The organism is Rouxiella sp. WC2420 (assembly GCF_041200025.1).
GTDB lineage: Bacteria > Pseudomonadota > Gammaproteobacteria > Enterobacterales > Enterobacteriaceae > Rouxiella.
In genome coordinates this window covers 4,015,278-4,072,948 of record NZ_CP165628.1, presented here as the reverse complement: position 1 = coordinate 4,072,948, position 57,671 = coordinate 4,015,278, and the positions used below count along the sequence as shown (strand labels likewise).

49 protein-coding genes and 6 tRNA genes (2 of these 55 cut by a window edge) are annotated in these 57,671 nt (G+C 51.5%); 21 read left to right on the top strand and 34 right to left on the bottom strand.

The window, feature by feature from the left end; genetic code table 11:
• On the top strand, positions 1–464 hold the 3' portion of the coding sequence (locus AB3G37_RS18875) for a zinc ribbon-containing protein (protein ID WP_369788770.1). The gene continues 58 nt to the left of window position 1, outside the view; 464 of the gene's 522 nt are visible here — the last part of the coding sequence; the start codon falls outside the window, past its left edge; its stop codon occupies positions 462–464.
• Between the two features lie 182 nt (positions 465–646).
• On the opposite strand, the gene AB3G37_RS18870 is transcribed toward AB3G37_RS18875, so the two are convergent.
• The 9 genes from AB3G37_RS18870 to miaB form a co-directional block, all read right to left on the bottom strand.
• The gene (locus tag AB3G37_RS18870) at positions 647–1,372 is read right to left on the bottom strand and encodes an amino acid ABC transporter ATP-binding protein (RefSeq protein ID WP_009636883.1); all 726 of its coding nucleotides are present in this window, start codon (positions 1,370–1,372) and stop codon (positions 647–649) included.
• Entirely contained in the window at positions 1,369–2,046 is a 678-nt protein-coding gene (gene gltK, locus AB3G37_RS18865; protein WP_009636882.1) for a glutamate/aspartate ABC transporter permease GltK, read from the bottom strand. The genes AB3G37_RS18870 and gltK overlap by 4 nt, the downstream gene beginning before the upstream one ends.
• Before the next feature lie 3 nt (positions 2,047–2,049).
• A complete protein-coding gene (locus AB3G37_RS18860) occupies positions 2,050–2,790 on the bottom strand; it encodes an amino acid ABC transporter permease (protein WP_009636881.1) in 741 nt (246 codons plus the stop codon).
• Between the two features lie 157 nt (positions 2,791–2,947).
• Positions 2,948–3,844, bottom strand: a complete 897-nt coding sequence (locus AB3G37_RS18855) for a glutamate/aspartate ABC transporter substrate-binding protein (protein ID WP_009636880.1) — start codon at positions 3,842–3,844, stop codon at positions 2,948–2,950.
• Positions 3,845–4,341: 497 nt separating this feature from the next.
• Positions 4,342–5,865 carry an apolipoprotein N-acyltransferase gene (lnt, locus tag AB3G37_RS18850; RefSeq protein WP_369788769.1) on the bottom strand — a complete coding sequence of 508 codons (1,524 nt, stop codon included), beginning with the start codon at positions 5,863–5,865 and terminating at the stop codon, positions 4,342–4,344.
• Between the two features lie 60 nt (positions 5,866–5,925).
• Positions 5,926–6,804 carry a CNNM family magnesium/cobalt transport protein CorC gene (gene corC / locus AB3G37_RS18845; protein WP_009636878.1) on the bottom strand — a complete coding sequence of 293 codons (879 nt, stop codon included), beginning with the start codon at positions 6,802–6,804 and terminating at the stop codon, positions 5,926–5,928.
• Positions 6,805–6,984: 180 nt separating this feature from the next.
• Positions 6,985–7,455, bottom strand: coding sequence for an rRNA maturation RNase YbeY (gene ybeY, locus AB3G37_RS18840; RefSeq protein WP_369788768.1), 471 nt, complete (start codon positions 7,453–7,455; stop codon positions 6,985–6,987).
• A complete protein-coding gene (locus AB3G37_RS18835) occupies positions 7,452–8,540 on the bottom strand; it encodes a PhoH family protein (RefSeq protein WP_192807947.1) in 1,089 nt (362 codons plus the stop codon). The genes ybeY and AB3G37_RS18835 overlap by 4 nt, the downstream gene beginning before the upstream one ends.
• Positions 8,541–8,862: 322 nt before the next feature.
• Positions 8,863–10,287: a tRNA (N6-isopentenyl adenosine(37)-C2)-methylthiotransferase MiaB gene (gene miaB, locus AB3G37_RS18830; RefSeq protein WP_369788767.1), complete on the bottom strand. Its 1,425-nt coding sequence runs from the start codon at positions 10,285–10,287 to the stop codon at positions 8,863–8,865.
• Between the two features lie 402 nt (positions 10,288–10,689).
• On the opposite strand from miaB, the gene ubiF reads away from it, so the two are divergent.
• Positions 10,690–11,826, top strand: a complete 1,137-nt coding sequence (gene ubiF, locus AB3G37_RS18825; RefSeq protein WP_369790995.1) for a 3-demethoxyubiquinol 3-hydroxylase — start codon at positions 10,690–10,692, stop codon at positions 11,824–11,826.
• Positions 11,827–11,979: 153 nt separating this feature from the next.
• Here ubiF and AB3G37_RS18820 read toward each other — a convergent pair.
• The 12 genes from AB3G37_RS18820 to AB3G37_RS18765 form a co-directional block, all read right to left on the bottom strand.
• Positions 11,980–12,054, bottom strand: a tRNA-Gln gene (locus tag AB3G37_RS18820).
• A 62-nt stretch (positions 12,055–12,116) separates the two neighbouring features.
• Positions 12,117–12,193: transfer RNA gene (locus AB3G37_RS18815), tRNA-Met, on the bottom strand.
• Positions 12,194–12,285: 92 nt separating this feature from the next.
• Positions 12,286–12,360: transfer RNA gene (locus AB3G37_RS18810), tRNA-Gln, on the bottom strand.
• A 65-nt stretch (positions 12,361–12,425) separates the two neighbouring features.
• Positions 12,426–12,500 (bottom strand) — tRNA-Gln (locus tag AB3G37_RS18805).
• A 20-nt stretch (positions 12,501–12,520) separates the two neighbouring features.
• A tRNA-Leu gene (locus AB3G37_RS18800) sits at positions 12,521–12,605 on the bottom strand.
• Between the two features lie 16 nt (positions 12,606–12,621).
• Positions 12,622–12,698, bottom strand: a tRNA-Met gene (locus AB3G37_RS18795).
• Between the two features lie 218 nt (positions 12,699–12,916).
• Complete coding sequence (gene asnB, locus AB3G37_RS18790) at positions 12,917–14,581, bottom strand: asparagine synthase B (protein ID WP_009636873.1); 1,665 nt, start codon at positions 14,579–14,581, stop codon at positions 12,917–12,919.
• Between the two features lie 351 nt (positions 14,582–14,932).
• Positions 14,933–15,685 carry an HAD-IIA family hydrolase gene (locus AB3G37_RS18785; protein ID WP_009636872.1) on the bottom strand — a complete coding sequence of 251 codons (753 nt, stop codon included), beginning with the start codon at positions 15,683–15,685 and terminating at the stop codon, positions 14,933–14,935.
• Positions 15,686–15,767: 82 nt separating this feature from the next.
• Positions 15,768–16,997, bottom strand: a complete 1,230-nt coding sequence (locus AB3G37_RS18780; protein WP_009636871.1) for an N-acetylglucosamine repressor — start codon at positions 16,995–16,997, stop codon at positions 15,768–15,770.
• A gap of 16 nt (positions 16,998–17,013) precedes the next feature.
• Complete coding sequence (gene nagA, locus AB3G37_RS18775; RefSeq protein WP_369788766.1) at positions 17,014–18,153, bottom strand: N-acetylglucosamine-6-phosphate deacetylase; 1,140 nt, start codon at positions 18,151–18,153, stop codon at positions 17,014–17,016.
• Between the two features lie 66 nt (positions 18,154–18,219).
• Positions 18,220–19,020 (bottom strand): glucosamine-6-phosphate deaminase, encoded by an 801-nt coding sequence (gene nagB / locus AB3G37_RS18770; RefSeq protein WP_369788765.1) that lies wholly within the window; start codon positions 19,018–19,020, stop codon positions 18,220–18,222.
• Complete coding sequence (locus AB3G37_RS18765) at positions 18,998–19,207, bottom strand: hypothetical protein (protein WP_369788764.1); 210 nt, start codon at positions 19,205–19,207, stop codon at positions 18,998–19,000. Before AB3G37_RS18765 ends, nagB begins: the two co-directional genes overlap by 23 nt.
• Before the next feature lie 210 nt (positions 19,208–19,417).
• Here AB3G37_RS18765 and nagE point away from each other — a divergent pair, with 210 nt between their 5' ends.
• Both nagE and glnS read left to right on the top strand, forming a co-directional pair.
• Positions 19,418–21,373, top strand: coding sequence for a PTS N-acetyl glucosamine transporter subunit IIABC (gene nagE / locus AB3G37_RS18760; protein ID WP_369788763.1), 1,956 nt, complete (start codon positions 19,418–19,420; stop codon positions 21,371–21,373).
• Between the two features lie 204 nt (positions 21,374–21,577).
• Positions 21,578–23,248 carry a glutamine--tRNA ligase gene (gene glnS / locus AB3G37_RS18755; protein ID WP_369788762.1) on the top strand — a complete coding sequence of 557 codons (1,671 nt, stop codon included), beginning with the start codon at positions 21,578–21,580 and terminating at the stop codon, positions 23,246–23,248.
• 156 nt (positions 23,249–23,404) lie between these two features.
• Here the strand turns inward: glnS and fur are convergent, their stop codons facing one another.
• From fur to ybfF, 4 genes are all read right to left on the bottom strand, one after another.
• Positions 23,405–23,851, bottom strand: coding sequence for a ferric iron uptake transcriptional regulator (gene fur, locus AB3G37_RS18750; protein ID WP_009636866.1), 447 nt, complete (start codon positions 23,849–23,851; stop codon positions 23,405–23,407).
• A gap of 258 nt (positions 23,852–24,109) precedes the next feature.
• A complete protein-coding gene (fldA, locus tag AB3G37_RS18745) occupies positions 24,110–24,637 on the bottom strand; it encodes a flavodoxin FldA (RefSeq protein WP_009636865.1) in 528 nt (175 codons plus the stop codon).
• A gap of 241 nt (positions 24,638–24,878) precedes the next feature.
• Positions 24,879–25,160, bottom strand: a complete 282-nt coding sequence (gene ybfE, locus AB3G37_RS18740; protein ID WP_009636864.1) for a LexA regulated protein — start codon at positions 25,158–25,160, stop codon at positions 24,879–24,881.
• Between the two features lie 294 nt (positions 25,161–25,454).
• The gene (gene ybfF / locus AB3G37_RS18735) at positions 25,455–26,225 is read right to left on the bottom strand and encodes an esterase (protein WP_369788761.1); all 771 of its coding nucleotides are present in this window, start codon (positions 26,223–26,225) and stop codon (positions 25,455–25,457) included.
• 236 nt (positions 26,226–26,461) lie between these two features.
• Between ybfF and seqA the strand changes: the two genes are divergently transcribed.
• Entirely contained in the window at positions 26,462–27,007 is a 546-nt protein-coding gene (gene seqA, locus AB3G37_RS18730; RefSeq protein WP_009636862.1) for a replication initiation negative regulator SeqA, read from the top strand.
• Positions 27,008–27,030: 23 nt separating this feature from the next.
• The gene (gene pgm / locus AB3G37_RS18725) at positions 27,031–28,674 is read left to right on the top strand and encodes a phosphoglucomutase (alpha-D-glucose-1,6-bisphosphate-dependent) (RefSeq protein ID WP_369788760.1); all 1,644 of its coding nucleotides are present in this window, start codon (positions 27,031–27,033) and stop codon (positions 28,672–28,674) included.
• A gap of 149 nt (positions 28,675–28,823) precedes the next feature.
• Here the strand turns inward: pgm and kdpE are convergent, their stop codons facing one another.
• From kdpE to AB3G37_RS18695, 6 genes are read right to left on the bottom strand one after another with little or no spacing between them, the layout of a single operon-like run.
• Positions 28,824–29,513, bottom strand: a complete 690-nt coding sequence (gene kdpE / locus AB3G37_RS18720) for a two-component system response regulator KdpE (RefSeq protein ID WP_369788759.1) — start codon at positions 29,511–29,513, stop codon at positions 28,824–28,826.
• A complete protein-coding gene (kdpD, locus tag AB3G37_RS18715; RefSeq protein ID WP_369788758.1) occupies positions 29,514–32,252 on the bottom strand; it encodes a two-component system sensor histidine kinase KdpD in 2,739 nt (912 codons plus the stop codon).
• Positions 32,253–32,263: 11 nt separating this feature from the next.
• Positions 32,264–32,857 carry a potassium-transporting ATPase subunit KdpC gene (gene kdpC, locus AB3G37_RS18710; RefSeq protein WP_369788757.1) on the bottom strand — a complete coding sequence of 198 codons (594 nt, stop codon included), beginning with the start codon at positions 32,855–32,857 and terminating at the stop codon, positions 32,264–32,266.
• A gap of 43 nt (positions 32,858–32,900) precedes the next feature.
• Complete coding sequence (kdpB, locus tag AB3G37_RS18705) at positions 32,901–34,967, bottom strand: potassium-transporting ATPase subunit KdpB (RefSeq protein ID WP_009636857.1); 2,067 nt, start codon at positions 34,965–34,967, stop codon at positions 32,901–32,903.
• Positions 34,968–35,007: 40 nt separating this feature from the next.
• Positions 35,008–36,696, bottom strand: coding sequence for a potassium-transporting ATPase subunit KdpA (gene kdpA / locus AB3G37_RS18700; RefSeq protein ID WP_369788756.1), 1,689 nt, complete (start codon positions 36,694–36,696; stop codon positions 35,008–35,010).
• Positions 36,697–36,786 carry a K(+)-transporting ATPase subunit F gene (locus AB3G37_RS18695; protein ID WP_071988425.1) on the bottom strand — a complete coding sequence of 30 codons (90 nt, stop codon included), beginning with the start codon at positions 36,784–36,786 and terminating at the stop codon, positions 36,697–36,699.
• Positions 36,787–37,173: 387 nt separating this feature from the next.
• Here AB3G37_RS18695 and AB3G37_RS18690 point away from each other — a divergent pair, with 387 nt between their 5' ends.
• The 5 genes from AB3G37_RS18690 to AB3G37_RS18670 all read left to right on the top strand — a co-directional run bounded on the left by AB3G37_RS18690 (position 37,174) and on the right by AB3G37_RS18670 (position 41,870).
• Positions 37,174–37,380 carry a YbfA family protein gene (locus AB3G37_RS18690; RefSeq protein WP_009636855.1) on the top strand — a complete coding sequence of 69 codons (207 nt, stop codon included), beginning with the start codon at positions 37,174–37,176 and terminating at the stop codon, positions 37,378–37,380.
• Between the two features lie 191 nt (positions 37,381–37,571).
• A complete protein-coding gene (locus AB3G37_RS18685) occupies positions 37,572–38,525 on the top strand; it encodes a DUF523 and DUF1722 domain-containing protein (protein ID WP_009636854.1) in 954 nt (317 codons plus the stop codon).
• 33 nt (positions 38,526–38,558) lie between these two features.
• Complete coding sequence (phrB, locus tag AB3G37_RS18680; protein ID WP_369788755.1) at positions 38,559–39,998, top strand: deoxyribodipyrimidine photo-lyase; 1,440 nt, start codon at positions 38,559–38,561, stop codon at positions 39,996–39,998.
• 44 nt (positions 39,999–40,042) lie between these two features.
• Positions 40,043–41,083: an MBL fold metallo-hydrolase gene (locus AB3G37_RS18675; RefSeq protein ID WP_369788754.1), complete on the top strand. Its 1,041-nt coding sequence runs from the start codon at positions 40,043–40,045 to the stop codon at positions 41,081–41,083.
• Positions 41,084–41,126: 43 nt separating this feature from the next.
• Entirely contained in the window at positions 41,127–41,870 is a 744-nt protein-coding gene (locus tag AB3G37_RS18670; protein WP_369788753.1) for a type 2 GTP cyclohydrolase I, read from the top strand.
• Positions 41,871–41,872: 2 nt separating this feature from the next.
• Here AB3G37_RS18670 and AB3G37_RS18665 read toward each other — a convergent pair whose 3' ends face one another.
• Entirely contained in the window at positions 41,873–43,348 is a 1,476-nt protein-coding gene (locus AB3G37_RS18665; protein WP_369788752.1) for an MFS transporter, read from the bottom strand.
• A gap of 242 nt (positions 43,349–43,590) precedes the next feature.
• On the opposite strand from AB3G37_RS18665, the gene pxpB reads away from it, so the two are divergent.
• The 5 genes from pxpB (at position 43,591) to nei (ending at position 47,457) form a co-directional block, all read left to right on the top strand.
• Positions 43,591–44,247, top strand: a complete 657-nt coding sequence (gene pxpB, locus AB3G37_RS18660) for a 5-oxoprolinase subunit PxpB (protein WP_009636849.1) — start codon at positions 43,591–43,593, stop codon at positions 44,245–44,247.
• Positions 44,241–45,170, top strand: coding sequence for a 5-oxoprolinase subunit PxpC (gene pxpC, locus AB3G37_RS18655; RefSeq protein WP_009636848.1), 930 nt, complete (start codon positions 44,241–44,243; stop codon positions 45,168–45,170). Before pxpB ends, pxpC begins: the two co-directional genes overlap by 7 nt.
• Positions 45,160–45,897 (top strand): 5-oxoprolinase subunit PxpA, encoded by a 738-nt coding sequence (gene pxpA / locus AB3G37_RS18650; protein ID WP_369788751.1) that lies wholly within the window; start codon positions 45,160–45,162, stop codon positions 45,895–45,897. Before pxpC ends, pxpA begins: the two co-directional genes overlap by 11 nt.
• A 115-nt stretch (positions 45,898–46,012) precedes the next feature.
• Complete coding sequence (gene pcp / locus AB3G37_RS18645; RefSeq protein ID WP_369788750.1) at positions 46,013–46,663, top strand: pyroglutamyl-peptidase I; 651 nt, start codon at positions 46,013–46,015, stop codon at positions 46,661–46,663.
• Positions 46,663–47,457 carry an endonuclease VIII gene (gene nei / locus AB3G37_RS18640; protein WP_369788749.1) on the top strand — a complete coding sequence of 265 codons (795 nt, stop codon included), beginning with the start codon at positions 46,663–46,665 and terminating at the stop codon, positions 47,455–47,457. Before pcp ends, nei begins: the two co-directional genes overlap by 1 nt.
• Before the next feature lie 55 nt (positions 47,458–47,512).
• On the opposite strand, the gene AB3G37_RS18635 is transcribed toward nei, so the two are convergent.
• Together AB3G37_RS18635 and AB3G37_RS18630 are read right to left on the bottom strand one after the other, a co-directional pair.
• Positions 47,513–49,588, bottom strand: coding sequence for a hypothetical protein (locus AB3G37_RS18635; protein ID WP_369788748.1), 2,076 nt, complete (start codon positions 49,586–49,588; stop codon positions 47,513–47,515).
• A gap of 178 nt (positions 49,589–49,766) precedes the next feature.
• The gene (locus AB3G37_RS18630) at positions 49,767–51,050 is read right to left on the bottom strand and encodes a citrate synthase (protein WP_009636843.1); all 1,284 of its coding nucleotides are present in this window, start codon (positions 51,048–51,050) and stop codon (positions 49,767–49,769) included.
• An 806-nt stretch (positions 51,051–51,856) separates the two neighbouring features.
• Here AB3G37_RS18630 and sdhC point away from each other — a divergent pair.
• From sdhC to sucA, 5 genes are all read left to right on the top strand, one after another.
• Positions 51,857–52,246, top strand: a complete 390-nt coding sequence (gene sdhC, locus AB3G37_RS18625) for a succinate dehydrogenase cytochrome b556 subunit (RefSeq protein WP_009636842.1) — start codon at positions 51,857–51,859, stop codon at positions 52,244–52,246.
• A gap of 7 nt (positions 52,247–52,253) precedes the next feature.
• On the top strand, positions 52,254–52,601 hold the full coding sequence (gene sdhD, locus AB3G37_RS18620) for a succinate dehydrogenase membrane anchor subunit (protein ID WP_009636841.1): 348 nt from the start codon (positions 52,254–52,256) through the stop codon (positions 52,599–52,601).
• Between the two features lie 3 nt (positions 52,602–52,604).
• Positions 52,605–54,371, top strand: a complete 1,767-nt coding sequence (gene sdhA, locus AB3G37_RS18615; protein WP_009636840.1) for a succinate dehydrogenase flavoprotein subunit — start codon at positions 52,605–52,607, stop codon at positions 54,369–54,371.
• 22 nt (positions 54,372–54,393) lie between these two features.
• Entirely contained in the window at positions 54,394–55,110 is a 717-nt protein-coding gene (locus AB3G37_RS18610; RefSeq protein ID WP_009636839.1) for a succinate dehydrogenase iron-sulfur subunit, read from the top strand.
• 376 nt (positions 55,111–55,486) lie between these two features.
• Positions 55,487–57,671, top strand: partial view of a 2-oxoglutarate dehydrogenase E1 component gene (gene sucA / locus AB3G37_RS18605; RefSeq protein ID WP_009636838.1) — the 5' portion only. The gene runs 623 nt beyond the window's last position; 2,185 of the gene's 2,808 nt are visible here — the first part of the coding sequence; the start codon lies at positions 55,487–55,489; its stop codon lies beyond the right edge, outside the window.

Here is a 57,671-nt window from a genome sequence, read left to right as displayed (position 1 = left end):
GGGGCGGGGAGCGCGATATTGACCTGTTAGTGCGTGATGCGCGAGAAAGTCTGATTAACGAGGACAAACTGTCATCGGTAGAAATTGACCGCCTGACTCTGTCAGCACGGCGCGATCTGCAAGAGTTTGCCCGCATCTATGGCGAATATGCACCCAGTCGTCGTGCTGCGCCGTTAGCCTCAGTGCAACAAAGTGAAGAGAACGACAGCGTTTTTCTGCGGGTCATCAAGGAAAGTCTATGGCGCGAACTGGCCGATATTACCGACAGAACCCAGCTTGAATGGAAAGAGGTGTTCAAGGACGTCAACCATCATGGCGTATATCACAGCGGAGAAGTGGTCGGGCTGGGGGAATTAATCTGCGAGAAATGTCACTTCCATCTGGCCGTTTACACTCCAGAAATACTTAGCAAATGCCCGGAATGCGGGAATGACGAGTTTTCCCGCAGACCATTCGAACCTTAAAATATCCTTCGTAATTGACGCTACAGCCGCGTTGGATACTCCCGCTCACCCCAGTGACTTACTTATGTAAGCTCCTGGGGATTATCAAGCTTTCCGCCTTGCTGTAGCGCCAATAACTTTGGAGATTTTTGGAGCAAGCGCTGTGTTATATGCTTCTGCTGTAACTTTAATGCATTTAGATATTAGTGCAGGATCTTTGCCAGGAAGTCCCGCGCGCGCTCAGATTCAGGATTGTTGAAGAAGTCGTCTTTATTGCGATCCTCAACAATTTTGCCTTCGTCCATAAAGATCACTCGGTTGGCCACTTTACGAGCAAAGCCCATCTCGTGGGTTACCACCATCATCGTCATGCCTTCATTGGCCAACTCAACCATAACGTCGAGCACTTCGTTGATCATTTCTGGATCCAGTGCCGAAGTCGGTTCATCAAACAGCATGGCAATAGGGTCCATACACAGCGCGCGGGCGATAGCCACACGCTGCTGTTGGCCACCGGAAAGCTGACCAGGAAACTTATGGGCGTGAGCCGACAGGCCAACGCGTTCAAGCAGTTTCAAACCTTTCTCTTTGGCAGCCGCCTTGTCGCGCTTGAGCACTTTGACCTGCGCCAGCGTCAGGTTTTCGACAATCGACAAATGAGGAAACAGCTCGAAATGCTGGAATACCATTCCGACTTTGGCACGCAGCTGCGCCAGATTGGTTTTTTTGTCATTTACCGGTGTACCGTTGACCAAAATCTGGCCTTTTTGCACCGGCTCCAATCCGTTGACGGTTTTGATAAGCGTCGATTTACCCGAACCGGAAGGACCGCAAACGACGACAACTTCACCTTTCTTAACTTCGGTGCTGCATTCGGTCAGTACCTGGAAATGACCGTACCATTTAGAGACATTTTTCAGCGAAATCATGAAAGGGTCCTTTTCTTCAAATAGCTCACCAGCAACGAAGCAGAGAGGCTGATAACAAAATAGACAAAACCGGCAAACAGGATCATTTCGACCTGTGTTCCGTCACGCTCGCCAATGTTGGTTGCCGTGCGGAAGAAGTCCGCAAGACTGAGAACATACACCAGAGAGGTATCCTGGAATAAAACGATCGCCTGAGTCAGCAGCAGCGGCACCATGGCGCGGAAAGCCTGTGGCAGAATAATCAGCTGCATCGATTGCCAATGGGTCATGCCCAGCGCCAGCGCGGCGGAAGATTGCCCGCGAGCGATACTTTGAATACCGGCGCGAATAATTTCCGAATAATAGGCTGCTTCAAACAGTGCGAAAGCGATCATTGCCGAAATCAGGCGAATATCCGTTTTTGGCGACAACCCAAGCACCTGTTGCAGGAAGTTTGGCACCACCAGATAAAACCACAACAGCACCATCACCAGCGGAACGGCGCGGAAAAGGTTAACGTAAATTCTTGCAAACCAGCTTATTGGCTTGAAAGACGACAGACGCATTACCGCTAAAACGGTACCCCACAGAATGCCGAAGACGATAGCAATCGCCGTAATCTTGACGGTAATCACCATACCCTGCATCAGGTAGGGCAGGCTTGGGACCACCGAACTCCAGTCGAATTGATACATAAATTATTTACTCCCCACATTGCCCGGCAGGCGGATCTTGCGCTCAACCTGTTGCATGATCAGCATAATAACCGCATTGATGAGGACGTAAGCCAGCGTGATAGCGGCGAAAGATTCATAGGCATGGGCCGAGTAATCCAGCAGTTTGCCAGCCTGTGCCGCCATATCAACCAGTCCGATAGTGGAGGCAATGGCCGAGTTTTTTACCAGGTTCAGCATTTCGGAGGTCAATGGCGGAACAATGACTCGATAGGCGTTGGGCAACAGCACGTAGCGATAAGTTTGCGGCAGCGTCAGCCCCATCGCCAGGCCAGCAGCCTGCTGGCCTCTTGGTAAAGACTGGATCGCGGCACGCACTTGCTCGCAAACGCGGGCCGCGGTAAACAGGCCGAGGCAAACCATTGATGAGACGAAGAACTGCACGTTGGGGTCCAAATCCTGCTTGAACCACATTCCAATATTTTCGGGCAGCAGCTCGGGCACCACCAGATACCAGATGAAGAATTGCACGATCAGCGGGACGTTACGGAATAACTCTACGTAACAGGTGCCGAGGGTGGAAAGAAAGCGGTTAGGCACGGTACGCAGGATGCCAAATACCGAGCCGACGATAAAAGCGATAACCCAGGCGCAGACTGACAGCGCTACGGTGACCTGAAAACCAGACCAGATCCAGCCGAGATATGTGGTGTTTCCAAAGGGGGCTTGTTCAAGAAAGATGCCCCAATTCCAGCCTGAAGACATAAAAAACTCCAATTATGTATTGCCTTGGCAAGTGATGACGTTAGCAGATGAGTATTGCTTGTTATAAAGAATGGCGGGGTGGGGAACGACCACCCCGCATTCCTCCTGCTTTCGCAGGTTCCTGTGCCTGTCTGCACGTCGAACACTGTTGTATCTATTAAAGCGCTTTATCGTTTGGCGCTTTGAACAAGGCTTTCATGTCATCGGACAGTTCGAAGTTCATGTTCAGATTTTTTGGTGGAATAGGCTTTTTGAACCAGGTTTCAAACCATTTTGAGGCCTGACCTGAGTTTTCGGCCTGCACCACGGTGTCATCAACCAGTTTCTTGAACTCTGGATCGTCTTTGCGCAGCATACAGCCGTAGGCTTCTTTCGACTGTGGCGTACCCAGAATTACCCAGTCATCAGGCTGCTTGGCTTTGGCACGTTCGCCGGCCAGCAGGGCATCGTCAAGCATAAAGGCCGCAGCACGACCCGTTTCCAGCGTGCGGAATGAGTCACCGTGGTCTTTGGTGCTGATGATTTTCATGCCCATTTTCTTCTCGTCGTTCAGCTTGTTAATCAGAACTTCAGAAGTGGTGCCGGAAGTAACAACAACGGTCTTGCCTTTCAGATCGTCGAAGTCTTTGATAGGAGAACCTTTCTTGACCAGCAAACGGGTGCCGATCACGAAAATGGTGTCAGAGAACGCCGCCTGCTTCTGACGCTCGAGGTTATTGGTGGTTGAACCACACTCAAAGTCATAGGTGCCGTTTTGCAACAGCGGAATACGGTTCTGTGAGGTGATTGGCAACATCTTCACCTGTAGATTTGGCGCATCGAGTTTCTTCTTGATGGCATCAACAATGGCATTTGAGAAGTCCTGCGAATATCCCACCACTTTCTGTTCGTTGTTGTAATAAGAGAAGGGAATCGATGATTCGCGGTGACCGACAACGATCAAACCGCTGTCTTTAATTTTTTTTAGCGTACCAGTCAGGTCTTCGGCATGGGCTAGGCTACTTGCGGCGACACTTGCCAGCAGTACCGACAACACCAGTTTGCGCATTTGCATGGTCCAACTCCTTTGCTTAGTGATGGATCCTTTTAACAGGATCAAAGATGAATCCGACGGTAATTAAGAATCTTTTTATCAGAGTGCTGCGTCATTGCTTACGATCTCTGCACTGAGAAGATAGCGTAATGTGAACATTGTGAAATCGTTATGTTTCTTTTTTGAGACGAAGCGCGCACCAAATTCAAGCAATGAAAGCCTGTTGCACCGTGGTGGTGACTATTAAATGCACAAAATGTGTCAAAACGATGCGATCAGCGAAAAAAAGTTTATAAATAAGATATCTTTCAACAAGATGTAGCAAGATGCATGCCAGTTGAAAGTATTAGACGAATTTATAGTCAGCTTTGCCCGGTAAGCACGGTGAATGTAAGTGAGAATTTAAAGGTAAAACGGTAGCTTAAAGCGAGGGAGCAAAAATAGGCTGCACTGAAAACAGGCAGAGACACCGTTAAGTGTCCCTGCCTGGTTAAATTGCAATGAATAGCAAAGTTGAATTAGCTTTTACGTCGACCCAGCACCGCGGTGGCAGCCGCAAACAGCAGGGTTAAAATCCACACCGGCCAAGACCCGACGCGAGCATAAGGAGTTATTCCCTGCGTTGGCGTGACTTTGACTTCAAGCACCTGGCGAGTGAACTGTGGAATTTCGGCAATTACGTTACCTTCGGCATCAACTGCGGCTGTAACACCATTGTTGGTGCTACGCAGCAGCGGGCGACCCAGCTCCACTGCACGCATGCGTGCCATTTGGAAATGCTGCCACGGACCGATTGAATGACCAAACCAGGCATCATTGGAAACGGTCAGCAACAGGTTGGTTTCCGGATGGAAGTTCTCCCGCACCTGTTCACCCTCAACAATTTCATAGCAAATTGCGGTGGTGATATTTAGCCCGGCTACGTGCAGCGGTGGCTGGATATAATTACCGCGACTAAATGACGACATCGGCAGATCAAAGACGCCTGACAGCGGGCGTAACAGGCTTTCCATCGGGACATACTCGCCAAACGGCACCAGGTGATACTTGTTGTAACGGTTAGGATCAGGATAGCGATACTGTTCCGGCTCGCCCAATGCAATCACGCTGTTGTAAGTCTTCTCGCCGCTCTCGGTACGCTGATAGTCCACAATACCGGTAATCAGATTGCTGTGATGCGAACGGGCCAAGTCATCCATCATGGTTAAGAACTGCTGCTGATCCGATTCGATATCCGGGATAGCAGATTCAGGCCAGATAATAAGCTTTGCCTTGCCTAAGTAAGGGCGAGTCTCATCAAGATACGTCTGCAACGTTGATATCAGAGCTTTTGGATCCCATTTCATCGATTGCGGAATATTACCCTGCACCATTGCGACATCCAGGGTTTTATCGGGCTGTGGCGTGAACCAGTGAACTTTGGTCAGCGGCCACGGCAACAGCAGCATTGCTAGCGCTATTACCGCAGGAATGGCCTTGCGCTGATGCACTGCATAAACCAGCAAACCGCTAAGAGACATCAGTACAAAGGTGATGCTTTCTACGCCGCCCAGCGGAGCGAGGCCTTTCAGAGGGCCGTTAATCTGACTATAGCCAAACTGCAACCACGGGAAGCCGGTTAAAACCCAGCCGCGCAGGAACTCGGTGACCTGCCACAAAGCCGGGGCCGCCAGCGCAAGTTTCCACCAGGTAGTTTTTGGCCATAGCCTGGCGAGCAGGCCGCCAAATAGCATGGTGTAAAGCGAAAGGTAAACCGCTAACAGCACAACCAGGAAGAGGTTGATAGCTTCCGGCATCCCGCCGAAGGTGGCAATGCTGACATATACCCAGTTTACGCCGCTGCCAAATAGCCCCATTCCCCAGAAGAAACCCAGCATGGCGGATTGGCCAGGGCGTCGGTTAAGAGTAAGCAGCAGCAGACCAAACAGCGACACAATGGCCGCAGGCCAGAAGTCATAGGGGGAAAATGCCAGGGTGCCGCAGGCACCAAAGAGTATCGCCAGCAGGATTCTCACCCGCTGACGTTCATATAAACCCTTCATATCTCAGACCAAAATTGTGCGAGTAGTAAAGGCGACAAGAATCGTATTGCCATGAATAAATTAATCTTCCAGTTTCGGTTGCGGCGCTTCGTCCGGTATTTTTACATGAACCTGAATGATACGGCGGCTATCGGCCATGGCAACTTTGAATGAGTAACCGTCGATTTCGATAGTTTCACCGCGGGCAGGGAGGTGCCCAAAAGATTGCATGACCAGGCCGCCAATGGTGTCGACTTCGTCATCGCTGAAGTTGGTATTAAACACTTCATTAAAGTCTTCGATTGGAGCCAGGGCACGAACGGTATAGGTATGGCGGCTGAGCTGGCGGATGTCGAGATCTTCCTCGTCATCGTATTCGTCTTCGATTTCGCCGACGATAAGCTCAAGAATATCTTCAATGGTCACCAGACCGGAAACGCCACCAAATTCGTCAACCACGATGGCCATATGGTAGCGCTGCGAGCGGAACTCCTTGAGCATGCGGTCTACGCGCTTGCTCTCAGGCACAACGACTGCAGTTCTCAGCACTTTGTCAATGCTGAATGGCTCAGACTCTGTGCGCATGAACGGCAGCAGATCTTTGGCCAGCAGAAGGCCTTCAATATGGTCCTTATCCTCGCTTATCACCGGAAAACGAGAGTGGGCTGACTCGATTATGACGTCGAGACACTCTTCGATAGGCTGGTTACGTTTGAGCGTAATCATTTGTGAACGAGGGATCATGATGTCACGCACGCGCTGCTCGGCAATATCCATCACGCCTTCCAGCATGTCACGGGTATCGGGATCGATCAGATCGTTTTGTTCGGAATCACGGATCAGCTCTACCAGATCGCTACGGTTTTTGGGTTCACCGTGGAAAAGCTGGCTGAGCATAAGAGAAAAGAAGCCCTTCTTGGGACTGGGACTGTCGCTGTTTTGTGGATGGTCATCGCTCATGGCGTTGGGGTGGTGATCTCATATTTAAGGGATAAAAATGTCCATCTTGATTGACGCCGCTGCTGTGTTGGCGGCGGTGCGAAAAAATCAGGACATACGATACTGGCTAACTTAATGCTTTTATTGCTGTTCGTCGAGCAGCCTGTTTATCTAAAAAAGCTATTCGGCGGGCAATAAAAGTTATTCATCTAATAATAAATACGGGTCCGGATGCCCCAGAGATTGCATTATTTCAATCTCGATGGCTTCCATCTCTTCGGCTTCTTCATCAACGATGTGGTCATACCCTAGCAGATGCAGACTGCCGTGAACAACCATATGCGCCCAATGCGCATTAAGCGCCTTGTTTTGCTCGCGGGCTTCCAGCTCGACGACCTGGCGACAAATCACCAAATCGCCCAGCAGTGGCAGCTCCATGCCCGGAGGGGCTTCAAACGGAAAAGACAGCACATTGGTTGACTTGTCTTTACTGCGATAGGTCATGTTCAGCTCATGGCTCTCCGCTTCATCAACGATGCGGATAGTCACCTCTGACTCTTCCTGAAACTGTGGAAGCACGGCTTCCAGCCACTGCTGGAAGTCGCTTTCTGCCGGCAAACCTTCACTGCTCTCGCTGGCTATCTGTAAATCTAGAATTACCTGATGACTCATGTATTGCTCTGTTCAGGGGTGGGTTGGGATGTATAGCTTTGTGATTCATGTTTACGCTGTTTTGCTACTTCATCGCGGCGTTTTTGATCTTCTTCTTCCCAGGCTTCATAAGCGATAACGATACGAGCAACCACCGGATGGCGCACCACGTCTTCGCTGTGGAAGAAGTTAAAGCTCAGTTCTTCAACCCCGGAAAGCACCTCGATAGCGTGGCGCAGGCCTGACTTCTGATGACGAGGCAAGTCAATTTGCGTCACGTCACCGGTAATCACCGCTTTAGAGTTAAAGCCGATACGGGTCAGGAACATTTTCATCTGTTCAATCGAAGTATTCTGGCTTTCATCCAGGATGATAAAGGCATCGTTAAGTGTACGCCCGCGCATATAGGCCAGCGGTGCAACTTCAATGACATTGCGTTCGATCAGCTTTTCGACTTTTTCAAAGCCGAGCATTTCAAACAACGCGTCATACAGCGGACGCAAATATGGATCAACTTTCTGGCTCAGATCGCCAGGCAGGAAACCGAGTTTTTCACCCGCTTCAACCGCCGGTCGAGTTAGCATAATACGGCGCACTTCCTGACGTTCCAGCGCGTCAACCGCTGCTGCAACTGCCAGGTAGGTTTTACCGGTACCCGCCGGGCCAATACCGAAAGTGATATCGTGGTCGAGAATATTGGCAATATATTGCGCCTGATTGGGCGTGCGTGGCTTGATCATACCGCGTTTGGTTTTGATGATCACTGCCTTGCCGTAATCAGGTACGCTTTCTGCGGTTTGCTCCAGCACGCGGCTCTCTTTGATAGCCAAATGTATCTTCTCGGGATCGATGTCCTGAGTTTCGCCGCGCAAAGGAGCCGTGTCGACATACAAGTCGCGTAAAATAGTCACGGCTGCGTCAACAACCAGATTCTTGCCAACCAGTTTAAAGGCGTTATCACGACGATTGATCTCGATGCCCAACCGGCGTTCCAGTTGTTTGATGTTGTCATCAAACGGCCCGCAAAGACTCAGCAAACGCTGATTGTCCTCGGGCTCCAGCAAAATCTCTTGTGTTACAACGTTCAAACTATTCCTCTGGGCCACTTTGGACCTGTTGAATGTGTATCTTGGCAACGGGGCTGCAACCACCGCCTGATTAACTAATCATACATGCCCTTGGGAAAATATTCCCGGTACCGCATGTGCTGTATTAAACAATATGCGGCCTGTCTCGAAAAAATAAACCCTGGCTGTCATCTTTCATCCCACAGTATTGCCAGTTTCCTGGGTTGACCCCGTTCATTTCATTAGTCAGCTTGCGAAGATTTGCTCAGTTGTCTCCTATCTGTGTAATGAAATCAAAAGATCGCCAGTCTTTAAAATAAATAAAGGGCGCCGGAGCGCCCTTTGCAGAAGTAAGGCCGAATTAAGGCTGATAGATGCCAACGCCGATGTCGTTTTCTTTGCGGGTGCGAGCAATGATGACCTGTGGAGAAGCATGCTGGCGCAGGTCCATCTGCTCTTCGGTGCGCACCACAATCCCGCGCAGCGAGTTGGTCAGCACGTCAACGATTTCGAGGTCTACGAATTTACCGACCATCTCTGGAGTGCCTTCGAAGTTAACCACCCGGTTGTTTTCGGTACGCCCGGTCAGCTCCATGATGCTCTTGCGTGAGGTGCCTTCAACCAGAACGCGCTGTACGGTGCCGATCATTGCTCGGCTGATGCGCAGAGACTGTTGGGTTATACGCTCCTGCAGCTGATAAAGGCGCTGTTTTTTCTCTTCTTCGCTGACGTCATCGACCATGTCGGCCGCCGGCGTGCCGGGACGAGCAGAGTAAATAAAGCTGTAGCTGACATCCATGTTGACGTCGGCAATCAGTTTCATGGTCTGCTGGTGGTCTTCGTCTGTTTCACCCGGGAAGCCGACGATGAAGTCAGAGCTGAAGGTAATGCCCGGACGCGCCTTGAGAATTTTGCGCAGAGTGGATTTGTACTCAAGCACTGTGTGCGCGCGTTTCATCATGGTCAGTACGCGGTCTGAGCCGCACTGGACCGGCAGGTGCAAGAAGCTCACTATTTCTGGCGTATCTTTATAGACCTCAATGAGATCGTCAGTAAACTCGATAGGGTGGCTGGTTGTGAAGCGAATACGATCGATGCCGTCAATGCTGGCCACCAGGCGCAGAAGCTCGGCGAAGGAGCAAATACCGCCGTCGAAGCCCGGGCCGCGATAGGCGTTTACGTTCTGACCCAACAGATTGACCTCGCGCACGCCTTGTGCCGCCAGCTGGGCGACTTCGAACAGCACGTCATCGCTTGGACGACTGACTTCTTCACCTCGGGTATAAGGCACCACGCAGAAGCTGCAATATTTGTTGCAGCCTTCCATGATGGAGACGTAGGCGGTCGGGCCGTCGGCGCGCGGTTCGGGCAGGCGATCAAATTTTTCGATTTCCGGGAAGCTGACGTCAACGATCGGGCTTTTGCTACCGCGCACGTGGTTGATCATTTCTGGCAGACGATGCAAGGTTTGCGGGCCAAAAACAATGTCAACATAATGGGCACGCTGGCGGATCAGTTTGCCTTCCTGCGATGCCACACAGCCGCCTACGCCGATAATGATATTCGGGTTAGCCTTTTTAAGCAGCTTCCAGCGACCAAGCTGGTGGAACACTTTTTCCTGTGCTTTTTCACGAATTGAACAAGTGTTGAGCAGCAGCACATCAGCCTCTTCGGCATTTTCAGTCAGTTCGAACCCGTGAGTACTGTTAAGCAGGTCGGCCATTTTGGATGAATCATACTCATTCATCTGACAGCCCCAGGTTTTAATATGCAGTTTTTTCTTCATTGACATGCCATTACTCAAAAAGCGTTAAACAAAACACCCCTATACTCTACTTCAGGAGTGGGGCCTTAGAGCCTATTAGAAAATACGTTGGGTATGTGGTTGCGAATAGACTCTACGAAATGCCGGAGTTTACCGGACTGCGTAGTTCTGGAGAGGTATTGTAATCCCACATTAACCGAGTGGCTAGTGCGGGGGAGCAGGTTACGGCCTGATACTCACTGAAAAATCGGGTACACTTCGCAAAATTCAGAGTGAGTGCAACCTCATTTAATAATGTTAAAGAAGAATGTGATGGAAACTGTCGTGGTGAATTCTGAGGGTGTTAACACAGAAAGCGAAAATCCTTTTGCAGGGCTGGTGGATGAAGGTAAGACTTTCGACGTCATCGTGGTCGGTGGAGGCATGGTCGGTGCGGCAACAGCTCTGGGATTGGCTTTACAGGGATTAAACGTCGCAGTCATCGAAGATAAGGCTCCTAAGGCTTACGCGACCGATGATGCCATCGATCTGCGCATTTCTGCCATCGGATGTGCTTCGGCCCGCCTGCTGGAGAAACTGGGTGCCTGGGAAAATGTCAGGCAGATGCGCCACACGCCGTATCGCCGGTTGGAAACCTGGGAACAGCCTGGGTCCGAGGTGTTATTTGATGCTCAGTCGCTAGGCCTGCCGGAGCTGGGCTTTATGCTCGAGAACCGCGTATTGCAACTGGCTCTGTGGCAGCAAATGCAACAGCAGCGCAATTTGACACTGCTTTGCCCGGATAAACTCAAACAGTTAAATCATCAGGCTGATAGCAGCTGGTCGCTGGAACTGGTTAGCGGACAGCGGCTCAATGCGCGTCTGGTCGTTGCCGCCGACGGTGCGAATTCTTTGGTGCGCCAACAGGCGGGTATCGGCATTGACGGCTGGCAATATCGCCAAAACTGTATGCTGATTAACGTCCAGACTCAGTCTCAGGATCTCGATGTCACCTGGCAGCAGTTTTTCCCGTCAGGCCCTCGCGCCTTCTTGCCATTGTGGGGAAATCACGCCTCGCTGGTTTGGTACGACAGCCCGCAGCGTATTCGCCATCTGCAATCGTTGAATATGCAACAGTTGACTCGAGAGATCACGCAGGCCTTCCCGGCTCGGCTGGGGGCGGTTCAGGCGCTTTCAGCGGGCTCTTTTCCACTAGTGCGCCGCCACGCGCAGCGTTACGTTTCTCCGGGACTGGTTTTAGTGGGCGACGCAGCGCACACCATTAATCCGCTGGCCGGGCAGGGCGTTAACCTCGGTTATCGTGATGTCGAAGCTTTGCTGGACGTGATCGCGCAAGCCAGAGAGAAAGGAGAGGATTGGGGAAGTGAGCGAGTATTGCTACGCTATCAGCGCCGTCGCCGGGTTGATAACCTGATGATGCAAAGCGGCATGGATCTTTTCTATACCGCATTCAGTAATACTCTGCCGCCGGTGCGGATGCTGCGCAATCTCGCGTTGATGGCCGCACAGCGCGCAGGTAAGCTGAAATCCAAAGCGCTGGAGTATGCTTTAGGGTTGTAACCTCTTCAGGACCGTGGGAAAGGGCAGCAGGGCTTTAGCTTTGTTGCCTTTTTTATTGCCGACTATTTATCAGAAAGGGATAGCGAATAAGGCGGGATGCAGTTTCAAAACGCATAAAAGCAAAAAGCCCGCCGAAGCGAGCTTTTCTAAATTTGGCTGGGGTGCCAGGATTCGAACCTGGGTATGCTGGTATCAGAAACCAGAGCCTTACCGCTTGGCGACACCCCAATGGTGTTACTACATACTTCTTACTGATAATTACTCTTGACTCATAACCATTTAGACTTAAATGGTGGCTACGACGGGATTCGAACCTGTGACCCCATCATTATGAGTGATGTGCTCTAACCAACTGAGCTACGTAGCCAATTTTTAACTATCTCAATCGTTATTGCAAGCTGTTTTCAACATTAGTTTCTAGTTTAACTAATAGATTTCAAACAGTTAACAAACTGAAAGTGGCTGGGGTACCTGGATTCGAACCAGGGTATGCTGGTATCAAAAACCAGTGCCTTACCGCTTGGCGATACCCCATCTTATTACTTTCAAATTGTTTTATTTTCACTGTGTCGTTCAAAGAACAGGACAATGAAAAAAATTGGCTGGGGTACCAGGATTCGAACCTGGGAATGCTGGTATCAAAAACCAGTGCCTTACCGCTTGGCGATACCCCATCCGTGCAAACCGAGTGAAATGGTGCGGGAGGCGAGACTTGAACTCGCACACCTTGCGGCGCTAGAACCTAAATCTAGTGCGTCTACCAATTTCGCCACTCCCGCAAACATGAAAGAAGAATGGTGGCTACGACGGGATTCGAACCTGTGACCCCATCATTATGAGTGATGTGCTCTAACCAACTGAGCTACGTAGCCGTCTTCTCTCTGCTCAACCTTCATCGGCGTTGCGGGGCGCATTATGCGTATATGGCAGTTTTGCGTCAACAAGTTTTTTGCCAAAAAACCGCAGATGAGGTCCATTTGTGCAGGTTATGACCGCTACGGCGATAAAATCGACAAAAGATAGTATTTTCAATCAATTTAAACTAAAAAAAACGGGCCACCGAGGGCCCGTGATATTCATAAAATGTCGGTTATTTATAAGCGGATGAATGAACGCCTACAGCACGACCAGACGGATCGTTCATGTTTTTGAATGACTCGTCCCACTCTACCGCTTTCGGCGAAGAACAGGCGACAGTCGGGCCACCTGGCACACATTCAGCTGCGTTCGGCACCGGGAACAGCTCTTCAAAGACGGTGCGGTACAAATACCCTTCTTTTGAGGTCGGGGTGTTGTACGGGAAGCGGAAATGCGCAGTTTCGAGCTGTTGATCGGTCACCTGCTGCGCCGCCACTTCTTTTAAGGTATCAATCCAGCTGTAACCTACGCCGTCAGAGAACTGCTCTTTCTGGCGCCAGGCCACGCTCTGTGGCAGATAAGACTCGAAACACTCGCGAAGGATGTGTTTTTCCATTTTGCCGTTGCCGCACATTTTATCTTTCGGGTTGATGCGCATCGCTACGTCGAGGAATTTTTTGTCCAGGAAAGGTACGCGAGCTTCTACACCCCAGGCTGACATCGCCTTGTTGGCGCGAGCGCAGTCATACATGTGCAGGGCCAGCAGTTTACGCACGGTCTCTTCGTGGAACTCCAGCTCGTTGGGGGCTTTATGGAAGTACAGGTAGCCGCCAAACACTTCATCGGCACCTTCGCCCGACAGCACCATTTTGATGCCCATTGCCTTGATTTTGCGTGACATCAGATACATTGGCGTAGACGCACGAATGGTGGTCACGTCGTAGGTTTCGATGTGATAAATCACGTCACGAATTGCGTCGAGGCCTTCCTGCACGGTGAAATGAATTTCATGGTGCACGGTGCCCAGATGGTTTGCCACTTCCTGGGCAGCACGCAAGTCTGGTGAACCTTCAAGTCCCACCGCAAATGAGTGCAGCTGCGGCCACCAGGCTTCGCTTTGATCTTTATCTTCAATACGGCGACCGGCAAATTTCTTGGTGACGGCAGAGATAATAGAAGAGTCCAGACCGCCAGACAGCAGCACGCCATAAGGCACGTCAGACATCAGATGGCTTTTGACTGCTTCTTCCAGCGCTTCTTTCAGCTCGACTTTATCGGTCACGTTGTCTTTAACGTTGTCGAATTCGAACCAGTCACGCTGGTAATACTCAACAATTTTACCGTCCTGACTCCACAGATAGCTGCCCGCCGGGAATTCTTTAATGCTGCGGCAAACTGGAACCAGTGATTTCATTTCTGAAGCCACATAAAGGTTGCCGTGTTCATCATGACCCATATAAAGAGGGATGATGCCGAGATGGTCACGGCCAATCAGGTAAGCGTCTTTTTCTGTGTCATACAGAATAAACGCGAACATACCCTGCAGCTCATCAAGGAACGCCGGACCTTTTTCCTGATAAAGTGCGAGGATCACTTCACAGTCAGATTCAGTCTGGAACGCATATTTGTCGCCGAGAGCGGCACGCAGCGCCTGATGGTTATAGATTTCGCCGTTAACAGCCAGAACGTGAGTTTGTGCTTCGTTGTACAGTGGTTGCGCGCCGTTGTTGACGTCAACAATCGACAGACGCTCGTGACAAAGAATCGCTTTGTCGCTGGCATAAACGCCAGACCAGTCCGGACCACGGTGACGCATCAAGCGTGACAGCTCCAGCGCCTTTTTGCGCAGCTCGACGGAATCAGTCTTGATATCAAGCACACCAAATATAGAACACATATTACTCTCCCTAACGGCTTTTTCTCAGGCGGTGATGTTGTTTTGCATAACCAGTGTTTGTTTGTGCGGCGTTGCCGAATTCACATTATTTATCGGACTTCACTGCGTCTCTGATAATGAAAATGCGTAAAAGCGCGATCCTTTGCAAGTAATTTAGTGATTGTTTGAAAAATAGTTGGTTGACCCTCTACGTTTATTGACGGATTGCCAGTTTATGGGGGTTAAAATTATTGAATCGTCAAAAAACGGCACTGCGCGAGGGGCTGCACTCAAAGGATGCAGCTAATTATTATGGAAAGAAAAAATGCCCGTTTTTGAGGCGGGCATTTTTCTCAAAGCACAAGGTTGAGATTAGATTACGTCGATATCGGCAACGGAAGGGTAAATCCAGGTCGGGCGGAACGGCATATTTTCTACGTCGTTTAACGTCGAAACCCCGGTCAACACCAGAATGGTTTCCAGTCCGGCCTGAAATCCGGCCAGAATATCGGTACGCAGGTTATCCCCGACGATCACTGTATCTTCGGAATGTGCCTGCATTTTGTTGAGCGCAGAGCGGATAATCCACGGGCTTGGCTTACCGACCACGAATGGCTTGCGGCCAGTTATTTTTTCAATCGGTGCGCAGAGCGCGCCACAGGCGGGCACAAAACCGTGCCCGTGATAGTCGGGATTAGTGGCAATAAAGCGAGCGCCGTTGGCGACAAAATAGGCCGCTTTATGCATCATATCCCAGTTATATGACCGTGTTTCGCCGACGATCACGAAGTCAGGATTGATATCGGTAATGGTAAAACCGGCATTGTACAGTTCATGAATGAGTGCCCCCTCGCCGATCACATAGGCTTTTTTACCTTCCTGACGCTTGAGGAAATCTGCCGTGGCCATTGCCGAGGTAAAGAAAGCGCTTTCCGGCACCTCCAATCCTGCTGCCGCAAAGCGATTTGAGAGATCTTGAGCCGTTTGGGAAGGGTAGTTGGTAAGGATAACCAGCGGCATTTTCTGTTCCTGAATGCGGGCCAGAAACAGGTCCGCGCCCGGCACTGGCGTATTGTCATGCAGGAGTACGCCGTCGATATCGCAAATTACATTTTTAATAGCCATGATGATTTATCCGTCCTTGCATCGTTAATGCAATAGGCTAAACCCCGCTATCTGGCAGATGGCGGGGTAGCGAAGAGGTTGATTATTGGGCCGAATTTTCCAACAGGCGCTGTAGCAAGACGCCATTGAGCATGGCGCGTTTGACCAGCGCAAAAGCCCCAATGGCCGAGCGATGATTCAGCTCCGAGGTCACAATGGGCAGGTTACGGCGGAAATCTTTCAGTACCTGAGCATTGATGCAGCTTTGCAGCGCGGGCAGCAGGATTTTATCTGCCTCGGTTATCTCGCCCGCAATCACGACTTTCTGTGGGTTAAACAGGTTAATAGCGATGGCGATGCTTTTACCCAGATGACGGCCCACAAATTCAATAACCTCGCAGGCCAGCTGATCGCCGCGATTGGCGGCCTTGCAAATGCTGCCGATGGTGCAGTCATCCAGCGTCAGCTTACTCGGATAGCCCTGTGTTAAGAGGTTACGCACCCGATTTTCAATCGCCGAATTGGCCGCGATAGTTTCGAGACAGCCAAAGTTGCCGCAGTGGCAGCGTTCACCGAGGGGATCGACTTGAATATGGCCGATTTCACCGACGTTACCGTTGCTGCCGAGGAAAATCTGCCCGTTTACCAGAATACCGGCGCCGGTTCCACGATGCAGACGAACCAAAATAGAGTCTTGGCAATCGCGTGTCGCACCAAAGTAGTGCTCTGCCAGCGCCAGACTGCGAATATCGTGGCCCACGAAGCTAGTCACCGCGAATTTAGCTTCGAGAATATCCACCAGTTTCCAGTTATGCACGCTGATATGCGGCATATAACGCACAATACCTTTAACCGGATCAACTAATCCTGGCAGGATCACCGAGATAGCAATCAGTTCACGGATCTTGCGCTGAGTTAATTCCATAAAATGGGTGATCGCGGCGATCAGCGCGTTTTCCAACGTTTCCTGGGTGCGCTCCGGCAGAGGGTAATGCTGCTCGGACAGAACTTTGGCGCTCAAATCGTACAGCGTTAGGGTAGCGTCGTTACGGCCGAGGCGAACGGCCACGGTCTGGAAAGGGCGAGTTTCGGTAATGATTGAGATAGCGCGCCTGCCGCCGGTCGAGGCCTGTTGATCGACTTCTTTGATCAGGCCTCGCTCAAGCAGCTGGCGAGAGATTTTGGTTACGCTGGCGGGGGCTAGCTGGCTCAGTTCCGCGATTTGTATCCGTGAAATGGGGCCTTGCTGGTCAATTAGGCGATAAACGGCAGCGCCGTTTAACTGCTTAACCAGATCAACGTTACCGATTTGTGCCTGCCCGCCTGTGTTCATCCATTGCTCTCTGCTGTTACACCTCGTCACCGTTGACGAGCGTTTTTGTTATTTTGAAGTCGTGGGTAAAGGCTGTCAGATTAGCCACTTTCCCTGCTTCAATGCTGCCCAGTGTGCTTTCTACACCGATTGCGCGAGCCGGATAAAGTGCGGCCATGCGCAGCGCTTCGTCTAACGGTATCCCTACATGTTCAACGCTGTTTTGCACGGCCTGGATCATCGTCAACGCAGAACCGCTCAGCGTGCCATTTTCATCCACACAAAGACCATCTCGATAGTATATTGTTTTACCAGCAAAAATGAACTCTTCAATGTCGGCACCTGCCGGCGCAGTGGCGTCGGTCACAAGAACCAGTTTTTCGCCCTTGAGTTTCTTGGCGTTGCGTATGCTAGGCCAGGCCACGTGAAGCCCATCGACAATAATGCCGGTGTAAACTTCAGGGGTATCGAAAATGGCCCCCATCAGGCCCGGCTGACGTCCTGAAATCGGTGGCATGGCATTATATAAGTGGGTGGCAAAGCTGATACCGGCAGCAAAACCGTCACGCGCCTGCTCATAGCTCGAGTTGGAGTGCCCCGCCGAAACAATAATTCCAGCCTCGGTGAGCTGACGAATAAAGTGGGCATCTACTTGTTCCGGGGCCAGCGTGATTTTGGTGATCACGTCTGCGTTGGCACAAATGTAATCGATCATCGCGGCGTCTGGTTTACGAATAAATGCCGGATTATGCGTGCCTTTTTTCTCGACGCTCAGATAAGGCCCTTCGAGATGCAGTCCCAGCGCCTGATGAGGATATTTCGCCAGATACTCGCGCATCACCTTGATGCCGTGCTTCATGTAGTCATCGCTACAGGTGATTAGCGTCGGTAAATAACTGGTACAGCCGGATTTTTCGTTGGCAGCCTGCATGATTTCCAGCGTTTTAACGGAAATCGCCTCGAGGGAATCATTAAACTGCACACCGCCGCAGCCGTTAAGCTGAAGGTCAATAAAGCCGGGAGCCAAAATTGCACCTTGCAGGCTGCGGGTTTCGATGCCAGCAGGCAATTCTTCAATGGGGCAAACAGAGTGGATCAGCCCGTCGGCAATTACCACGGCGTGGTTATCGAGAATATCATGGCCGGTATAGATCCGACCCTCTACCAATGCAAACATCACTCCCTCCTTTTCCCTTGATTCTTGGCGCTACAACTGCGTATTTATTTGTTCGGCATTGTTTAATTACAGGCCTTTCATGTTTTCCATTTCTAGCTCGCGGAAATATTTAACCGTTTTTACTTTCAATTCCATGGTGGCGGGTTCGTCGCAAACGATGACCGCTTTGGCATGTAATTGCAGGCAGCTGATGGTCCACATGTGGTTTACGTTGCCTTGCACGGCGGCTTCCAGCGCCTGCGCCTTGGCGTGACCCGTCACTAGAATCATTACTTCTTCGGCATCCAGCAGCGTGCCTACGCCAACGGTCAGGGCAAATTTAGGAACCTGAGAAACGTCGTTATCAAAGAAACGTGAGTTAGCGATACGAGTATCGTGGGTCAGCGTTTTGATGCGCGTGCGAGAGGCCAGGGATGAAGCCGGTTCGTTGAAAGCAATGTGCCCGTCGTTGCCAACACCGCCCATGAACAGGTTGATTTTACCGTAAGACTTTATTTTTGCTTCGTATTGACGGCACTCTTCATCTACATCGGCGGCGTTGCCGTTTAACAGATTAATGTTTTCCTGCTTAATATCAACGTGATCGAAGAAATTTCGATACATGAATGTGTGGTAGCTCTCTGGGTGTTCTTGCGGCAACCCGACATATTCATCCATGTTAAAGGTTACCACGTTTTCAAAGCTGACTTGGCCTGCTTTATGCATAGCAACAAGATGTTTATACGCTTCCAGCGGCGTGCCACCTGTCGGCAAACCTAATACAAACGGACGTTCGGCGGTGGGCTTGAACGCATTGATACGTTGAACAATATGACGCGCCGCCCATTTACCAACTTCAGTGGGATTATTCAGGGGAATTAGTCTCATCACGCACCTCTAAGTTAAAATTGTTTGTATATTGTGAGTATCCACCGCTGCGGGCGCTGGATAAAGAATCAGTTGCTTCTGGCGTAATCGGTTGTGACTTTACACTTGCCTGATTAACACCGATGATCGGCATCATGCCGTCTGGATATTTTTTATAATAAAATAAGTTTCGGGTAATGACTAGCATTATGGCTTGTTAAGACCCAATTTTGGTGATAATAATCACAAATAACGTGCTTTTAATTTGCGATACGAATTAATTTTTTTACACTGCGCGGTATGACTTTGCCGAGTCAGGTATCGAGCAGTTTTTAAGACAGGCAGTTTTTACGACAGGTAGTACAACATTCTAATTAAACTACTTTGGTGATTCGTCTACAGGCGAATAGGGGGATAAGTGAATATTCTTGGCTTCTTTCAACGTTTAGGCAGAGCGCTTCAACTGCCGATAGCTGTACTACCCGTTGCAGCGCTGTTGCTGCGTTTTGGTCAACCTGACCTCCTCAATATGCCTTTTATCGCGCAGGCCGGTGGCGGGATTTTTGATAATCTGGCACTGATTTTCGCAATTGGCGTGGCTTCCAGCTGGTCTAAAGACAGCGCAGGGGCTGCGGCACTGGCAGGCGGCATTGGTTATTTCATTCTGACTAAAGCAATGATTACCATCAACCCGGCAATCAATATGGGCGTGCTGGCGGGGATTATCAGCGGTTTGGTCGGCGGGATGGTGTATAACCGTTGGTCCGATATCAAATTGCCGGACTTCCTGAGCTTCTTCGGCGGTAAACGCTTTGTTCCTATCGCGACCGGTTTTTTCTGTCTTATTTTGGCAGCAATTTTTGGTTACGTCTGGCCTCCGGTGCAGGACGCTATCCGCGCGGGCGGTGAGTGGATTGTCGGCGCTGGCGCATTTGGTGCCGGTATATTTGGTTTCGTTAACCGACTGCTGATCCCAACCGGTTTGCATCAGGTGCTCAATACCATTGCCTGGTTCCAGATTGGTGATTATACCAACGCAGCGGGAGCGGTATTCCACGGTGACATCAATCGCTTCTACGCGGGTGACGGCACGGCGGGCATGTTTATGTCCGGCTTCTTCCCGATCATGATGTTTGGTCTGCCTGGCGCGGCCTTCGCAATGTACTTTGCAGCGCCGAAAGAGCGTCGTCCGGTAGTCGGCGGTATGCTGCTGTCGGTGGCCCTTACCGCGTTCCTGACCGGCGTGACCGAGCCGCTGGAATTCCTGTTCATGTTCCTGGCACCGCTGCTGTATCTGGTTCACGCCATTTTGACCGGCATCAGCCTGTATATCGCCACGGCTCTTGGCATTCATGCGGGCTTCTCCTTCTCTGCGGGCGCCATTGACTACGCGTTGATGTACAACCTGCCTGCGGCCAGCAAAAATGTCTGGATGCTGCTGGTGCTCGGCGTGATCTTCTTCATTGTCTACTTTGTGCTGTTCAGCGTAATTATTCGTGCGTTCAATCTGAAAACCCCGGGGCGTGAAGATAACCTTGCCGATCAGGGTATTCAGGAAAGTAACAGCAATACTGAAGAGGGAATGAACCAACTCGCGTTGAACTACATTGGCGCATTGGGCGGTTCTGACAACCTTAAAGGTATCGACGCCTGTATTACCCGCCTGCGTCTTAACGTTAAAGACTCGTCGCTGGTTAACGATTCTTTGGCCAAGCGGCTTGGCGCGTCGGGCGTTATTCGTTTGAACAAGCAAACTGTGCAGGTGATTGTCGGTACTCGCGCAGAAAGTATTGCCGGAGCCATGCGCACCGTGCTGACTTCAGGACCGATTGCTGCAACGGCCACTCAGGCGCCAACGTCGGCAACAGTCACTGATTTTAAACCTCAGGCAGTGCCAAATGGCCCGAAAGTGACTCTGGAAACACTGATTTCTCCAATTACCGGTGAAGTCATTGTCTTGTCTGAAGTCCCGGATGAAGCCTTTGCCAGCGGCGCGGTGGGTGAGGGTCTGGCGATCCGTCCTACGGGTAAAACGGTGGTAGCTCCGGCTAACGGCGTAGTGGTGAAGATCTTCAACACTAATCACGCTTTCTGTATGGAAACCGAAGCGGGTGCAGAAGTGGTGGTCCATATTGGTCTTGATACTGTCGCGCTCAACGGTCAGGGCTTTACTCGCCTGGTTGAAGAGGGCGCAACAGTCAGCGCAGGCCAGCCAGTTCTTGAGCTGGATCTGGACTATCTCAACGGCAATGCCCGTTCGATGATAAGCCCGGTCGTGGTCAGCAATATGGAAGACTTCTCTGGGTTGGCTCAGCTAGCGGGTGGCTCGGTAGTCGCGGGCGAAAGCAAACTGTTCGAGATCCAAACCAAATAAGCTGCCCCTTTTAGCGGGCCAAAAAGGCGGGAAGAGAGCGATCTCTTCCCGTTTTTTATTTTTTTGCCGCTGTACTGGCTGATTTACGCTAAAAATAATTTTAATAAATCCAATTTTAACACTTAAGGGTTGTTTCCCGGCGTGGCTTGTTGGAACATATGCGGTTAGTCTTTCGAGCTTTCGTTCGCGTAGAGGAATTGAACAATGAGTGAGGCTGAAGCCCGCCCAACAAATTTTATCCGTCAGATTATTGATGAAGATCTGGCATCGGGAAAACACGCGTCTATCGTGACCCGTTTCCCGCCTGAGCCAAATGGTTATCTGCACATTGGCCACGCAAAATCGATCTGCCTGAACTTTGGCATCGCACAAGACTATCAGGGCCAATGCAACCTGCGTTTTGATGACACCAATCCGGTAAAAGAAGATATCGAGTTTGTAGAGTCGATCAAAAAAGACGTGCAATGGCTTGGCTTCGAGTGGAGCGGCGAGGTTCATTACTCTTCCGACTACTTCGACCAACTGCATCATTACGCGGTTGAACTGATCCAGAAAGGTCTGGCTTACGTTGACGAACTGTCTCCTGAGCAGATCCGTGAGTATCGCGGCAATCTGACTGCGCCGGGCAAAAATAGTCCGTATCGCGATCGCACCGTGGAAGAGAACCTCGAGCTGTTCGCCAAAATGCGCAACGGTGATTTTGCCGAAGGCACCGCCTGCCTGCGTGCGAAAATTGACATGGCTTCGCCGTTCTTCGTGATGCGCGATCCGGTGCTGTATCGCATTAAGTTTGCCGATCACCACCAAACCGGTACCAAGTGGTGCATCTATCCGATGTACGATTTCACCCATTGCATTTCCGATGCGCTGGAAGGGATCACCCACTCGCTGTGTACTCTGGAATTCCAGGACAACCGCCGTCTGTACGATTGGGTGCTCGATAACATCACTATTCCCTGTCATCCGCGTCAGTACGAATTTTCGCGCCTGAATCTCGAATACGCCATTATGTCCAAGCGCAAGCTGAGTCTGCTGGTGACCGAGAAGATTGTCGAAGGTTGGGATGACCCGCGTATGCCAACGGTTTCTGGCCTGCGCCGTCGTGGTTACACTTCAGCGTCAATTCGTGAGTTCTGCCGTCGTATTGGCGTGACCAAGCAGGATAACAACGTGGAAATGGCCGCGCTGGAATCTTGTATCCGTGACGATCTCAACGAAAACGCTCCGCGCGCGATGGCGGTAATCAATCCGGTTAAAGTGATCATTGAGAACTTTAGCGGCGATGCGGTTCAGTGGGTAAAAATGCCTAATCACCCGAACAAGCCAGAAATGGGTTCTCGTGAAGTGCCGTTTACCGCTGAAATCTTTATCGATCAGGCGGATTTCCGTGAGGAAGCCAACAAGCAATACAAACGCCTGGTGCTGGGCAAAGAAGTTCGCCTGCGCAACGCGTATGTCATCAAAGCCGAGCGTATCGAGAAAGATGCCGAAGGCAACGTGACGACGATTTTCTGTAGCTACGACATTGATACTCTGAGCAAAGATCCTGCCGATGGCCGTAAAGTCAAAGGTGTGATCCACTGGGTTTCTGCCAGTGAAGGAAAACCTGCCGAGTTCCGCCTGTACGATCGTCTGTTCAGCGTGGCTAACCCGGCACAGGCTGAAGACTTCCTGACCACCATTAACCCGGAATCTCTGGTTATCGCCAACGGTTTTGTAGAACCAGGCCTGGCGAATGCCGAAGCCGGTGTAAGCCTGCAGTTTGAGCGCGAAGGTTACTTCTGCGCCGACAGCACTTACTCCAGCGCCGAGCATTTGGTGTTTAACCGCACTGTTGGTCTGCGTGACAACTGGGAAAGCAAGCCAGTCGCTTGATAACCCGGTATCTCAAAAATAAAAAACGCAGCTCATTGTGGCTGCGTTTTTTTATGGTACTCGTTGCCAAATTTCAGCCATAAAAAAACCGCCTTTCAGCGGTCATTTTATTTACGGGCTTTTCTATTATCCCTTAAAGAAAAGTCCGGGCTGGAATCAGCCTTTACCGTGCAGCGTTTCATCTTCTACGCAGTTGCCGTTTTCGCAATGTCCGTAAAGATAAAGGCTGTGGTTAGTCAATTTAATACCATGAGCTTTGGCAATATCACGCTGACGAGCTTCGATGTATTCATCACGGAATTCGATGACGCGTCCACAATCGAGGCAGATTAAATGATCATGGTGATGCTGCTGAGTCAGCTCAAATACTGACTTGCCACCTTCGAAATTGTGACGGGTAACAATGCCAGCGTCGTCAAATTGGTTCAGAACACGGTAAACCGTGGCAAGACCAATCTCTTCGCCCATATCAATCAGTTCTTTGTACAAATCTTCCGCACTGACGTGATGTCCTGCCGGAGCTTGCAACACTTCCAGAATTTTCAGGCGTGGAAGCGTGACTTTTAAGCCGGCTTTCTTCAGTGCGGTGTTGTTGTCAGTCATGCGGATTTAGTCCTGTCACTATGCTATTCACGTTAATGAAAACGGTGGGCTGTTCACAACCATCATCCCAACCCAAAATGTTTATAACCAAAGAGGTCGAAGCCCAAAATGGGCGGAACGATAAAAACAGATGTAATAAGTGTACCTTGATCAGGCTGAAAGTTACAATTTTGTAGAAGTTAAATTGTTAATTTCAGTGATAGTTTGGCCCTTTCACGAATAACCTCAACGTTTCAGGGCCTTAGCCTTTGTGTGGGATTAACCGATAATCTCAGCGAGGCTTAACTCTTCAGAAATTTGCTTAACCCAGGCATCAACACGTTCGTTGGTCAGCTCTGGTTGACGGTCTTCGTCGATTGCCAGCCCGATAAAGTGCGTGTCATCAGCCATACCTTTCGAGGCTTCATAACCGTAACCTTCGGTTGGCCAGTGGCCGACAATTACCGCACCGCGAGGTTCGATGATATCGCGCACAGTACCCATCGCATCACAGAAGTATTCTGCGTAATCTTCCTGGTCGCCACAGCCGAACAGCGCAACCAGTTTGCCTTCAAAATCTATCTCTTCCAGCGTCGGGAAAAAGTCGTCCCAGTCACACTGTGCTTCACCGTAGTACCAGGTCGGGATGCCGAGCAGCAGAATATCGTATTTTTCCAGATCTTCTTTGCTGCTTTTGGCGATGTCCTGCACGTCAGCAACATCTTTACCCAACTGCTTCTGGATCATTTTTGCGATGTTTTCGGTGTTTCCGGTGTCGGAACCAAAGAAGATACCTACAACTGCCATAAGCTTATCTAACCTCTTGTTCTGCAATGGACTCTTTGAGTCTGCTTGTTCGTGGGCGTCGCGCGAGTCATTTGAATTTGGCCTATAGTTTATCGGGCAATTCTGGCAAGCGTTATCGCCTTTGTGTGTTCTGTTGCGGGTTTGGGTATAAATGCGGACTGACCGAAAACGTTTCAAGCGGATGGTGCAAGATGAACAACAGCAACGGCGGGCAACCCTTAAAGTTACCCGCCCGAATCGGTCAGCTTTCCTGATTGTTCAAATGAGACAGCAGCATCTGTTCAATCAGTTCGCTACGACTGATATTTTGTTGTTCCGCCAGCTTATTAAGCGCATCTACAGCTTCGGCATTAATTTTCAGCTCTACGCGACGTAAACCGTTGTTTTTGTCACGGCGAAGCTGATTACGCTTGTTAATCCTAAGCTGTTCATCGCGAGAAAGCGGATTTGTTTTTGGACGTCCCGGACGGCGATCGTCTGCGAACAGATCAAGCGTCGTGCGATCCAGTTGTTCTTTTGCCATAGGTAGCGGTACAACTAGGGAAGTTACATCGAAAAGCGACTCATGCCCTTTTCAGATGAAGTGGTTACACATTTCGGGTTAATAAACCCTAACCCAATTTACCTCCAGCGCCCGAGAATAACCAACTCGACGCAGGGGCAAAATTACAGCGCGCAATCATACCCTAGCGTATATCCCTCCACAACGCCTAACTGCCCTGAATAGAGGCTAAGTTATTATGATTAGCCCTTTTTTTGAACAGTTGAGTGTGCTTCGGCAAGAAATTTCCGCGCTTGCGCACTCATTGTTCATTAATCACGGCACATCAATGAAGCGATGAATTGCGCGCAACACTGCTTCGGGTTTTTCAGCGTGTACCCAATGACCACTTCCGGCGACCACATAGGCGCGCGCCTGAGGGAATTGACTGGCAATGGCGCTGCGATAGCTATCCTGCACGTAAGGGGATTCTCCGCCGCGAATAAACAGTGCCGGATGTGGCCAGGACGGCACGTTTTGCCAGCCAATGATGTTAGCGTATTCTGCCAGCAACACCGGGACGTTAAAGCGCCATTCACCCTGTGAAAAAGACTTCAACAGAAACTGAATCACGCCATCTTCTGTTGCGTATTGCTGCATCAGTTGTGTCGCGCCCGCGCGGTCTTTAATACCGGCTTCGGTCACCGCATTCAGCGCGGCGAAAATCTCGTCATGACGACGAGTCTGATAATCAACGGGTGCCATATCGATGGCGATGAGCTTATCGATACGCTCTGGAGCCACGGCAGTCAGCGCCATTGCGGCCTTGGCGCCCATCGAGTGACCGATGACGATCACCTTGTCGAAGCTGACGTCATCCAGCGTTTCGAGCAAATCTTCAGCCATTTTTTGATAAGTCATTTCATCCGAGCGTTCTGAAAGCCCGTGATTACGCAAATCTACCTGTAGCACACTATGCTGTTGTTTCAGGTCGCGCGCCAACACGCCGAGATTATCCAGCGTGCCAAACAGGCCATGGACTAACAGTACCGGCAGGGCGGTAGAAGTGGAAGATTCAGCTTGTTGCAGTCGATAATGTAATTTCATGACAAGGTCCGTGCAGACATTTATTACAGGTAAGGATCTCATTAGGTTATCATGAGTCGCGGAAGAATTTCTGTCAGAACCCTGTGCGTGATAAAGCAAAGCGCACGCTGAGGTTAACCAGGATATAAGGTTTTGTCTGCTTTTTGAATAATTGGGCGATTTCGCCTTTTTGTTCGCGCAGTTTAATTTGTATAATCCTTTGAATAAATTAAGTAGAAAAACAGTACTGGATAAAGATGAAAACGATTGAGGTTGATGAAGAGCTTTACCGCTATATCGCGAGCCACACGCAGCATATCGGTGAAAGTGCATCAGACATTATACGGCGGATGCTGAAATTTACTGCCGGCCAGGAAGTGCAGACTGCTGCAAAAACCAATGCCAGCGCAGCATCGGCAGAGAAACCAGCAGCGGTCGTTGCCAACACGCCTGCCAATCGCGTGCGTGCGGTGCGTGAACTCTTGCTGTCAGACGAATATGCAGAACAGACCAGAGCGGTTAACCGTTTCATGCTGATCCTCACCACGCTTTATACGCTTAATCCGAAAGAATTTGCGGTTGCGACCGAGTCTTTACATGGCCGTACACGGACTTATTTTGCCGGCGACCAACAAACGTTGCTGCAAAACGGAATCCATACCAAGCCAAAGCACGTTCCTGGAACCCCTTACTGGGTTATCACCAATACCAACACCGGTCGTAAACGCAGCATGATCGAACACATCATGCAATTGATGCAGTTCCCAGCCGAACTGACCGATAAAGTTTGCGGCACCCTTTAATACAGCATTAGGGAGAAATGCCAGTGGCTAACAACCCCCGTGCAGGGCAACCTGCTCAGCAAAGCGATTTGATTAACGTTGCACAACTTACGTCACAGTATTACGTGCTGCAACCCGATCCGGCCAACACTGCCCATGCAGTTAAATTTGGTACTTCTGGACATCGCGGTAGCGCCGGGCGTCACAGCTTCAACGAATCACACATTTTGGCGATTGCTCAGGCTATCGCGGAAGTGCGCAAGGAGCAGGGGACTACCGGTCCATGCTACGTAGGTAAAGACACCCACGCGTTGTCTGAGCCGGCATTTATTTCCGTGCTGGAAGTTCTGACTGCCAATGGCGTCGACGTTATTGTTCAGGAAAACAATGGCTTCACTCCTACGCCTGCGGTATCTCATGCCATTCTGACCCACAATAAAAAGGGCGGCGTGAAAGCTGACGGCATCGTTATTACTCCGTCGCACAATCCACCTGAAGACGGTGGCATTAAATATAACCCGACCAACGGCGGTCCGGCTGATACCGATCTGACCTCTGTCATTGAAAAACGCGCTAACGTGCTGATTGCCGACGGCCTGAAAGGCGTCAAGCGCCAGTCGCTGGATAAAGCCTGGCAGGGCGCTCATCTGAAAGAGCAAGATCTGGTGCAGGGTTATGTTGAAGATCTGGTCAACATTATCGATTTCCCGGCAATTCAGAAAGCCGGCCTGAAACTCGGTGTTGATCCGCTGGGTGGTTCAGGTATCGAATACTGGAAACGCATTGCCGAGCACTACAAGCTGGACCTGACACTGGTTAACGATTCTGTCGATCAGACTTTCCGCTTTATGCATCTTGACCACGACGGTGTGATCCGCATGGACTGCTCGTCTGAATTCGCGATGGGCGGCCTGCTGGCATTGAAAGACAAGTTCGACCTGGCCTTTGCCAATGACCCGGATTATGACCGCCACGGCATCGTTACGCCGAAAGGCCTGATGAATCCGAACCATTATCTGGCCGTTGCAATTAATTACCTGTTCCAGCATCGTCCACAGTGGGGCGCCGATGTCGCCGTGGGTAAAACGCTGGTTTCAAGCGCAATGATCGACCGCGTGGTGGCTGACCTTGGCCGTAAACTGGTTGAAGTTCCTGTTGGCTTCAAATGGTTCGTTGATGGTCTGTTTGACGGCAGCTTTGGTTTCGGCGGTGAAGAAAGCGCGGGGGCGTCGTTCCTGCGTTTCGACGGTACTCCGTGGTCAACCGATAAAGACGGCATCATCCTGTGCCTGCTGGCAGCCGAAATCACCGCCGTGACCGGCAAGAATCCGCAGCAGCACTACGATGAACTGGCCGCGCGCTTCGGTGCTCCGAGCTACAACCGTATTCAGGCTCCTGCGACTCACGCGCAGAAAGCTGCGTTATCCAAGCTTTCTCCTGAGCAGGTCAAAGCCGATACGCTGGCGGGTGACCCAATCACCGAGCGTCTGACCAAGGCTCCGGGCAACGGCGCTTCTATTGGTGGACTGAAAGTGATGACTAAAAATGGCTGGTTCGCGGCACGCCCATCGGGCACAGAAGAAGCTTACAAGATTTATTGTGAAAGCTTCCTGGGTGCCGAGCACCGTGAACAAATCGAAAAAGAAGCCGTGGAAATTGTCAGCAAAGTATTAGCCGACGCTAAATAATTTCTCCGGTTCATATCAAATCTAAATAAGGCGCTGTTTATACAGCGCTTTTTTTATGACCTTTTTTTGCCATTCTCCAGACTGCAAAAAAGGAATATCTAAATGCAAGAACGCTGGCAATTGAACGTAAACCCGCGGAACACTAAAGCTCAGGGCATAAAGCGATAACCGACTCCGGTTTCAGTGAGTAAATGGCGAGGGCGAGCGGCATCCAGCTCGAGCTTCTGCCGCAAATGGCCCATATAAATACGTAAATAATGGCTGTGCTCAACGTAGTTTGGACCCCAGACATGACTGAGTAACTGCCGCTGAGTAATGACTTTGCCGCTGTTTGCCAGCAATTCGGCCAGTAAACGGAATTCAATCGGCGTGAGGTGCAGATCTTCTCCGTTACGCTGCACGCGCCGGTTAATCAAATCAACGGTAACATCGGCAAAACAGACCTGCGGGCTTTCCTGCTGACCGCCTGCATGGCGGCGCAAAGAAACACGGACTCTGGCCAGCAGTTCACCGACGCCAAAAGGTTTAGTGAGAAAATCGTCTGCTCCGGCGTCGAGCGCGGCAATTTTGTCCTCTTCGCCGGTGCGGGCAGACAGGACAATAATCGGGATACTGCTCCAGTGACGCAAATCGCGGATGTAGTCCAACCCATCACCGTCCGGCAGGCCAAGATCGAGAATGACCAGATCTGGCTTACGGGTTCCGGCTTCAATCAGCCCACGCTGCAGCGTTTCGCTCTCAAAAACTTTCATGCCTTCCCCCTCCAGCGCGGTGCGAACAAAGCGACGGATCTCTTTCTCATCTTCGACAATCAGAATATTTACCGGGGTCAGGCTCATCTATGGGATGTCTTTTGGTGTGGGTTCTATGGATTCCAGTTCAATTGATTCCAGAACTGGCAGCTTCTCCAGCGGTAGCGTAAAGCAGAATTTCGCGCCGCCTTCCGGGTTGTTTTCGGCCCAGATACGCCCGTCGTGTACCTCTATAATGGCATGACAAATTGCTAATCCCAAGCCAACACCGGGGATCGCCGATTCTTTATTACCGCGTGAAAATTTCTCGAATATTTGCCGCTCGCCACCGGCAATAATACCCGGACCGTTGTCTGCAACCGTGATTTCCAATATATCTTCGCTGGCTCGCGCCTTGACTGTGATCAGCGCCCGCACTCCGGCGTATTTATGCGCATTCTCCAGCAGATTGATAAAAACGCGTTCAATCAGGCTGGCATCACAGTTGACCAGTAACATCTCATCGGGCAGATCGACAATTATCTGGTGCGTGCTGAGCAGCAGCTCGAGCATGCGCAGTGCGCTGCCGATTATCTCCTCAACCGACTGCCATTCTTTGCGTAAGTTAAATCCGCCGGACTGAATGCGCGCCATATCCAACAGGTTGTTGACCAGTCGGGTGGTGCTCAACACCTGCTGACGTATCTGATTGGCCTGTGGCGCGTAGGCGGAACCCTCGCTGGCCAAGTCCAGTGTCAGAATCTCTGCCTGACCGAAAAGCACGGTCAGCGGTGTGCGCAAATCGTGTGACAGCGCAGCCAGCAAGGAGTTTCGAAGCTGCTCGCGTTCGGTTTCCAGACGCGCGCTTTCGGCGCTGGCCGCCAGCTGCAAACGCTCCAGCGCATTGGCAATCAGTACGGTAAAGGTTTGCAGCAGGCGCTGTTGCTCCGGTACCAGCAACTGCCGCACGTTGGCCGGTTCTACTGCCAGCAGGCCCAGGGTTTTTCCCGAGGCGACCAGTGGCAGCAGCTGATAAGGCACGCCGGGCAGGGTATCGGTACCCGCTCCGGCGGGAGATTGTTTGTCAAAACTCCAGCGGGCAATGGCCTGATCGACTGCAATCGCCTGACCAGAGGCTACCTCGCTTTGCTCAAGATCCAGCGTGCCTTCTTCGACCGCGCCGGGCCGCGGCAGCAGAACTGCCGTTTTGGCCTTCAGAGTCGTAGAAATAAAGTGACGGCTGGTCTGTGCTATCGCCTCCGGCGTCATTGCCTGACTCAATCCTTTGGACATTTCATAAAGATGCTGTGCACGTTTTTCGCGATGGCGGGCAATGCGCGCCTGATAGCGCACTCCGGCAGTCAAATTACCAATCAGCACTCCAACTGTCAGCATTACTGCGAAGGTCAGCAGATATTGCGCGTCGGTCACCGCAAACGAGCCGCGTGGCTGCACCAGAAACAGGTCAAAGCTGGCGACATTAATCACTGCCGCGAATACCGACGGCCAACGCCCGTAGAACAGAGCAACAATCACTACGCCGAGCAAATAAACCATGATCAGGTTGGCGGGGTCAAAAAACGGCACCAGAAACTGTGAGATAAAAGTGATCAGCGCACACATTAATACCGCCACGGCGCAGCCCTGAAGCTGACGGCGAAAACGTTCACTGAAGGTTCGTGCATCGGACTCTTTGCGCAGACTTGCCGGGGCAGTTTCCTCGAGACTGACGATCAGCAGGTCAAGCTCGGGACCGATTTTCGCCAGCCGGTCAATCAATGTCGTGCGCCATTTAAAACGACGCTCTTTGCGACGACCAAGCACAATTTTGCCGAGATAATGTTCGCGGGCATAGCGCAGAATCGCCTGCTCTTCCTGCGGTTCGGATAGCGTAGCCGTTTCGGCTCCCAGCTCCTGCGCCAATTTCAGCGCACGCAAAATGGCCCGCCGCTGGCCTTCAGGCAGGCGATGCAGCCGCGGGGTTTCGACGTAAACCGCATGCCACGCGCAGCCCAGCCGCGCAGCCAGTCTGGCCGCTACGCGCACCAGTTTTTCACTGCCGCTGTCGTGGCCGATACACAGCAGCAGCGCGTCACGGGTGTGCCAAATACGCTCGCGTCCCTGTGTGTCGCGGAACTCGCGCATCTGCTCATCGACGCGATCGGCGGTGCGGCGCAGGGAAAGCTCACGCAGGGCGATAAGATTGCCCTTGCGGAAGAAGTGTTCAATCGCCCGTTCAGCCTGGCCGGGAATATAGACTTTGCCCTCTTTCAGGCGCTGGCGCAGGTCGTCGGGGGGAAGGTCAACCAGTACCACTTCATCGGCCTGATCGAAAATATGGTCCGGCACAGTTTCACGGATAATGATGCCGGTCACGCCGCTAACCACGTCATTGAGGCTTTCAAGATGCTGAACGTTAACGGTGGTGAAAACGTCAATCCCTGCGTCGAGCAGCTCTTCAATGTCCTGCCAGCGTTTGGGATGGCGCGAACCGGTGGCGTTGCTGTGCGCCAATTCGTCCATCAGGATAAGGGCGGGATGGCGTGCCAGTGCGGCGTCGAGATCGAACTCAAGCAGCTGGCGGCCACGGTGGGGAATGCGCTTGGGGGGAAGCAAGTCGAGGCCGGGCAACATTGCCTGTGTTTCTTTGCGGCCGTGGGTTTCGACTACGCCGACCACCACGTCTAATCCGGTGGCGCGCAGTCGTTGCGCCTCCTGTAGCATGGCGTAGGTTTTCCCTACGCCAGCACAGGCGCCAAAGAAGATTTTCAACTGGCCGCGCGGCTTTTCATTGGCCAGGGCCAACAGGCTGTCAGGGTTGGGCCGCTGCGTCTCTTCGTCTACCATACTGTCTCTTCTTATTGAGTAGTTAACGCATCCAAAGCCAGATTCAATTGCAGCACATTTACTACCGATTGTCCGGTAAATGCCGCCAGCGGTGTTGAAGTATTTGCTGCAATAAGTTGTACCACTTGGTCGCGAGTCAGATTTCTGGCCGTTGCCACGCGCTGTGCCTGCCAAAGTGCGGCATCAACAGAAAGATGCGGGTCAAGTCCGCTGGCTGAGGCCGTCACCAAATCAACGGGCACCTGCGGCGAGCTGGTTGGGTTGGCCTTACGCAGTGCCGCCACGCGATCGGCCACTGCTTTATCAAGCGCCGGATTGCTGACCGCAAGATTGCTCCCCGAGGATGCCATCGCATTATAGGCGCTATCCGAGGTGGCGGAAGGTCGCCCCCAAAAATAATCCATGCGGGTAAACGATTGACCAATCAGGGCTGAACCCACCGGCTTACCGGCAGTGTAAATCAGTGAACCCTGTGCCGGTGCGCGAAACAGCAGCGCCGACAAACCGGTGGTCAATAGCGGATACGCCACACCGGTTATCAGTGTAAACAGCACCAGCAGTACCAGCGAAGGGCGGAAATAATGGTGACGAATAGCGATACTCATTGATGTATTCCTTTCTTCCAACTACTCATAAACGATGCGGCAATCAGGCCAGATGCAGCACGGTAAGGATCAGGTCAATAGCCTTGATGCCCACGAAAGGCACCAGCAGCCCGCCGACCCCATAAATCCACAGATTACGACGCAGCAGCGCGGCGGCGCTCATGGGTTTGTAGCTCACCCCGCGCAGCGCCAGAGGGATCAGAAACACGATCACCAACGCGTTAAAAATAACCGCCGACATAATGGCCGACGACGGCGAGTGCAGATGCATCACGTTCAGCGCGTTGAGCTGCGGATAGGTCGCCGCAAACGCTGCCGGAATGATGGCAAAGTACTTCGCCACGTCATTGGCAATACTGAAAGTGGTCAGCGAACCTCGCGTCATCAGCATCTGTTTCCCGATGTGAACGACTTCAATCAGCTTGGTCGGGTTAGAGTCCAAATCGACCATGTTTCCGGCTTCTTTAGCGGCCTGGGTTCCCGAGTTCATCGCCACCGCCACGTCAGCCTGTGCCAGTGCGGGAGCATCGTTGGTGCCATCACCGGTCATTGCGACCAGACGCCCTTCGGACTGATACTGGCGAATCAAGGCCAGCTTGGCTTCCGGTGTCGCTTCTGCCAGAAAGTCATCAACGCCCGCTTCGGCGGCAATCGCGGCGGCGGTCAAGCGGTTATCCCCGGTGATCATCACCGTTTTGATGCCCATCTTGCGCAGCTCGGAGAAGCGTTCTTTAATGCCCCCTTTAACGATGTCTTTCAGTTCAACTACGCCAAGCACGCGCGCGCCTTCAGCAACCACCAGCGGAGTACCGCCTTTTCGAGCGACGGTTTCAACCAGGCCTTCTACCGCCGGCGGGAAGTGCCCCTGATTGGTTTCTACGTGACGGCGAATCGCATCCACAGCACCTTTTCGAATAATCCGCTCGCCAATGTTGACGCCACTCATACGCGTTTGCGCCGAGAAGGCGATAAAAGTGGCGTTCAGCGATTTGATGTCGCGTTCGCGCAGGTTAAAGCGTTGTTTTGCCAATACTACGATGCTGCGTCCTTCCGGCGTTTCATCGGCCAGTGAAGACAGCTGTGCCGCATCGGCAAGTTCTTGCTCACTGACCCCGGGAGCCGGTAAAAACTGTGCCGCCTGGCGGTTACCCAGCGTGATGGTGCCGGTTTTATCCAGCAGCAACACGTCGACGTCGCCAGCCGCTTCGACCGCGCGGCCGCTGGTGGCGATCACGTTGGCCTCTAACATACGGCTCATTCCCGCCACGCCGATGGCCGATAACAGGCCGCCGATGGTGGTCGGGATCAGGCACACCAGCAGCGCGACCAGCACGGTCACGGTGACTGGCGTTCCGGCATGGCTGGCGTCAACGCTGAACAGCGAGAACGGATACAGCGTGGCGGTGGCGAGCACAAACACCAGCGTCAGAGCGACCAGCAAGATAGTCAGCGCCACCTCGTTTGGTGTTTTGCGGCGTTTCGCGCCTTCTACCATGGCAATCATTCTGTCGAGGAAAGTTTCACCAGGGTTGACGGTACATTCAACGATCAGCCAGTCGGACAGCACGCGGGTCCCGCCGGTAACTGATGAAAAGTCACCGCCCGATTCACGGATAACCGGAGCAGATTCGCCGGTTATGGCGCTTTCATCTACCGAGGCTCCGCCTTCCAGCACCTCACCGTCGCAAGGCACAGTGTCACCCGCTTCGATCAGCACAAAGTCACCCTTGCGCAGGCTGTCTGCCGCAACTTTGATAGGCGGTGATTCGTAGCGCGCCTCATAAAGTTTTTTCGCCCAGCTCGTTTTCTGTACGCCTTTCAGGCTCTCGGCCTGTGCCTTGCTGCGACCCTCTGCCAATGCCTCGGCAAAGTTGGCAAACAGCACGGTAAACCACAGCCACAGGGAAACGCTGCCGGTGAATCCGGCGCTGCCCTCGGTTTTACCCAGCAAAATCGCCAGCCAGATAAGCGTGGTGAGAATACTGCCTAGATACACCACGAACATCACCGGATTTCGCCACTGAACGCGCGGACTCAGCTTTTTCACCGCGTCGAAAATGGCGGTGCGGATTAACCGGGGTTCAAACAAGGCACGTGTTTTGCGAGTCATCGTCTTCTCTCTTTACCATCTGTTGTGCAAGGTGCCTGGGTTACTTCGCCAGCCACACCTGTAAATGTTCAGCCACTGGACCCAGCGCCAGCGCCGGAATAAAGGTCAGCGCGCCGACCAGCAGGATGGTGCCGATCAGCAGGCCGATAAACAGCGGTCCTGAGGTCGGTAACGTCCCGTTGCCTGCGGGTTGGCGTTTTTTCGCTACCAGCGAACCGCAGATAGCCAATACCGGCAAAATCACGCCGAAGCGGCCGAAGAACATGGTGACCGCCAGCGTCAGGTTATAGAAAGGCGTGTTAACGCTCAGTCCGGCAAAGGCGCTCCCGTTGTTATTCGCCGCTGATGAGTAGGCATACAGCACCTCGGTGAATCCGTGTGCGCCGGGATTGGCAATCCCTGTTAATCCGGCGGGGCTGATAAGGGCCAGCGCAGTGCCGAGAAGAACCAGCGTCGGCGTAACCAGGATCGCCAGCGCGGTCATTTTCATATCGAAGACGTCGATTTTTTTACCGAGATACTCCGGCGTGCGGCCAATCATCAACCCGGCAATAAACACTGTCAGTAATACAAACAGCAGCATGCCGTAAAGGCCTGAGCCGACGCCGCCGAATATCACTTCGCCAATCTGCATCAGCCACAGTGGGATCATGCCACCCAGCGCGGTAAATGAGTCGAGCATCGCGTTGACCGCACCACATGAGGCGGCGGTGGTGATCACGCTGAACATGCTGGAAGCCAGGATGCCGAAGCGCGCCTCTTTGCCTTCCATATTAATGTTGCTGGCAGCGCCCAGGGCTGACAGGTGCGGATTGCCCTGTAGTTCGGCGGCCATCACGATCACCACACAAACCACAAAGATCAATGACATGGTCCACAGCAGCGCATGACCTTGACGGCTGTCGCCCACCACGCGGCCAAACGAGAAGCACAGCGCGCAGGGGATAAGGAAGATTGCCAGCATCTGCACCATATTGGTCATCGCAGTCGGGTTCTCGAACGGATGCGCCGAGTTGACCCCAAAGAAACCGCCGCCGTTGGTGCCGAGCATCTTGATCGCCTCCTGAGATGCGACCGGTCCCATCGGCAGGATTTGCTGCGCGCCTTCCAGCGTAGTGACGTGCTGGTAGGCTTCCATATTTTGCAGCACGCCCTGACTGACGAAATACAATGCCAGTAGCAGAGAGAGCGGCAGCAGCAGATACAGCGTGATGCGAATTAAATCGGTCCAGGCATTGCCCAGCGTTTTCCCCGACGGGCGGGCAAAGGCGCGGATCATCGCGAAGGCCACGGCAATCCCGGTGGCGGCCGACAGGAAGTTCTGCACTGTCAGCCCAACCATTTGACTGAAATAGCTTAAGGTGCTTTCTCCGCTGTAGGCCTGCCAGTTGGTGTTGGTCACAAAGCTTACGGCGGTGTTGAATGCCAGATCCCACGACATATTTGGCATATGTTGTGGATTCCACGGCAATACACCTTGCAGCATCAGAATAGCCATCAAAAAGATGATGCCCAGCAGGTTGAAGCTGAAGATGGCTATCGCGAACTGTTTCCAGTCCATCTCCCCATCAGAGCTGCCCGCAAGGCCTAAGACCCGGCGTTCAAAACCGGCAATAGCCACGCCGACTTCTCCCTCAATCAGCCGGGCAATAAATTTACCCAGCGGATGAGCAAGCAGCAGCAAGACCAGCATAAAGCTGGCGATCAGTAAAAAAGCGGAAGCGGCCATTTAAAACTCCTCCGCATTGAGCAAGGCATAAACGAGATAGCCGAGCAGTAAAAGCACCAGCAGTGCGCCGCAGATAACACCTGTGTTCACAAACCACCCCTTGAATTGATTCCCCGTCCTCCTTGCTGCTAAGGCAAAGATGACGGGGAGATATAATGACGTTCACCCTTATTGATAAAACGAGTGTAAAGATCGGCTTCTAAAGAACCTGAAAAGATGCGGGGCGGTGGTGTAAAAAAAGTATAAAAATGGCGAGAAATAGATTAATTAACCAGCGATAAGTAGGTTTTTAACAAAAATGTAACTTTATTACAGTGCAATGGCCGAATTGTGCTTTTATTCGCCAATAAGTGGTCTGATCAGTAGTAAAGTTACAGCCTTTGCGATAATATTTGTTCATTAAACAACCTATGAGTCATCCCAGTCTCGGTCCATTATCGCGTTAGGGCCTCAGGCTGGCCGTTTTGGAGAACTCCCATGTCTGATTACACCCCGTATTCCTTGTCTCGCCTGTTATTGCGTCGCACCGCCGTGGTCCTGATCGGTATCTTTGCGCTGCCGGTAATGCTGTTTCGCTCAGATCGCGCACGTTTTTACAGTTCGCTTTACCGCGCGTGGGCGCAAACCAGCGACAAACCGCTGTGGCTGGCGCAGGTAGAAATGGCCGGACAATATTTTTACTAATCCCTTCATCGCGATGGGCTAAGCTTGTTTGAGATGGCATAAAAACAACATAAACCAGCCAGATAATCGGCTGGTTTTTTTGTCTCTGCTTTGCGAGTAAACTTGTACAATTGATTTTTTTTGTATAGGTTTAATCAGGGCGCTGCAGGATTTTGCTGCGCCATGGAATGCAAAACCGCCAGGAGTCGCAAATGAGTGAACAAATTCCGATTGGGATCAGCGCCTGCCTGCTGGGAGAAAAGGTTCGTTTTGACGGTGGGCATAAACGGCTGGCCTTTGCCGTTGAGCAGTTAGCTCCTTATGTTCGCTTCGAACCTGTCTGCCCGGAAATGGCGATTGGCTTACCCACTCCTCGCCCCGCACTGCGACTGGTACAAACGAGTGATAGCATCCGCATGCAGTTCAGCAATGATGCCGACGTCGATATTACCGATAAAATGCAACAGTATTCCGAGCAGCGGGTAGCCGCGCTCGAACACCTCTGCGGTTATATTCTTTGCGCCAAGTCCCCAAGCTGCGGCATGGAGCGGGTGCGTGTTTATCGCGAAAACAGCAAAGACAACAGTAAAAGCGGGGTGGGGATTTATACCGCCGAGCTGCAAAAACAACTGCCGTGGTTGCCGATTGAAGAAGACGGACGCCTTAACGATCCAGTGCTGCGTGAGAATTTTGTCGAGCGAGTTTTTGCGCTTTATGAACTTAAGATGCTTCGCCAATCCGGTTTGACGCGCGGAAAACTGATGGCATTTCATAGCCGTTATAAGCTTTCTTTGCTGGCGCATTCTCAACCTGAATATCGCGACCTCGGGCGCTTTGTGGCATCAATGGATAAATGGTCTTCACTGGAAGAATATTTTATCGAATATCGCAATCGGCTGATGACCCTGATGACTCACAAGGCAACACGGCGCAACCACACCAACGTGTTGATGCACGTCCAGGGCTATTTCCGCAAACAGCTGACTAGCGGGCAGCGACAGGAATTGGCACAGTTGATCGACCATTATCGGCAAGGGATGCAACCGCTGCTGGCACCGATCACACTGCTAAAACATTATATGCATGAATATCCCGATGCCTATTTACAGCAGCAGCGCTATTTCGAACCTTATCCCGAGGCCCTACGCCTGCGCTATGGGCATTGAGATTGTGATTAAAAGTATAAGGATTATTTTGTTATGACCACCCACCTGGTCTGGTTTCGTAACGATTTACGCGTCACTGATAACCGCGCGCTGTCCGCCGCCTGCGAAGATGTAGACGCCAAAGTGATTGCCGTTTTCATTGCCACTCCCAAGCAGTGGCACCGCCATGATATGGCCCCTCGTCAGGCCACGTTTATCTATCAGCATCTGCTGGCTTTGCAGGAGATGCTCAAAGAGCGCGGCATCCCACTGTATTACCATCAGTGCGACCTGTTTTCTGACAGCATAAACTGGCTAAAAAAATTCACTGAAGAACAGCAGGTTGACACCCTTTATTATAATAATCAGGTGGAGATTAACGAGGTCGAGCGTGACGCCGAGGTCGATAAATCCCTGTCTGCCAAACTGCAAATTCAGCGTTTTGACGACAGTCTGTTGTTGCCACCCGGTTCGGTGACCACCGGCAGCGGTGAAATGTATAAGGTTTACACGCCGTTTCGCCGTGCTTTTCTGCAACGCCTGAATGAGTCAGACAGCCGCTCCTTGCCAGCTCCGCACGCGCGCAAAAAAGCGCATAAAGCCCACGACGACAGGATAGAACCTTTTGACTATCCTCAGCAGGATATTGGCGATGATTTTCCGATTGGCGAAGAGGCCGCTCGTGATCGTTTGCGACGATTTTGCCGCGAAAATGTTGAAGATTACATCGAACAGCGAGATTTACCCGCGATTGACGGCACCAGCACGCTGTCTCCCTATCTGGCGATTGGCGTCATCTCACCGCGACAGTGTTTCAATCGCCTGCGTACCGAACATCCTCATCTTTTAGAGAAAACAGACGGTGGTGCTTTTGGTTGGTTAAACGAACTAGTTTGGCGCGAATTCTACCGCCATCTGCTGGCGACCTGGCCATCATTGTGCAAGCATCAGCCGTTTGTTGAATGGACAAAGGGTGTGCGCTGGCGTGATGCACCCGATGATTTGAAGGCCTGGCAGCAGGGTAAAACGGGCTATCCGATCGTTGATGCAGCGATGCGTCAGCTAAATGCCACCGGCTGGATGCATAATCGTCTGCGAATGATCGTCTCCAGTTTTCTGGTAAAAGATCTGCTGATCGACTGGCGTCACGGCGAACGCTATTTTATGTCGCAGTTGCTGGATGGCGATCTGGCGGCCAATAATGGCGGCTGGCAGTGGAGTGCGTCTACCGGTACTGATTCCGCACCTTATTTTCGCATTTTTAATCCCACCACGCAGGGCGAGCGATTCGACAAGCAAGGCAAGTTTATCAAGGCCTGGGTGCCGGAGCTTGCCGAGGTGCCGGAGAAAGATATTCACCAGCCACATCGATGGGCCGAGAAGCACCGGCGCGTGATAGACTATCCTCGTCCGATTATCGATCACGCCCGAGCGCGCAAGGATACGCTGGCAGCCTTCGAGGCAGCCAAGAGTCGTGCTCAGGCAGAGGATTAAGGCTCCCGCCTTGATTGCCTTTCAGCACTGCATGGAGCGATGTGATGACGCAAAAATCCCGGAATACGGCCCCTTTTTTAGCAAATCGATACTTAAGGGCAGGCGCTTTAGCTGTCGGATTAGGCTGGGCCAGTAGTGCCAGCGCTGGTTTTCAAGTCGTCGCCCTGGGAGTTCACGGCGGCGTCGAGGAGGGCAATCTCACCTCTTATCTTCTGCGCGACGAATCGCAGAAGCAATTTCTGGCGCTGGATGCCGGTTCTGTTTTACCCGGCATCAGCAAGGCGTTGGAGAAAGGCAGCTTTCCTCAAGTTACCGCAGCAAACTCCGCGCCGCTCACGCCGCAGGGCGCGGTTTTCCGTAATCTAATTAGCGGTTATTTTATCAGCCATGGCCACCTTGACCATCTCGCTGGCTTAATCATCTCCTCGCCGCAGGACAGTAAAAAAACCATTTACGGCTCGACCGAGACCATTAATACCCTGCGCCAATACTATTTTAACTGGAAAGTATGGCCGAATTTCAGCGACTCCGGCAGCGGCCAGCGTCTGGGGACTTATCGTCTCAATGCACAGCGGTTCGGTCAGCGTTTTTCATTGGCCAACGTTGGGCTGAACGGCGTGATATATCCGCTCAGTCACGGTGGCGTGGGTTCGTCGATGCTGCTTGTCAGCACCGCAGCCACCGCGCAAAAGCAGGAATCTTTTGCCTTCTTTGGCGATACCGGGGCCGATAAGCTGGAGAAATCCCAAGACTTGAATGCTATCTGGCGCGTGCTCGGTGAAGAGGTTAAACAGCATCGGCTGAAAGGCATTATTATTGAAACTTCTTACCCCAATGGTATTCCCGATAAGCAGCTGTTCGGGCATCTGACCCCGACATTGCTGCTCGGCGAGCTGGCGCATCTGCAGCAGTACGCCGGTGGAGAAGGTTCTTTGAAAGGCCTGAAAGTGGTGATCAGCCATATCAAACCGAGCCTGACCGCCGGTGCAGACCCTCGAGCCGACATTATCCGCCAGCTTGAACAGGGTAATCAGCTCGGCGTAAACTTTATCTTTATGCAGCAGGGCGATAGCCAAACGTTTTAATCGTCTGGCGCGAGTTTTCCGCCTGGCAAATTGGAAGAAAGTGATGAACAATATTGAGCTAGAAAAATTAATCGACCTGAAGCTGGCCGTGGACACCTTCAAGGATTATGCGCCGAATGGCCTACAGGTTGAAGGCGGCACTGAGGTTAAGCGAATTGTAACCGGCGTTACCGCAAGCCAGAAACTGCTGGACGCAGCCGTTCAACACGGTGCGGACACTATTATCGTCCACCATGGTTATTTCTGGAAAAATGAACCGGCGGCGGTGCGTGGCATGAAACGTAACCGTTTGAAAACCCTGCTGCTAAACGATATTAATTTGTTTGGTTACCACCTGCCGTTAGACGCTCACCCCGAGTTAGGTAACAATGCGCAGCTAGCCCGCCTGTTGGGGATCAACGTGCTAGGTGAAATCATGCCGTTGGTCCCTTACGGGGAACTGCCGGTTGCCGTGCCCGCCGAAGCTTTCCACCAGAAAATCGAGCAACAGCTTGGTCGCAAGGTTTTGCACAGTTCCGAGGGTGGGCCGCGAGAAATTCGTCGGGTGGCATGGTGTACCGGAGGCGGCCAGGGCTTTATTCAACAGGCTGCCGATTATGGCGTTGATGCCTTTATCACCGGGGAAGTGTCTGAGCAGACGATTCATATTGCTCGTGAAATGGGGCTGCACTTTTTTGCTGCCGGTCATCACGCCAGCGAACGCTACGGCGTGAAAGCTCTGGGCGATTGGCTCGCCGCAGAGCACGGTTTAGATGTTACCTTTATTGATATTGATAACCCGGCCTAAACTTATCGACCCTGCTGTGCGACTTTGGGTGGCACAGCATCTGCCTCGTCTTCTTCTTGCTCCAGCGGCTGTTGGGTCGGCGGAAGCTCACTGTCTTCAAGCAGGATAAACGCCCGCTGCAAGCCGGTATCTGCATCAGGATCTGCGCCCTGTGGGCGAGTTTCCAACTCGTTTTCCGTTTCAGTCTCAGGCTCGCTTTGCTCGGCAGTTTCCGGCGCTGGCATCTGATCCTGGATCATCTGCTCGTCAATATTGGGATTTAGCGCAGGCGACAGCGGGGAACTGCTCAGGCTGTCGGGCATAGCGATGTGCGGCACGGGTGCATCTTCCGCCATCTGCGTCAGCTGTTCCGTAGCCGAGCTGCGACTCAGGGCAACGATCGCCGCACCGCAGAGAGCGAAAAAGGCATAAAGAATATTGCCACCCAGCGGCTCAATCAGCGCGCCAACTGCCAGTGGCCCGATACAGGCCCCGACGCCGAAAGCCATCAACAAACACGCGGACAGTGAAACCCGGCGCTCGGGTTCAATCATGTCATTGGCCAGCGCGACAATCAGCGGATAAAGCGTAAATTGCATCAGGCTAACCATAAAACCGACGGTGAGCAGCAGCGGGAACGAAATGTGGGTGAAGATAGCCAGCGGCAGGGCTGCAACCGCCAGCAGCAGGGCGTTGATGCGCATCAGCAGATTACGGTTATAGCGGTCGGACAACCAGCTCAGCGGAAACTGTGCCACCAGACCGGCAAATATCGCCAGCGCCATAAACAGGCCCGTCTGTTGAGTAGTCAGACCCTGCTGGTTTGCGTACAGCGGAGCCATGCCGTAGAACGAGCCAACGATCATGCCAATTACCAGCGTAATCGCCAGCACCTTGGGGATCGCGCCTATAAAATACTTGAGCTCCATCGGCGCGGGCGACATATGGCCGACCTTGGTGCGGGTAGTCAGCGCAATCGGTACTAAACAGAGTGCGAAACACAGGGCAATCACCAACAGTGTGCTCATCCCCAGATCGGTTTGCAGCATCAAAACAACCTGGCCAAGAGCCATGCCGAGATACGACGCCGCCATATAAAAGCCGAACACCACGCCGCGCTGGCTGGAGTCAGACTGATCGTTGAGCCAGCTTTCCAGCACCATATATTGGCACATCATGCACAGGCCGATAATTAATCGCAGCACGACCCAAACGGGGATAATTTCGGTCAGTCCATGGCCTATCACGGCGGCGGTGATGATCCCCGAGCAGGAGACATAGGCGCGGATATGCCCGACGCGGGCAATCAAAAAGTGGCCAACCTTGCCGCCGATCACCAGACCAATATAGTTGGCAGCAATAATCGCACCAATCATCGCGCCGCTAACGTGAATGGCGCTTAGGCGAAGAGAGACGTAGGTGGTGAGAAGCCCTGAACCAAGCAGCATCAGTAATGTGGTGGTATAGAGCGGAAAAAAAACGCCAAAGGTCTTTTTCACTGTTTCTTCCTTTCATTGAGGCAACACACTGCTTTTCAACGCCTTCCGCGCAGGCAGGGTTTTGCAGAAACATAAGACACACAGGCGGTCTTTGCCATACAGCCTAGCAGTTCAGCCCCTGACCATCGAGAAGTTAAGTTTTTCAGGTGGCACGTAGGGTCTGTAACTGTTGTATAAATAACGTTATCTTTAACTGTATCATCATTCTAATTCTATTAATTCTGTGGCTTAGGAGTTATCAAGTGCAACCAGCACGATGTTACTTGTTAGGGGAACGCGCGGTCGTTCTCGAACTGGAGCCTCCGGTGTCATTGGCGAACCAACAGCGAATCTGGGGACTGGCTCAACGCGTGGTGGACTTCCCCGGCGTTAAAGAAGTCATTCCAGGTATGAATAATTTAACCGTCTTACTGACTGAACCACAGACTTACGCCGCACAGGCCGTTGAGCGCCTGCAAAGCTGGTGGCACGACAGCAACTCTTTTGAGCCGGAATCGCGACTCATTGAAATTCCGGTGGTTTATGGTGGCAAAGGCGGCCCCGATCTCTCCGGCGTCGCCAGCCATACCGGCATGACCCCAAGTCAGGTAGTCGAATGCCACAGCGGCGCGGAGTACATCGTCTATTTTCTCGGTTTTCAGCCCGGATTCCCTTACCTCGGCGGCATGCCCGACGTGCTGGCCACCCCACGCCATTCTGAACCTCGTTTGAGCGTACCAGCAGGAACAGTGGGTATCGGTGGCGGCCAAACCGGCATCTACCCGTTGATTACCCCCGGTGGTTGGCAGCTTATCGGCCATACGCCGCTGTCGATGTTTGATCCCGACAGCCGCTTACCGACTCTATTACGCCCCGGGGATCGGGTACGCTTTGTGCCTCAGAAGGAGGGCGTATGTTAAAGATTTTACGTGCCGGGATGCTAACCTCGGTACAGGATTTGGGGCGCGATGGCTATCGCCAGCTCGGCGTCAGCCAATCAGGAGCCTTTGATGCACCTGCGCTGCGTATCGGCAATCTGCTGGTGGGCAACGAAGAAAACGCCGCGGGTATTGAAATTACCTTGGGTCAGTTCAGCGTTGAGTTCACTAAAAAAGGCTGGATTGCCCTGACTGGTGCGGGCAGCCATGCCACCCTTGACGGTGAATCTGTGTGGACCGGTTGGTGCTATCCGGTAAAACCAGGGCAGGTATTGAGCCTGAAAACGCCCATTCGTGGGATGCGCAGCTATCTGGCGGTAGCGGGGGGAATTAACGTACCCGTGGTACTCGATTCACGCAGTACCGATCTTAAGGCCGGGTTTGGTGGTTTTGAAGGCCGAGCCTTGAAAGACGGCGATGTTTTAACCGCCGGGAAAACTAAAAATCTGCCGAAAAAATCCATTGGCGTTAAACAGCTGCTGTTTGGTAACCGTATTCGTGCCATTCCAGGACCTGAATACGATGAATTCAGCGACGATGCGCGTGATTCTTTTTGGCGCACAGCTTGGCAGTTAAGCCCGCAAAGTAACCGCATGGGCTATCGTTTGCACGGCCATGAACTTAAACGTAACACTCATCGAGAAATGCTGTCGCACGGTTTGGTGCCTGGCGTAGTGCAGGTTCCCCACGGTGGCCAGCCTATCGTGTTAATGGCCGATGCACAGACTACCGGCGGTTATCCGCGTATCGCCTGCGTGATCGAAGCCGATCTTTATAATCTGGCGCAGATCCGTCTCGGCATGCCGGTTCACTTTGTGAAATGCTCGCTGGAGGAGGCGTTGTTTGCCAACAAAGAGCAAAATCGCTTCATTGAACAAATTAAGTGGGGATTGCATGAACGTTGATTTAAATGCGGATTTGGGCGAAGGCTGCGAAAACGACGAAGCTCTGTTGCAGCTGGTCAGTTCCGCCAATATCGCCTGCGGTTTCCACGCTGGCGATGCTGAAACCATGCGCCAATCTGTGCGCTGGGCAGTTCAATACGGCGTGGCGATTGGCGCGCATCCCAGCTTCCCGGATCGGGAAAACTTTGGCCGCACGGCGATGCAGCTGCCGCCGGAAACTGTTTACGCGCAGGTGGTTTATCAGCTTGGTGCTCTGGCGGCAATTGCCCGCGCCGAGGGTGGCAAAATGGTTCATGTCAAGCCGCACGGTATGCTCTACAACCAGGCAGCGACTGACCCGGCTTTGTCTGACGCGATCGCCAGAGCGGTACGTGATGTCGATGCTTCTCTAAAATTGGTCGGGCTGGCGGGCAGTGAACTCATCCGCGCCGGTGAGCGACTGGGACTGCAAACGCGTCAGGAAGTTTTCGCCGATCGTCGCTATCAAAGTAATGGCAATCTGGTTCCGCGCAGTCAGCCTGATGCGATGATTGAAACTGATGAGCTGGCACTTGAGCAAACGTTGAGCATGATTATCGACCAACAGGTCGTGAGCCGAGACGGCGTTAAAGTCCCGGTTCAGGCCGATACTGTTTGCCTGCACGGCGACGGCGCGCACGCGCTAGCCTTTGCTCGCAGCCTGCGCGCGGCTTTCGCCGAGAAAAATATCCAGGTAAACGCGGGTTAATCGCAGTTGCCAAGACCATAAACACCGAAACTGAGCCACGCGGCTTTAAGATATTGAGTCGTCGTGGCAGTTAAAACACTTCGCGCATCTCCATCTCTGCGCCTGAGGAATATTAATGCGTAAAGTTCTAGTAACTGGTTTCGAGCCCTTTGGTGGCGAACGCGTCAACCCTTCCTGGGAAGTGGTCAGTAAATTGAAAGATCTGCAAATATCAGGCGTAAGCCTTGCCGTACGTCAGTTGCCGTGTGTATTTGGTAAGGCAATCAAAGCGTTGAACAAGGCGATCGATGAGGTTGATCCGCTGATGGTGATTTGTGTAGGGCAGGCCGGTGGCCGCACCGATTTCAGCATTGAGCGTATTGGGATAAACGTTGACGATGCGCGCATTCCCGATAATGACGGTCAACAGCCGATAGACCAGCCGATTGTCGCTGGCGGTCCGGCGGCCTATTTCTCATGCCTGCCGATCAAGGCGCTGGTCAACGGGCTGCGCGAAGCGGGAATACCGGCTTCTGTATCGCAAACGGCGGGTACCTATGTTTGCAATCACGTAATGTACGGCCTGCTGCATCGTATGGCACAAATTGACAGCAAGATAGAAAAGGGCGGTTTTATCCACGTGCCTTATTTGCCCGAGCAGGCGGCGTTGCATCCCGGCAGCGCCAGTATGTCGGAAAAAACATTGCTGGAAGCTCTTGAATTGACAATAGCAATCACTTTACATACTGAACAAGATTTAGCAGTAGCGGAAGGAGCAACACATTAATGCCTGAAGGTCCAGAAATCCGCCGGGCAGCGGATCAGCTTGAACAAGCCGTCGTGGATAAGCCACTTACCGATGTCTGGTTTGCATTTCCAAAGCTGCAGCCTTATCAGCCAGCCTTGATTGGTCAGCGGGTCAAGGCCATTGAAACCCGTGGCAAAGCTTTATTGACCCATTTTACTAACGACCTGACGTTGTATAGCCACAACCAGCTGTACGGTATCTGGCGGGTATTTAACCCCGGTGACGTGATTGATCACGGCAAGCGATCCCTTCGGGTAAAAATTGCCACACCGGACAGTGCAATTTTGCTGTACAGCGCCTCGGATATTGAAATTTGGCCCACGGTGGAAGTTTATCAGCATCCTTTCTTGCAGCGTATCGGACCCGATGTGCTGGACGAGAAGCTTACCCCCGAGCAGGTAAAATCACGCCTGATGTCTAAGCGTTTTTGTAATCGCCAGTTGGGCGGTATGCTGCTCGATCAGGCTTTTCTCGCTGGACTGGGCAACTATTTGCGTGCAGAAATCCTCTGGCTGGCGGAGCTGTTGCCGTCGCACAGGCCGTCAGATCTGAGCGAAAGCCAACTGGACTCGCTTGCCGATGCTTGCTTGTCGATTGCTCGCCATTCCTACGCCATGCGCGGCACTATGGACGAAAACGTGCATCACGGCGCCATGTTCCGCTTCAAGGTCTTTGCTCGAGAAGGCAAGTCCTGCGAACGTTGTGGTGAAACGATTGTGAAAACCAGCGTTTCTACACGACCGTTCTTTTATTGTCCTGGATGTCAGGGGTGAAATACCCCTGTTACCTTGCAACATACAGGTTCGACAATTGCCGTTTGTTTCAAACTCAATTTAACTGCTGTACCAGTGCGTCTCCAAGAGTATTGATAAGCTCGGCTCTTCCCTGGCGGTTGAATAACTGCTGATACTCTTCTGATTCTAACTCAAATGCGTTAGTCCAGTTCTTTAAAGTCAGGGCGTAATTATTGTTATTTGCTGCAACCAGATTTTCCATCGCTTTAGCGACAAATACTCCGCAACCGTTAGGAACATTGCCTTGTAATTCCTCGCTAATAGGCGGCATATCCCCTATGACTCCACACTCTTCTGCGAGCTTATCAAAATAACCTTTTGTTTGTTCACTGTTAACTTTGGCTTGGCTGTCAAATATCAAGGCTGATTTAATTCCATTTTGGTCATAGTAAGTGCCAAACAGATACCAGTGGTCATTTAAAAGAATCGGGGCGAAGTTAGCTCTGAAATCTCTAGCCGAAACATTGATGAAACTGCTTGTTATTAAATTATCAAAAATTGGCTCGTTTATTCCATTAGAATTGGTTGTTTTAATTTCACGTGCCTCGTGGAATTTCATGTTGGAATTCGGATAGTCGGCATTTAGCTTTTTCGAAAAGGCATCTAATTCCGCTGCATGGATATATCGATTAGTTAAAAATAGCTCCTTATCGGCAACATTCGCGGCGTTCTCTGCTCTAGCTTCGGAGGCGTTATCACCTGCCAGTGGGTCAACAGTTTCTGCATTATTTTCAAAGATGGCGTTAAAAGCGATGTTTTGATTTAATTTTTTAGAAACGTTGGGGCGATGGTCCTCGTCTCCATAGGGTAATTTAAATCCGGCGATAATAAGTAATTTAGTAGGGATAACCCAATATTCCGCAATGTTGTCACCGTGAAGTTTATTTTGTTCTTCAACAAGCTCGAATAAATCTAAGCTTTTATCTTCCAATGTTTTCTGCATCTCAAGTTGGTTCGCACAGAATTTTTTCCCTGTAAATAAATTGAAAAGGAAAGATTCGGCTCGTTTAGCATTCTTGTCATTTATATTTGTATTTTCAACTTCATTGATATGTAAACCACCGCAAGCATAGGTAAAGAGCATATCAATGGCATCATTTGATGATGGATCGTTTCTCATAGCAAGCCATTCCAGGTCGGGTAGTTTTAGATTCGAAACTGATGAATTTTCTTGCCGTGCAAGGTGCCGCTGATAAGAGTTGAGATTTGATACTGTATTTGTAAGCGGCAGATTTACTGCAGGATTGGCAACATCCGGCTGCTCGTCATAGTCAGGAAGTGGCTCTGAGTCTGGTATGCTCTGCTCATTAAAAGGCCGTGCCAAGATCTCGGGGCCTTCATCAAAGACTGATCCATCGGGAGCTTCAAAAGACATCAAACTCTGAACCTCTTCATAAATGGGAAGTTCATCAACGTTTAACGTCTCATGTTCATTAGAAGACTCCGCCAAGCCGGGAATTTCCTCGTAAACATTACCAGGCGCCAGTGGGTCGAATGCGTCATTTTCATTAACATTCTGCGATGATCTCATCGCCTCTTCATAAGAAGGAGGAGGGGAAGCGTTAGGTATTTCATAATCATCAGAATTCCCTGACAAATTCTCGTTTGGAGAATCACTAAAAGGATCAATTACTGCCGAAAGTTCATTTTCATTAGAAGAGTCAAATAAGCTTTCAATTTCGCTATTAATTGGCGCTCTCATTAAATGCAAATTTTCATTTTCATTTATGGAGCTGGGCAAGCTACCCAACGCGGAGTCATCGGATTCAGCGAGTGAGGTATTACTTGGGAATTCAGTTGGCGCTTCTCTAAAAAAGTTGCTATTGGGTAATCTTGGGTTAACTTCTGGATTACTCACCATGACTTGTTGAATATTTTTCCTTAAATTATTCGTCGGCTCAGGTGCCCTGGTTGGGTCAGGCGTTATAGTCCTGACATTATCAGCATTAATAGACCGTGTGGTGGCCGTGGAATTTGAGTTTGGTGTTTTATTTGAAGAATTTACGCCGCAGAGAGAATTATATTTTTGTATCCGTTCTCTAGTGTTAGCACGGCTGGCTGACTGTTCTGCTTCGTGTAATTTTTGCGCATGTGCATAGCTGATTTTCATTGCTAAAACCCTGGATGATGGAATGCCTGAGTATGACGGCTTCTCTCTTTTCACAGGTAGCAAATATCGCTGATTTATCCTTGTCGGTTAATAAAATACTTCTTTAAATTTTCCATAAAAAAGCCCTGTTACTTGCCAAAAATCCAGCTTTCACAGGGCTTGTGCAATCAAAAATTAATTATTTTTTAACTTCAGATTTAAATTCACGCCTAGCATAGCCGGTATACAGCTGACGTGGACGGGCAATTTTAATGCCATCGTCGTGCATCTCGTTCCAGTGGGCAATCCAGCCAACGGTACGCGCCATCGCGAAGATAACCGTAAACATGGAAGAAGGAATTCCCATGGCTTTCAGAATGATACCGGAATAGAAATCGACATTTGGATAAAGTTTGCGTTCAATGAAGTACGGGTCGTTGAGCGCGATGTGCTCCAACTGCATAGCGACTTCTAGCAGGTCATCCTTCATATTCAGTTCTTCAAGCACGGCGTGGCAGGTTTCACGCATTACTGTTGCACGCGGATCGTAGTTTTTGTACACACGATGGCCAAAGCCCATCAGGCGGAAAGAGTCATTTTTGTCCTTCGCACGGCGTACAAACTCAGGGATGTGATCAACGGTGCTGATTTCTTCGAGCATTTTCAGGCAGGCTTCGTTGGCACCACCGTGTGCCGGTCCCCATAGCGAGGCGATGCCCGCGGCGATACAGGCGAACGGGTTAGCGCCCGAAGAACCCGCAGTACGGACGGTAGAGGTCGATGCGTTTTGCTCGTGATCGGCGTGCAGGATCAGAATGCGGTCCATGGCTTTTTCAAGCACAGGATTTACCACGTATTCTTCGCACGGTGTTGCAAACATCATGTGCAGGAAGTTACCGGCATACGACAGATCATTCTTCGGATAAACAAACGGTTGCCCAATGGAATACTTGTAGCACATTGCAGCAACGGTCGGCATTTTTGACAGCAGACGGAAAGCGGCAATCTCGCGATGGCGCTCGTTTTCGACGTCTATAGAGTCATGATAAAACGCGGCCAGCGCGCCGGTCACGCCACAAAGAACTGCCATCGGGTGCGAGTCGCGGCGGAAACCGTGGAACAGACGGGTGATCTGTTCGTGGATCATGCTGTGGCGCGTAACGGTAGTTTTGAATTCCTCGTACTGTTTCTGCGTTGGTGGCTCACCGTGCAACAGCAGATAACACACTTCCAGATAGTTTGATTCCGTTGCCAGCTGGTCAATCGGGAATCCACGGTGAAGCAAGATGCCTTCGTCGCCGTCAATGAAAGTGATTTTGGATTCGCAGGATGCGGTAGAGGTAAAGCCTGGGTCAAAGGTGAAAAAACCTTTGGAACCTAGCGGGCGTATATCAATCTCGTCTTGACCCAGCGTGCCGGATAGCACATCAAGTTCAATAGGATCATGACCTTGTAGGGTAAGTGTCGCTTTCTTATCAGCCATTTACAGTCTCCTTAGCGCCTTATTTTAATAATCTCTAACAACTCTGTCCTTGGTCTGGTTGCAGAACCCGGTACTGCCTGTGGATCATTACTCCGCCGTTATAATTTGTGACTGTTACCCCGCTTACTCGTTGCAAAAAGCCTACTAAGCTTAGGGTAAAGCCGTTTTACTGCCACTGCGCAGCTTCTGGCGGACAGGCGGCGTTTCATCGTTGTTATTGATTCGATATCTTTGCTCAATACCTACGACAAGTATGAGGGCATACAGATGCTACACTTTTGCACAAGTCAGCGTCGCAGGGAAGTGTATGTGTTGATCTGAGGTGAGTCATAGGAGTGAACCATGAACTATTTGTAATAGAAATGTTAGCACAGTGTCAAACAAGATAATTTATTTTGTGTATAATATGAGAAATGCGACACAAATCACTGTTTCGCAGAAAAGTGACCAAACATTTTGTAGGGGAATTGTAATAGGAATGTGATCATCCTATACTCCTCCAAGGTCTCCGGAACACCCTGTAGTAGGAGCACCCAGCGTTAAATAGAACGCGCCGTTTAAGCACAGTGGATGTCGATGTTTGAGCGCGTGACGTGAAGGGCCCTTGGCTCTTAACGCTGTCTGATTTCCGCCCAGGCCGGAGGATGGAAAATAATAAGCGCCATTCAAGATGTACTGCGCTCGGTCCGCTGTGTTAAAACAAGCACAAAATGCCCCTTTACTGAGTCAATGTGTAAACCGGCTTTGCCGCTTTTTTTGCTTTGCTGTACCCCGCAGGATGTTTATGAACAGGCTCTAAGGGCTGTGTGGGCAAAACCGTGAAAAAACAAAGACCTGTCAATCTGGATCTGCAAACGATCCGGTTTCCCGTTACTGCGATAGCGTCCATCTTACACCGCGTCTCCGGCGTAATAACCTTCGTTGCAGTTGGTATCCTCCTTTGGTTGCTTGGTACGTCTCTTTCCTCCCCGGAAGGATTCGCGCACGCTGCCGCAATTATGAACAGTTTCTTCGTCAAGTTCATATTCTGGGGAATACTCACCGCCTTGGCCTATCACGTATGCGGCGGTATTCGCCACCTGCTGATGGACTTTGGTGTCATCGAAGAGAGTTTGGCTGTCGGTAAACTGTCGGCATACATCGCCATCGGTATTACCGTGCTGTTGTCAATTCTTGCTGCCGTCTTCGTAGGGTAAATAAAGTATGGTTAACAATGTTTCTGCATTGGGACGTAATGGCGTTCATGACTGGCTGCTGGTGCGTGCTTCAGCTATCGTTATCACTCTCTACATCATCTATATATTGGGCTTTGTAATTATGGCCCGAGACATTAATTTCGAAGTCTGGCACGGCTTCTTTGCCTCTTCCATTACTAAAGTATTCACCTTGCTGACATTACTGTCGATTCTGGTTCACGCCTGGATCGGGATGTGGCAGGTGTTAACTGACTATGTCAAAAACCTGGCAGTACGTCTGGTGCTTCAACTCGCCATCGTCGTCACGCTGGTGGTTTATCTACTTTATGGAACAATAGTTGTGTGGGGAGCGTAGTAAATGAATCTGCCAGTCAGAGAGTTTGATGCTGTCGTTATTGGCGCAGGTGGTGCCGGTATGCGAGCTGCATTGCAAATTTCACAGTTAGGCATGTCTTGTGCACTGATTTCCAAAGTGTTCCCAACTCGTTCCCATACGGTTTCTGCGCAGGGCGGTATTACCGTTGCTCTGGGCAATACCCATGATGATGACTGGGAATGGCACATGTATGACACCGTTAAGGGTTCCGACTATATCGGCGATCAGGATGCCATCGAATATATGTGTAACACCGGGCCGGAAGCAATTCTTGAGCTTGAACACATGGGTCTGCCTTTCTCCCGTTTAGACAACGGCAAAATTTATCAGCGTCCGTTTGGCGGCCAGTCGAAAAACTTCGGCGGCGAGCAGGCGGCACGTACAGCAGCAGCGGCAGACCGAACGGGTCACGCGTTGCTGCACACCCTTTATCAGCAAAACCTGAAAAATCATACCACCATCTTCTCGGAGTGGTACTCGCTGGATCTGGTGAAAAACCAGGACGGTGCGGTTGTCGGCTGTACTGCTATCTGTATCGAAACCGGTGAAGTGGTGTACTTCAAGGCGAAAGCCACCGTGCTGGCTACCGGCGGCGCGGGCCGTATTTATCAGTCAACGACCAATGCCCACATTAATACCGGCGACGGCGTAGGCATGGCACTGCGCGCAGGCGTTCCAGTACAGGATATGGAAATGTGGCAGTTCCACCCGACCGGCATTGCCGGCGCGGGTGTGCTGGTTACTGAAGGCTGCCGTGGTGAAGGTGGTTACCTGCTTAACAAAGACGGCGAGCGCTTTATGGAGCGTTACGCGCCAAATGCCAAAGATCTGGCGGGCCGTGATGTGGTTGCACGTTCCATCATGATCGAAATCCGTGAAGGTCGCGGCTGCGACGGTCCATTAGGGCCACACGTTAAGCTGAAACTTGATCACCTGGGTAAAGAAGTTCTGGAATCTCGCCTGCCGGGTATTCTAGAACTGTCTCGTACCTTTGCTCACGTTGACCCAATTAAAGAGCCGATTCCGGTTATCCCTACCTGCCATTACATGATGGGCGGTATTCCGACCAAGGTAACTGGCCAGGCGATTCGTGTGAACGAGAAGGGCGAAGACGTGGTGATTCCTGGCCTGTTCGCGGTGGGTGAAATAGCCTGCGTATCGGTTCACGGCGCTAACCGTCTGGGCGGTAATTCACTGCTCGACCTGGTGGTCTTTGGCCGTGCTGCGGGCGTGCATCTGCAAGAGTCGCTGCAAGAGCAGGGTGAAAGCCGTGATGCCAGCCAGTCAGATATCGACTTCTCTCTGGAACGCCTGAATCGTTGGAACAACACTCGTTCTGGTGAAGATCCGGTACAGATTCGTAAAGATCTGCAAGCCTGTATGCAGAACAACTTCTCGGTCTTCCGTGAAGGTGATGCGATGGCCAAAGGGCTGGAAGATCTGAAACACATCCGTGAGCGCCTGCAGCACGCCCGTCTGGACGACACGTCTACCGAGTTCAATACTCAGCGTATCGAATGTCTGGAACTGGACAACCTGATGGAAGTGGCACTGTCTACGGCGGTATCGGCCAACTATCGTACCGAGAGCCGCGGTGCGCACAGTCGCTTCGATTTCCCGGATCGTGATGACGCACAGTGGCTTTGCCATACGCTGTACCAACCGGAAACTGAAAGCATGACTCGCCGTGAGGTGAACATGCAGCCTAAGCTGCGCGCGGCATTCCCGCCGAAAGCACGTACCTACTAGGCCGGCGATCAGGAGCATATAAATGAAACTCGAATTTTCGCTTTATCGCTATAACCCGGACGTAGACGACGTTCCTTACATGAAAGACTATGTGCTGGAAGTCGGCGAAGGCCATGACATGATGCTGCTCGACGCACTGATCCTGCTGAAAGAGCAAGACCCGACTCTGTCGTTTCGTCGCTCCTGCCGTGAGGGCGTTTGCGGCTCTGACGGTGTAAACATGAACGGTAAAAACGGCCTGGCCTGTATCACGCCGGTTTCTGCTTTGCGTAACGGCAAGAAGAAAATTGTTATCCGTCCTCTGCCTGGTCTGCCTGTAGTGCGTGACCTGGTGGTCGATATGGGGCAGTTCTACAAGCAGTATGAAAAGATTAAACCTTATCTGATCAATGACGGTAAAAATCCTCCTGCGCGTGAGCATTTGCAGCAGCCGGAAGAACGTGAAAAGCTGGATGGCCTGTACGAGTGCATTCTTTGTGCCTGCTGCTCAACTTCTTGCCCGTCATTCTGGTGGAATCCTGACAAATTTGTCGGCCCTGCGGGACTGCTGGCGGCTTATCGTTTCCTTATTGATAGCCGTGACACAGAAACGCAATCACGCCTTGATAATCTTGATGATGCTTTCAGCGTATTCCGCTGCCACAGCATTATGAACTGTGTCAGCGTATGTCCTAAAGGACTAAACCCGACCAAAGCGATTGGGCATATTAAGTCGATGCTGCTACAGCGCGGCGCCTAAAAGCAAAATGCAAAATAGCGGGAACTCAGGTTCCCGCTAATATTAAGTGATTAGGGTGTAACATTTACGCAACAAAATGAATGATTTATGCAGGTTTAACCTGATGAAATTTCAGGATAAAGAACGATAATTTTTTCATGTTAGCAGGCATAATTAGTAACATTGCAGGGAAACGCCAAAAGCCGGAGCCAAGCAGCAACGCGCAGGCTTTTGGAGGTTCCTTGACCCGATGACAGGGCATTGCCACTGTCCGTTAAGTGAACTGTTGTATGGAAAACCGTCTTACTTGGATGTTCGACATTTAGCATCTAAAGGTACCACGGTGATTTTATTAACCACGGCGAAAACTAAAGCTTTCAAAGCTTAAGGGATCACGATGCAGAACGGCGCAATGAAGGCCTGGCTGGATTCCTCCTATCTGGCAGGCGCGAACCAGTCTTACATAGAGCAGCTCTATGAAGATTATTTAACAGATCCTGGTTCCGTTGACGATAGCTGGCGTTCAATTTTCAAACAGCTACCGACAGTCGGTGTCAAACCAGAACAACTCCATTCACAAACGCGAGACTACTTCCGCCGTCTGGCGAAGGACGCCTCGCGTTATAACTCCGCTATCAGCGACCCACAAACCGATGCGAAACAGGTTAAGGTGCTGCAGCTTATCAACGCCTTCCGTTTCCGTGGTCACCAGAATGCCAACCTCGATCCACTGGGTTTGTGGCAACAGGAAACTGTGGCTGATCTGGACCCGGCTTACCATAATCTGTCGGAAGCTGATTTCCAGGAGACCTTCAACGTGGGTTCATTTGCCATTGGCAAAGAAACCATGCAGTTGGGTGAACTTTACGCGGCCTTGAAGCAGACTTACTGCGGTTCGATTGGTGCCGAGTATATGCACATCACTAATACCGATGAAAAACGCTGGATTCAGCAGCGCATCGAATCAGTGGTTGGCCGTGCGAAGTTTTCCGAGAAAGAGAAGAAAACCTTCCTTAAAGAACTGACCGCAGCCGAAGGCCTCGAGCGCTATCTGGGTGCTAAATTCCCTGGCGCTAAACGCTTCTCGCTGGAAGGTGGGGATGCACTGGTTCCTATGCTCAAGGACATGATCCGCCATGCCGGTAAAAACGGTACGCGTGAAGTGGTTCTGGGCATGGCGCACCGCGGTCGTCTGAATGTATTGATCAACGTGCTGGGTAAAAAACCCCAAGACCTGTTTGATGAATTCTCAGGTAAGCATAAAGAGCATCTGGGTACCGGTGATGTGAAATATCACATGGGCTACTCGTCTGACGTCGAAACCGAAGGCGGTATGGTTCACCTGGCGCTGGCGTTTAACCCGTCGCACCTTGAAATCGTCAGCCCGGTTGTTATCGGTTCGGTTCGTGCTCGTCGCGACCGTCTCGACGAAGCGCGTAGCAACATGGTATTGCCGATCACTATTCACGGTGATGCGGCAATTACCGGTCAGGGCGTAGTTCAGGAAACTCTGAACATGTCACTGGCTCGCGGTTATGAAGTTGGCGGCACCGTGCGTATCGTAATCAACAACCAGGTTGGTTTCACAACTTCCAACCCGAAAGATGCGCGCTCTACCGAATACTGTACCGATATCGCGAAAATGGTGCAGGCGCCGATTTTCCACGTAAATGCCGATGACCCTGAGGCGGTAGCTTTCGTTACCCGTCTGGCATTGGACTACCGTAACACCTTTAAACGTGACGTAATGATCGACCTGGTTTGCTACCGTCGTCATGGCCATAACGAGGCCGACGAACCTAGTGCAACCCAGCCTCTGATGTATCAGAAGATCAAGAAACACCCAACGCCACGCAAGCTGTATGCAGATATCTTGACCGAGCAAGGGGTTGCCAGCCTTGAAGATGCGACGGAAATGGTCAATCTTTACCGCGATGCCCTGGATGCCGGTGAATGTGTGGTGGACGAATGGCGTCCAAACGACATGCACACCTTTACCTGGTCACCGTATCTGAACCACGAGTGGGACGAAGCCTATCCTGCGACCGTCGAGCCAAAACGTCTGCAAGAGTTGGCGCGTCGCGTTTCCAGCGTTCCTGAAGCCATCGAAATGCAGTCTCGCGTTGCCAAGATTTACGGCGACCGTCAAGACATGGCCGAAGGCAAGAAAATGTTCGACTGGGGCGGTGCCGAGAACCTGGCTTACGCCACGTTGGTTGATGAAGGTATCCCAATCCGTCTTTCCGGTGAAGATACCGGTCGCGGCACCTTCTTCCACCGTCACGCAGTGATCCACAACCAGAAAAACGGCTCCGTGTATGTGCCGCTTTCCAACATTCACAACAGTCAGGGCGTGTTCAACGTCTGGGACTCAGTGCTGTCGGAAGAGGCTGTTCTGGCCTTCGAATACGGTTATGCCACCGCAGAGCCACGCACCCTGACCATCTGGGAAGCGCAGTTCGGTGATTTCGCCAACGGTGCGCAGGTCGTCATCGATCAGTTCATCAGCTCCGGCGAGCAGAAATGGGGCCGCATGTGCGGTCTGGTCATGCTGCTGCCGCACGGTTATGAAGGGCAGGGGC

What these genes read in the sequence shown, in the direction of transcription:
- AB3G37_RS18670 (WP_369788753.1), top strand. Translation starts at nt 41,127, where the DNA reads ATGAACAATATTGAGCTAGAAAAATTAATCGACCTGAAGCTGGCCGTG.
- asnB (WP_009636873.1), bottom strand. Translation starts at nt 14,581, where the DNA reads ATGTGTTCTATATTTGGTGTGCTTGATATCAAGACTGATTCCGTCGAG.
- kdpE (WP_369788759.1), bottom strand. Translation starts at nt 29,513, where the DNA reads ATGAGCCTGACCCCGGTAAATATTCTGATTGTCGAAGATGAGAAAGAG.
- AB3G37_RS18685 (WP_009636854.1), top strand. Translation starts at nt 37,572, where the DNA reads ATGAGTGAACAAATTCCGATTGGGATCAGCGCCTGCCTGCTGGGAGAA.
- phrB (WP_369788755.1), top strand. Translation starts at nt 38,559, where the DNA reads ATGACCACCCACCTGGTCTGGTTTCGTAACGATTTACGCGTCACTGAT.
- AB3G37_RS18675 (WP_369788754.1), top strand. Translation starts at nt 40,043, where the DNA reads ATGACGCAAAAATCCCGGAATACGGCCCCTTTTTTAGCAAATCGATAC.
- AB3G37_RS18635 (WP_369788748.1), bottom strand. Translation starts at nt 49,588, where the DNA reads ATGAAAATCAGCTATGCACATGCGCAAAAATTACACGAAGCAGAACAG.
- AB3G37_RS18765 (WP_369788764.1), bottom strand. Translation starts at nt 19,207, where the DNA reads ATGCTAGTCATTACCCGAAACTTATTTTATTATAAAAAATATCCAGAC.
- AB3G37_RS18870 (WP_009636883.1), bottom strand. Translation starts at nt 1,372, where the DNA reads ATGATTTCGCTGAAAAATGTCTCTAAATGGTACGGTCATTTCCAGGTA.
- AB3G37_RS18780 (WP_009636871.1), bottom strand. Translation starts at nt 16,997, where the DNA reads ATGAACACAGGCGGGCAGGCACAAATCGGTAACGTTGATCTGGTTAAG.
- nagA (WP_369788766.1), bottom strand. Translation starts at nt 18,153, where the DNA reads ATGTTTGCATTGGTAGAGGGTCGGATCTATACCGGCCATGATATTCTC.
- AB3G37_RS18630 (WP_009636843.1), bottom strand. Translation starts at nt 51,050, where the DNA reads ATGGCTGATAAGAAAGCGACACTTACCCTACAAGGTCATGATCCTATT.
- AB3G37_RS18785 (WP_009636872.1), bottom strand. Translation starts at nt 15,685, where the DNA reads ATGGCTATTAAAAATGTAATTTGCGATATCGACGGCGTACTCCTGCAT.
- kdpD (WP_369788758.1), bottom strand. Translation starts at nt 32,252, where the DNA reads ATGGTAGACGAAGAGACGCAGCGGCCCAACCCTGACAGCCTGTTGGCC.
- pxpA (WP_369788751.1), top strand. Translation starts at nt 45,160, where the DNA reads ATGAACGTTGATTTAAATGCGGATTTGGGCGAAGGCTGCGAAAACGAC.
- nagB (WP_369788765.1), bottom strand. Translation starts at nt 19,020, where the DNA reads ATGAGACTAATTCCCCTGAATAATCCCACTGAAGTTGGTAAATGGGCG.
- AB3G37_RS18690 (WP_009636855.1), top strand. Translation starts at nt 37,174, where the DNA reads ATGTCTGATTACACCCCGTATTCCTTGTCTCGCCTGTTATTGCGTCGC.
- nei (WP_369788749.1), top strand. Translation starts at nt 46,663, where the DNA reads ATGCCTGAAGGTCCAGAAATCCGCCGGGCAGCGGATCAGCTTGAACAA.
- pxpC (WP_009636848.1), top strand. Translation starts at nt 44,241, where the DNA reads ATGTTAAAGATTTTACGTGCCGGGATGCTAACCTCGGTACAGGATTTG.
- AB3G37_RS18610 (WP_009636839.1), top strand. Translation starts at nt 54,394, where the DNA reads ATGAAACTCGAATTTTCGCTTTATCGCTATAACCCGGACGTAGACGAC.
- miaB (WP_369788767.1), bottom strand. Translation starts at nt 10,287, where the DNA reads ATGAAGAAAAAACTGCATATTAAAACCTGGGGCTGTCAGATGAATGAG.
- AB3G37_RS18855 (WP_009636880.1), bottom strand. Translation starts at nt 3,844, where the DNA reads ATGCAAATGCGCAAACTGGTGTTGTCGGTACTGCTGGCAAGTGTCGCC.
- pcp (WP_369788750.1), top strand. Translation starts at nt 46,013, where the DNA reads ATGCGTAAAGTTCTAGTAACTGGTTTCGAGCCCTTTGGTGGCGAACGC.
- kdpB (WP_009636857.1), bottom strand. Translation starts at nt 34,967, where the DNA reads ATGACTCGCAAAACACGTGCCTTGTTTGAACCCCGGTTAATCCGCACC.
- sdhA (WP_009636840.1), top strand. Translation starts at nt 52,605, where the DNA reads ATGAATCTGCCAGTCAGAGAGTTTGATGCTGTCGTTATTGGCGCAGGT.
- ybfE (WP_009636864.1), bottom strand. Translation starts at nt 25,160, where the DNA reads ATGGCAAAAGAACAACTGGATCGCACGACGCTTGATCTGTTCGCAGAC.
- glnS (WP_369788762.1), top strand. Translation starts at nt 21,578, where the DNA reads ATGAGTGAGGCTGAAGCCCGCCCAACAAATTTTATCCGTCAGATTATT.
- gltK (WP_009636882.1), bottom strand. Translation starts at nt 2,046, where the DNA reads ATGTATCAATTCGACTGGAGTTCGGTGGTCCCAAGCCTGCCCTACCTG.
- corC (WP_009636878.1), bottom strand. Translation starts at nt 6,804, where the DNA reads ATGAGCGATGACCATCCACAAAACAGCGACAGTCCCAGTCCCAAGAAG.
- fur (WP_009636866.1), bottom strand. Translation starts at nt 23,851, where the DNA reads ATGACTGACAACAACACCGCACTGAAGAAAGCCGGCTTAAAAGTCACG.
- kdpA (WP_369788756.1), bottom strand. Translation starts at nt 36,696, where the DNA reads ATGGCCGCTTCCGCTTTTTTACTGATCGCCAGCTTTATGCTGGTCTTG.
- lnt (WP_369788769.1), bottom strand. Translation starts at nt 5,865, where the DNA reads ATGAAGGGTTTATATGAACGTCAGCGGGTGAGAATCCTGCTGGCGATA.
- kdpC (WP_369788757.1), bottom strand. Translation starts at nt 32,857, where the DNA reads ATGAGTATCGCTATTCGTCACCATTATTTCCGCCCTTCGCTGGTACTG.
- fldA (WP_009636865.1), bottom strand. Translation starts at nt 24,637, where the DNA reads ATGGCAGTTGTAGGTATCTTCTTTGGTTCCGACACCGGAAACACCGAA.
- ybeY (WP_369788768.1), bottom strand. Translation starts at nt 7,455, where the DNA reads ATGAGTCATCAGGTAATTCTAGATTTACAGATAGCCAGCGAGAGCAGT.
- ybfF (WP_369788761.1), bottom strand. Translation starts at nt 26,225, where the DNA reads ATGAAATTACATTATCGACTGCAACAAGCTGAATCTTCCACTTCTACC.
- ubiF (WP_369790995.1), top strand. Translation starts at nt 10,690, where the DNA reads ATGGTCGGTGCGGCAACAGCTCTGGGATTGGCTTTACAGGGATTAAAC.
- seqA (WP_009636862.1), top strand. Translation starts at nt 26,462, where the DNA reads ATGAAAACGATTGAGGTTGATGAAGAGCTTTACCGCTATATCGCGAGC.
- sdhD (WP_009636841.1), top strand. Translation starts at nt 52,254, where the DNA reads ATGGTTAACAATGTTTCTGCATTGGGACGTAATGGCGTTCATGACTGG.
- AB3G37_RS18860 (WP_009636881.1), bottom strand. Translation starts at nt 2,790, where the DNA reads ATGTCTTCAGGCTGGAATTGGGGCATCTTTCTTGAACAAGCCCCCTTT.